The 55378-nt window shown below is 63.3% G+C and carries 55 protein-coding genes and 2 pseudogenes (1 of these 57 cut by a window edge); 40 read left to right on the forward strand and 17 right to left on the reverse strand.

What is annotated here, in order from left to right; all coding sequences use genetic code 11:
* From ACLEJP_RS02925 to ACLEJP_RS02950, 6 genes are all read left to right on the forward strand, one after another.
* On the forward strand, positions 1-2314 hold a 2314-nt coding region (locus ACLEJP_RS02925), incomplete at its 5' end, for an Ig-like domain-containing protein (RefSeq protein ID WP_440804443.1).
* Positions 2314-3585 carry a TolC family protein gene (locus tag ACLEJP_RS02930; protein ID WP_440804444.1) on the forward strand — a complete coding sequence of 424 codons (1272 nt, stop codon included), beginning with the start codon at positions 2314-2316 and terminating at the stop codon, positions 3583-3585. The genes ACLEJP_RS02925 and ACLEJP_RS02930, both read left to right, overlap by 1 nt.
* A complete protein-coding gene (locus tag ACLEJP_RS02935; protein ID WP_440804445.1) occupies positions 3575-5737 on the forward strand; it encodes a type I secretion system permease/ATPase in 2163 nt (720 codons plus the stop codon). Before ACLEJP_RS02930 ends, ACLEJP_RS02935 begins: the two co-directional genes overlap by 11 nt.
* On the forward strand, positions 5727-6914 hold the full coding sequence (locus ACLEJP_RS02940) for an HlyD family efflux transporter periplasmic adaptor subunit (protein WP_440804446.1): 1188 nt from the start codon (positions 5727-5729) through the stop codon (positions 6912-6914). Before ACLEJP_RS02935 ends, ACLEJP_RS02940 begins: the two co-directional genes overlap by 11 nt.
* Positions 6915-7008: 94 nt before the next feature.
* Positions 7009-7467, forward strand: coding sequence for an anti-virulence regulator CigR family protein (locus ACLEJP_RS02945; RefSeq protein WP_440804447.1), 459 nt, complete (start codon positions 7009-7011; stop codon positions 7465-7467).
* Positions 7468-7580: 113 nt separating this feature from the next.
* Positions 7581-7940, forward strand: coding sequence for a hypothetical protein (locus ACLEJP_RS02950; RefSeq protein ID WP_289135703.1), 360 nt, complete (start codon positions 7581-7583; stop codon positions 7938-7940).
* Between the two features lie 2 nt (positions 7941-7942).
* Here ACLEJP_RS02950 and osmE read toward each other — a convergent pair.
* Together osmE and ACLEJP_RS02960 are read right to left on the reverse strand one after the other, a co-directional pair.
* A pseudogene (gene osmE / locus ACLEJP_RS02955) lies at positions 7943-8299 on the reverse strand (osmotically-inducible lipoprotein OsmE).
* A 60-nt stretch (positions 8300-8359) separates the two neighbouring features.
* Positions 8360-8566 carry a hypothetical protein gene (locus ACLEJP_RS02960; protein ID WP_225777986.1) on the reverse strand — a complete coding sequence of 69 codons (207 nt, stop codon included), beginning with the start codon at positions 8564-8566 and terminating at the stop codon, positions 8360-8362.
* Positions 8567-8794: 228 nt separating this feature from the next.
* Here ACLEJP_RS02960 and ACLEJP_RS02965 point away from each other — a divergent pair, with 228 nt between their 5' ends.
* The 7 genes from ACLEJP_RS02965 (at position 8795) to ACLEJP_RS02995 (ending at position 15242) form a co-directional block, all read left to right on the forward strand.
* On the forward strand, positions 8795-9775 hold the full coding sequence (locus tag ACLEJP_RS02965; protein WP_440804449.1) for a quinone oxidoreductase family protein: 981 nt from the start codon (positions 8795-8797) through the stop codon (positions 9773-9775).
* Between the two features lie 13 nt (positions 9776-9788).
* Positions 9789-10637, forward strand: a complete 849-nt coding sequence (locus ACLEJP_RS02970; RefSeq protein ID WP_440804451.1) for a TauD/TfdA dioxygenase family protein — start codon at positions 9789-9791, stop codon at positions 10635-10637.
* A 54-nt stretch (positions 10638-10691) separates the two neighbouring features.
* Positions 10692-11744, forward strand: a complete 1053-nt coding sequence (locus ACLEJP_RS02975) for a 3-keto-5-aminohexanoate cleavage protein (protein WP_289135694.1) — start codon at positions 10692-10694, stop codon at positions 11742-11744.
* A 189-nt stretch (positions 11745-11933) separates the two neighbouring features.
* Positions 11934-13250, forward strand: coding sequence for an MFS transporter (locus ACLEJP_RS02980; protein ID WP_440804452.1), 1317 nt, complete (start codon positions 11934-11936; stop codon positions 13248-13250).
* A complete protein-coding gene (locus tag ACLEJP_RS02985; RefSeq protein ID WP_440804453.1) occupies positions 13247-13900 on the forward strand; it encodes a DsbA family protein in 654 nt (217 codons plus the stop codon). The genes ACLEJP_RS02980 and ACLEJP_RS02985 overlap by 4 nt, the downstream gene beginning before the upstream one ends.
* Positions 13897-14223 (forward strand): Rieske (2Fe-2S) protein, encoded by a 327-nt coding sequence (locus tag ACLEJP_RS02990; protein ID WP_440804455.1) that lies wholly within the window; start codon positions 13897-13899, stop codon positions 14221-14223. Before ACLEJP_RS02985 ends, ACLEJP_RS02990 begins: the two co-directional genes overlap by 4 nt.
* Positions 14220-15242 (forward strand): YeiH family protein, encoded by a 1023-nt coding sequence (locus tag ACLEJP_RS02995; RefSeq protein WP_440804456.1) that lies wholly within the window; start codon positions 14220-14222, stop codon positions 15240-15242. The genes ACLEJP_RS02990 and ACLEJP_RS02995 overlap by 4 nt, the downstream gene beginning before the upstream one ends.
* An 8-nt stretch (positions 15243-15250) precedes the next feature.
* On the opposite strand, the gene ACLEJP_RS03000 is transcribed toward ACLEJP_RS02995, so the two are convergent.
* On the reverse strand, positions 15251-16255 hold the full coding sequence (locus ACLEJP_RS03000) for an AraC family transcriptional regulator (protein WP_440804457.1): 1005 nt from the start codon (positions 16253-16255) through the stop codon (positions 15251-15253).
* Between the two features lie 194 nt (positions 16256-16449).
* Here ACLEJP_RS03000 and ACLEJP_RS03005 point away from each other — a divergent pair, with 194 nt between their 5' ends.
* The 8 genes from ACLEJP_RS03005 to ACLEJP_RS03040 all read left to right on the forward strand — a co-directional run bounded on the left by ACLEJP_RS03005 (position 16450) and on the right by ACLEJP_RS03040 (position 27986).
* The gene (locus ACLEJP_RS03005) at positions 16450-17028 is read left to right on the forward strand and encodes an RBBP9/YdeN family alpha/beta hydrolase (protein ID WP_440804459.1); all 579 of its coding nucleotides are present in this window, start codon (positions 16450-16452) and stop codon (positions 17026-17028) included.
* Positions 17029-17102: 74 nt separating this feature from the next.
* Positions 17103-19058, forward strand: coding sequence for a DUF1302 domain-containing protein (locus ACLEJP_RS03010; RefSeq protein WP_440804461.1), 1956 nt, complete (start codon positions 17103-17105; stop codon positions 19056-19058).
* A gap of 38 nt (positions 19059-19096) precedes the next feature.
* On the forward strand, positions 19097-20455 hold the full coding sequence (locus ACLEJP_RS03015) for a DUF1329 domain-containing protein (RefSeq protein WP_440804462.1): 1359 nt from the start codon (positions 19097-19099) through the stop codon (positions 20453-20455).
* 21 nt (positions 20456-20476) lie between these two features.
* On the forward strand, positions 20477-21472 hold the full coding sequence (locus ACLEJP_RS03020; protein WP_440804464.1) for a YCF48-related protein: 996 nt from the start codon (positions 20477-20479) through the stop codon (positions 21470-21472).
* A 15-nt stretch (positions 21473-21487) separates the two neighbouring features.
* On the forward strand, positions 21488-23953 hold the full coding sequence (locus ACLEJP_RS03025) for an efflux RND transporter permease subunit (RefSeq protein WP_440804465.1): 2466 nt from the start codon (positions 21488-21490) through the stop codon (positions 23951-23953).
* Positions 23946-25724, forward strand: coding sequence for an acyl-CoA dehydrogenase C-terminal domain-containing protein (locus tag ACLEJP_RS03030; protein WP_440804466.1), 1779 nt, complete (start codon positions 23946-23948; stop codon positions 25722-25724). The genes ACLEJP_RS03025 and ACLEJP_RS03030 overlap by 8 nt, the downstream gene beginning before the upstream one ends.
* Positions 25721-27406 carry a fatty acid--CoA ligase gene (locus ACLEJP_RS03035; protein ID WP_440804467.1) on the forward strand — a complete coding sequence of 562 codons (1686 nt, stop codon included), beginning with the start codon at positions 25721-25723 and terminating at the stop codon, positions 27404-27406. Before ACLEJP_RS03030 ends, ACLEJP_RS03035 begins: the two co-directional genes overlap by 4 nt.
* Positions 27407-27485: 79 nt before the next feature.
* Positions 27486-27986: a methylated-DNA--[protein]-cysteine S-methyltransferase gene (locus ACLEJP_RS03040; protein ID WP_440804468.1), complete on the forward strand. Its 501-nt coding sequence runs from the start codon at positions 27486-27488 to the stop codon at positions 27984-27986.
* 4 nt (positions 27987-27990) lie between these two features.
* On the opposite strand, the gene ACLEJP_RS03045 is transcribed toward ACLEJP_RS03040, so the two are convergent.
* The 3 genes from ACLEJP_RS03045 to ACLEJP_RS03055 form a co-directional block, all read right to left on the reverse strand.
* Positions 27991-28230, reverse strand: coding sequence for a hypothetical protein (locus tag ACLEJP_RS03045; RefSeq protein ID WP_440804469.1), 240 nt, complete (start codon positions 28228-28230; stop codon positions 27991-27993).
* A gap of 14 nt (positions 28231-28244) precedes the next feature.
* A complete protein-coding gene (locus ACLEJP_RS03050) occupies positions 28245-28973 on the reverse strand; it encodes a carbon-nitrogen hydrolase family protein (RefSeq protein ID WP_440804470.1) in 729 nt (242 codons plus the stop codon).
* A gap of 75 nt (positions 28974-29048) precedes the next feature.
* Positions 29049-29564: a DUF3016 domain-containing protein gene (locus ACLEJP_RS03055; protein ID WP_440804471.1), complete on the reverse strand. Its 516-nt coding sequence runs from the start codon at positions 29562-29564 to the stop codon at positions 29049-29051.
* A 75-nt stretch (positions 29565-29639) separates the two neighbouring features.
* Between ACLEJP_RS03055 and ACLEJP_RS03060 the strand changes: the two genes are divergently transcribed.
* The gene (locus ACLEJP_RS03060) at positions 29640-30365 is read left to right on the forward strand and encodes a metallophosphoesterase (RefSeq protein ID WP_440804472.1); all 726 of its coding nucleotides are present in this window, start codon (positions 29640-29642) and stop codon (positions 30363-30365) included.
* On the opposite strand, the gene ACLEJP_RS03065 is transcribed toward ACLEJP_RS03060, so the two are convergent.
* Positions 30313-30927 (reverse strand): LysE family translocator, encoded by a 615-nt coding sequence (locus tag ACLEJP_RS03065; RefSeq protein ID WP_440804473.1) that lies wholly within the window; start codon positions 30925-30927, stop codon positions 30313-30315. The two genes, ACLEJP_RS03060 and ACLEJP_RS03065, sit on opposite strands and share 53 nt — an antisense overlap.
* A gap of 106 nt (positions 30928-31033) precedes the next feature.
* Positions 31034-31843, reverse strand: coding sequence for an AraC family transcriptional regulator (locus tag ACLEJP_RS03070; RefSeq protein ID WP_440804474.1), 810 nt, complete (start codon positions 31841-31843; stop codon positions 31034-31036).
* Positions 31844-31971: 128 nt separating this feature from the next.
* Here ACLEJP_RS03070 and ACLEJP_RS03075 point away from each other — a divergent pair.
* A pseudogene (locus tag ACLEJP_RS03075) lies at positions 31972-32340 on the forward strand (LysE family translocator); the annotation flags it as partial.
* A 103-nt stretch (positions 32341-32443) separates the two neighbouring features.
* On the forward strand, positions 32444-33361 hold the full coding sequence (locus ACLEJP_RS03080) for a hypothetical protein (RefSeq protein WP_440804475.1): 918 nt from the start codon (positions 32444-32446) through the stop codon (positions 33359-33361).
* 168 nt (positions 33362-33529) lie between these two features.
* Here ACLEJP_RS03080 and ACLEJP_RS03085 read toward each other — a convergent pair whose 3' ends face one another.
* Positions 33530-34150, reverse strand: a complete 621-nt coding sequence (locus ACLEJP_RS03085) for a LysE family translocator (protein ID WP_440804476.1) — start codon at positions 34148-34150, stop codon at positions 33530-33532.
* A 166-nt stretch (positions 34151-34316) separates the two neighbouring features.
* Between ACLEJP_RS03085 and ACLEJP_RS03090 the strand changes: the two genes are divergently transcribed.
* Entirely contained in the window at positions 34317-35942 is a 1626-nt protein-coding gene (locus tag ACLEJP_RS03090) for a recombinase family protein (protein WP_440804477.1), read from the forward strand.
* 3 nt (positions 35943-35945) lie between these two features.
* Here ACLEJP_RS03090 and ACLEJP_RS03095 read toward each other — a convergent pair whose 3' ends face one another.
* From ACLEJP_RS03095 to ACLEJP_RS03130, 8 genes are all read right to left on the reverse strand, one after another.
* Positions 35946-36218 carry a hypothetical protein gene (locus ACLEJP_RS03095; RefSeq protein WP_440804478.1) on the reverse strand — a complete coding sequence of 91 codons (273 nt, stop codon included), beginning with the start codon at positions 36216-36218 and terminating at the stop codon, positions 35946-35948.
* Positions 36219-36567: 349 nt separating this feature from the next.
* The gene (locus ACLEJP_RS03100; RefSeq protein WP_440804479.1) at positions 36568-37089 is read right to left on the reverse strand and encodes a hypothetical protein; all 522 of its coding nucleotides are present in this window, start codon (positions 37087-37089) and stop codon (positions 36568-36570) included.
* Positions 37086-38957: a DNA cytosine methyltransferase gene (locus ACLEJP_RS03105; RefSeq protein ID WP_440804480.1), complete on the reverse strand. Its 1872-nt coding sequence runs from the start codon at positions 38955-38957 to the stop codon at positions 37086-37088. Before ACLEJP_RS03105 ends, ACLEJP_RS03100 begins: the two co-directional genes overlap by 4 nt.
* Positions 38954-39874, reverse strand: a complete 921-nt coding sequence (locus ACLEJP_RS03110; protein WP_440804481.1) for a hypothetical protein — start codon at positions 39872-39874, stop codon at positions 38954-38956. The genes ACLEJP_RS03105 and ACLEJP_RS03110 overlap by 4 nt, the downstream gene beginning before the upstream one ends.
* Positions 39875-39931: 57 nt before the next feature.
* On the reverse strand, positions 39932-40246 hold the full coding sequence (locus tag ACLEJP_RS03115; protein WP_108480057.1) for a pyocin activator PrtN family protein: 315 nt from the start codon (positions 40244-40246) through the stop codon (positions 39932-39934).
* A 158-nt stretch (positions 40247-40404) separates the two neighbouring features.
* Complete coding sequence (locus tag ACLEJP_RS03120) at positions 40405-40689, reverse strand: phage antirepressor KilAC domain-containing protein (RefSeq protein ID WP_108480055.1); 285 nt, start codon at positions 40687-40689, stop codon at positions 40405-40407.
* A gap of 9 nt (positions 40690-40698) precedes the next feature.
* Complete coding sequence (locus ACLEJP_RS03125) at positions 40699-41010, reverse strand: hypothetical protein (RefSeq protein ID WP_440804482.1); 312 nt, start codon at positions 41008-41010, stop codon at positions 40699-40701.
* A gap of 246 nt (positions 41011-41256) precedes the next feature.
* Positions 41257-41925, reverse strand: a complete 669-nt coding sequence (locus tag ACLEJP_RS03130; protein WP_440804483.1) for an XRE family transcriptional regulator — start codon at positions 41923-41925, stop codon at positions 41257-41259.
* A 102-nt stretch (positions 41926-42027) separates the two neighbouring features.
* Between ACLEJP_RS03130 and ACLEJP_RS03135 the strand changes: the two genes are divergently transcribed.
* From ACLEJP_RS03135 to ACLEJP_RS03205, 15 genes are all read left to right on the forward strand, one after another.
* A complete protein-coding gene (locus tag ACLEJP_RS03135) occupies positions 42028-42252 on the forward strand; it encodes a helix-turn-helix transcriptional regulator (protein ID WP_108480052.1) in 225 nt (74 codons plus the stop codon).
* 597 nt (positions 42253-42849) lie between these two features.
* Positions 42850-43368, forward strand: a complete 519-nt coding sequence (locus ACLEJP_RS03140) for a phage regulatory CII family protein (protein ID WP_440804484.1) — start codon at positions 42850-42852, stop codon at positions 43366-43368.
* Between the two features lie 200 nt (positions 43369-43568).
* On the forward strand, positions 43569-45785 hold the full coding sequence (locus tag ACLEJP_RS03145; RefSeq protein ID WP_440804707.1) for a VapE domain-containing protein: 2217 nt from the start codon (positions 43569-43571) through the stop codon (positions 45783-45785).
* Entirely contained in the window at positions 45782-46144 is a 363-nt protein-coding gene (locus tag ACLEJP_RS03150; protein WP_021782199.1) for a PA0613 family protein, read from the forward strand. Before ACLEJP_RS03145 ends, ACLEJP_RS03150 begins: the two co-directional genes overlap by 4 nt.
* A 509-nt stretch (positions 46145-46653) precedes the next feature.
* Complete coding sequence (locus ACLEJP_RS03155) at positions 46654-47001, forward strand: phage holin family protein (protein WP_021782200.1); 348 nt, start codon at positions 46654-46656, stop codon at positions 46999-47001.
* 165 nt (positions 47002-47166) lie between these two features.
* Positions 47167-47748 (forward strand): terminase small subunit, encoded by a 582-nt coding sequence (locus ACLEJP_RS03160; protein WP_440804485.1) that lies wholly within the window; start codon positions 47167-47169, stop codon positions 47746-47748.
* A gap of 4 nt (positions 47749-47752) precedes the next feature.
* A complete protein-coding gene (locus ACLEJP_RS03165) occupies positions 47753-49786 on the forward strand; it encodes a phage terminase large subunit family protein (RefSeq protein ID WP_440804486.1) in 2034 nt (677 codons plus the stop codon).
* A 1-nt stretch (position 49787) separates the two neighbouring features.
* Positions 49788-49994, forward strand: coding sequence for a phage head-tail joining protein (locus ACLEJP_RS03170; protein ID WP_021785548.1), 207 nt, complete (start codon positions 49788-49790; stop codon positions 49992-49994).
* A complete protein-coding gene (locus tag ACLEJP_RS03175) occupies positions 49991-51484 on the forward strand; it encodes a phage portal protein (protein ID WP_440804487.1) in 1494 nt (497 codons plus the stop codon). The genes ACLEJP_RS03170 and ACLEJP_RS03175 overlap by 4 nt, the downstream gene beginning before the upstream one ends.
* Entirely contained in the window at positions 51481-52638 is a 1158-nt protein-coding gene (locus tag ACLEJP_RS03180; protein WP_440804488.1) for a head maturation protease, ClpP-related, read from the forward strand. The genes ACLEJP_RS03175 and ACLEJP_RS03180 overlap by 4 nt, the downstream gene beginning before the upstream one ends.
* Before the next feature lie 2 nt (positions 52639-52640).
* Entirely contained in the window at positions 52641-52988 is a 348-nt protein-coding gene (locus ACLEJP_RS03185) for a head decoration protein (protein WP_019096806.1), read from the forward strand.
* 62 nt (positions 52989-53050) lie between these two features.
* Positions 53051-54046 carry a major capsid protein gene (locus ACLEJP_RS03190; protein WP_179028035.1) on the forward strand — a complete coding sequence of 332 codons (996 nt, stop codon included), beginning with the start codon at positions 53051-53053 and terminating at the stop codon, positions 54044-54046.
* Between the two features lie 2 nt (positions 54047-54048).
* A complete protein-coding gene (locus ACLEJP_RS03195) occupies positions 54049-54363 on the forward strand; it encodes a head-tail joining protein (protein WP_440804489.1) in 315 nt (104 codons plus the stop codon).
* A complete protein-coding gene (locus ACLEJP_RS03200; protein ID WP_440804490.1) occupies positions 54360-55022 on the forward strand; it encodes a hypothetical protein in 663 nt (220 codons plus the stop codon). The genes ACLEJP_RS03195 and ACLEJP_RS03200 overlap by 4 nt, the downstream gene beginning before the upstream one ends.
* A protein-coding gene (locus tag ACLEJP_RS03205) for a hypothetical protein (protein ID WP_440804491.1) crosses the window boundary here: on the forward strand, positions 55015-55378 show its 5' portion. Its footprint extends 167 nt past the window's final position; the window shows 364 of its 531 coding nt (coding positions 1-364); it begins with the start codon at positions 55015-55017; the stop codon falls past the right edge of the window. Before ACLEJP_RS03200 ends, ACLEJP_RS03205 begins: the two co-directional genes overlap by 8 nt.

Raw genomic sequence — 55378 nt, forward strand, 5'->3', positions numbered from 1 at the left:
GCTGACGCCTGGCACACCGCTGGCCAACGGCACGGTAGTCAATGCCGTAGCCCAGGATCCTGTTGGCAATACCAGCGGACCGACCAGCGTCACCGTAGATGCTATTGCCCCGGCTGCGCCGGTCATCAACCCGAGCAACGGCGCTGTAATCAGCGGGACCGCTGAAGCCGGAGCCAAGGTGATTCTCACCGACGGCGGCGGCAACCCGATTGGCGAGACCACCGCCGATGGCAGTGGCAACTGGTCGTTCACGCCCGGCACGCCACTGGCCAACGCTACGGTAGTCAATGCCGTGGCCCAGGACCCTGCCGGCAACAGCAGCGGGCCGGCCAGTGTCACCGTTGATGCTATCGCCCCGGCTGCGCCGGTCATCAACCCGAGCAACGGCGCCGTGATCAGCGGTACCGCTGAAGCCGGGGCCAAGGTGATCCTCACCGACGGTGGTGGCAACCCGGTCGGCGAAACGACCGCCGACGGCAGCGGCAACTGGTCGTTCACGCCTGGCACGCCGCTGGCCAACGGCACGGTAGTCAATGCCGTGGCCCAGGACCCCGCCGGTAATACCAGCGGCCCGGCCAGCACCACGGTCGACTCGGTGGCACCGTCGGCGCCGCTGCTGAGCATCAGTGTCGATGGTGCACTGCTGACCGGTACCGCCGAACCGAACAGCCAGGTACGCATCGTGATCGACGGCGACACCGCCAACCCGATCACGCTCAATGCCGACGGCAGTGGCAACTTCAGCTTGCCGTTCGCGCCACCGTTGATCGCCGGCGAGCTGATCGCGGTGGTCGCCGTGGATGCCGCTGGCAACCTCAGCGGCCCGGCGACGATCAACGCGCCGGATCTGGCGCCGCCGACCATCAGCCTGCCGGAGGCTGCCGATACCTGGCTCAACGCGGCCGAGATCAGCGACGGTATCCAGGTCGATGTAGCGATCCGCCCGACCATGCAGGCTGGCCAGGTGATCACCGTCGCGTTCGCCGGGCAGAACGGCTACGAAACGCAGGTTACCCATACGCTTACCGCCGGCGACATCCTGGCCGGCAGCATTAGCGTGACCCTGCTGCCTGGCGGTGGCATGGGGCCGTTCCCGGAAGGGGCATCGACCGTCACCGCCGATATCGATGGCGGAACCACGTCGACCCCGGTGCCGTTCACCGTCGACACCATTCCACCAGCGACTCCGGTGCTGTCGCTGGTGGGCAGCATCCTGACCATCTCCACCGACCCAGGTACCGAGCTGACAGTCCTCGTTGACGTTGGCGGGGTTACTGCCACTGCCACGCTGACCGCCGACAACAGCGGGCTGGCCTCGTTGAACCTGCTCACCGACCTGGATATCGACCTGACCCTGGACCAGTTGCTGAATGCCCAGGTGTCGGTGACCGGCCAGGACCCGGCCGGCAACCCGAGCAACGTGGCAACCCTCGGTATCGGCAGCAGCATCGAACAGCCAGTGACCGTTGGTAATTTTGGCGTCGACGTCAGCCTCAACCCGCTCACCCCGCGGTTCGGCTTCAGCGGCACTACCGAGCCGGACTCCAGCGTGGTGATCCGTGTCATCACGCCAGCGCTGAATGTCGAGCTGCTGCCGATCCAGGCGGACAGCGGCGGCAACTTCTCGCTGAACCTGCTGAGCCCGACTGTGCTGACCCAGTTGGGGCTGAACATCACCGATATCCTCAACCTCGGGTCGCAGATCTCGTTCAACGTCGTCGCCACCGACACCAACGGCAACGACAGCTCGGCCTACGGCATCACGCTGGCGCCCAACGGGCTGTCGCTCAACATCGGCCAGATCGACGTCAACGGTACCGCTGGGGACGATGTCATGTCCGGGGCCAATGGCAGTTCGGAACACATCAACGCAGGCGATGGCAGCGACCTGATCTTCAACGTAGGCAGCGGCGACCAGGTCGTGGCCGGTGACGGCAACGACGCCATCCAGATCACCGCGACCAACTTCACTGCCATTGATGGTGGCGCGGGCTTCGATACCCTGATCCTGGCCGATGGCATCGACCTCGACTACAACGCCGTAGGCGTCGGCACGCTCACCAACATCGAGCGCATCGATCTCGGCAGGGGCGATTCGGGAAGCGTACTGACCCTGACCGCGGCAGAGGTCGACGCCATCACCGACAGCAACAATGTCCTGCAGGTCACTGGGGAGAGCAACGACACCCTCAACGTGGTGGGGGCGGTGAATACCGGAACCACCCAGGAGGTCAACGGCATCACCTACGATGTCTACAGCTTTGGCAGCAGTACCCTGCTGATCGAGGACAATACGGTACAGGTCGTGGTCTGATGCCTGGGGTGTCTGTGCTCACGCGAAGGCACCGTGGCCAGGCAGCCCTGTGGCTCCTGTGCCTCGGCGTGCCGTTGTCTGCCCTGGCCATGCCGATTGACCAGGCGGTGAGGGCGGGGTTGGCGATTCACCCCGAGGTGCGTTCGGCAATGGCCGAAGCAGATCGTGCCGGCACCGAGGTGGAGATTGCCAAGGGCGGCTACTACCCCACCGTCGCGATGTCCGGAGGGCCGCAGGAGTTCGACGTCGGTGAGGTCGTCTATGACCTCACCGTATCGCAGATGCTGTATGACTGGGGACGGGTGACGAGCAAGGTCGACAGCGCCAGCGCAACCCAGCGCAAGTTGTCCGAGGCGGTGCTGGTGGCGCGCGATGATGCGGCGCTGGATATCGTTGAGACCTACCTCGACGTACTGGCCTCGGAGCGTCGGGTGGAGACGGTGCGCCAGCATATCCAGCGCCTTGACGGCATCCGCGAGATGACCCAGGCACGGGGCAGCGACGGTTACGCCGATCGCAGTGAACTGGACCGCGCCAACCTCGAACTGGCGCGTGCCCAGGAGCAGCTGTCGCTGGAGAAGGGCAACCTGCAGGACGCGCGCAACCAATACGCGATCCTGGTCGGCCAGGACCCTTCGGAACTGGTCGAGCCCGAGCCGATGTCGCTGCAACGCTACCTGGCCAGCAGCGATGTGGCGCGGGTGATCCGCGAGTCGCCATTGCAGCGCAAGGCGGTGGAGGACGCCAACGTTGCCGAGGCGCAAGTGCGCGAGGCCAAGGCCTCGTTGCTACCGCAATTGAACCTGGAGGCCTCCGCGTTGCGCCGCGAGATCGGCGGTCGCCCGGAAAGCGACTCGGTAATGTCGCTGCGCTTTCGCATGGACACCTTCCAGGGGCTGTCCAACTTCCGCCGGCCGACCGCCGCACAGCAGCGGCTGGAGTCGGCACGCTGGACCGCCGATGCGATGCAGCGCGACATCCGCCGGCAATTGCAGACGCTGTTCGACAACGGTGACACGCTGCGTTGGCGGGAACAATCGCTGAGCCAGCAGGTGACGGAAGCGGAACAGGTCGGCGAGTTGTACCGCGAGCAGTTCGAAGTCGGCCGGCGCGACGTGATCGACTTGCTCAACGTCCAGCGCGAGCGTTTCGAAGCCGAGCGGCAATTGATCAGCCTGCACATCGAGCGCAAGCGTATCGAGTACCGCGCAGCCGCCCAGGTCGGACTGCTGGGTGCACTACTGGAGAATCGGTTGAATCATGGAAGTTGAACAAGCTCCGGATAATGTCGTCACCCTGAACCAAGATGACCCGCTGCGCCAGGGCCTGCTGCTGCTGTGCCGGCAACTGGAGCGGCCACTGAGTGATGCCGAGCTGGTGGACGGCCTGGCCCTGGAGCATGGGCGTCTGCCACTGCGCCTGGTTGCCCGCGCGTTGCGCCGCGCCGACATCACGGCCCGGGTCGCCGAGCTGCCGTTGCGGCAGATGGATGCCTACCTGCTGCCGGCGCTGCTGTTGCTCGGCGATGGTCGCTGCCTGCTGCTGGTGGGTGTCGAAGGCGACCAGTACGAGGTGCTGGTGCCGCAGAGCGACGGCGGCCGTGAATGTGTGGCGCTGCCCGCGCTGGAGGCGCTTTATAGCGGCACGGCGGTGTTCGCCAAATGCCGCTACCGCTCGGACGGGCGCGTCGGCGACTACGCAAGCAGCCTGCCCGAGCATTGGTTCTTCGGGCCGCTCAAGCGGCTTTGGCGCTCCTATGCGGAAGTCACGTTAACGGCCCTGGTAGCCAATACCCTGGCCGTCGCCTCGGCGCTGTTCGCCATGCAGGTGTACGACCGCGTAGTGCCTAATGCGGCTTTCGATACCTTGTGGATACTCGCCAGCGGCGTAGCCTTGGCGATCGTCATCGACGGTGTACTGCGGATCCTTCGCGGGCACTTGCTGAACGTGCTCGGCAAGCGCCTCGACCTGCAGCTGTCGAGCCTGCTGTTCGCGCGCGTGCTGAGCACCCGGATCGCTGCCAAACCGGCGTCGCTGGGGGCGTTCAGCACTCAGGTACGGGAGTTCGAGTCGGTCCGCGAGTTCTTCACGTCGTCCAGTGCTGCACTGATCAGCGACTTGCCGTTCGTGGCGATCTTCCTGTTGCTCATCGCCGTGATCGGCGGCCATGTGGTGTGGGTGCCGCTGGTGGCTTGCGTGTTGATGGTCCTGCCCGGGCTGCTGACCCAACGCCTGCTGGGGCACCTGTCGCGGCAGAACCTGCGCGAAGGGGCAATGAAGAACAGTGTACTGCTCGAAGCCTTCGAGCACCTGGAGACAGTCAAGGCCACGCGTGCCGAAGGCCGCTGCCGGCAACAGTGGGAGACGCTTACCGGGGAGCTGGCGGGTAACGCGATGAAGACCCACGTCCTGGCCTCGACGCTCAGCTACTCGGCGAGCATCGTCCAGCAACTGTGCTATGTCGGGGTGGTCGTGTTCGGCGTGTACCGGATCGCCGACGGGGCGATGACCGTCGGTGCCCTGGTGGCCTGTTCGATCCTGGCTTCGCGGGCCATCGCACCGCTGTCCCAGGCTGCCGCCATCCTTGGCCGCTGGCAGCACACCAAGGTGGCGCTGGAGGGCCTCGATCAACTCATGTCGGCGGAGCAGGAGCGTCCCGCCGGCAAGCGTTTCGTGCACCGCGAGCGGCTGTACGGTCATTACCGTCTGGAGGCGCTGCGCCTGGCCCATGGCGACGGCCCACCCGTGGTCGATGTACAGGCGTTGAACATCCAGGCCGGCGAGCGAGTGGCACTGCTAGGCGGTAACGGCGCCGGCAAGTCGACCCTGCTGCGGCTGCTCAGCGGCTTGCTCGATGCGCAATCCGGCCGCTTGCTGCTGGACGACATCGCCCTCAGTCAGCTCGACCCGGCCGACCGCCAGCGTGGCATCGGCTACTTGCCGCAGGACGTGGCGCTGTTCCACGGTAGCCTGCGCGAGAACCTCAACCTGGCGAACGCCGCACTGGGCGACGACGAGTTGCTTGGAGCCCTCGATGGCGTGGGGCTGGGCACTTTCGTACGTAGCCACCCGCTGGGCCTGGACATGCCGATCCAGGGCAACGCCAGCCTGTCCGGCGGCCAGCGCCAGGCGGTGGGGCTGGCGCGGGTGCTGCTGCAGGACCCGCCGATCCTGCTGCTCGACGAGCCGACCGCCGCCTTCGACCAGAACAGCGAAAAGCGGGTAATCGACTATCTGCAGAACTGGTTGGGCCGGCGGACGCTGATCCTCACCACCCACAAGAAGAGCGTGCTGGCGCTGGTCGACCGCGCCGTGGTACTGCGCAACGGCCAGGTGATCATGGACGGCCCGCTGAGCCAGGTGGTGCAGGGTAACCAGGTGCAGGCGCCGCAAGTTGCCGAAGGAGCTGGCCATGGCAGTTGAAAAGCGCGCCGCAAAGCTGCGCGAGCAATTGGCCGATCCTCTGCTGGCGACGACTCACCCGGTCTACCGCCCGCTGCTCTACACCCTGCTCGGCAGCGTCGTGCTGTTCGTCGCCTGGGCCTTCTGGGCGGAGCTCGACGAAGTGACCCGCGGTGACGGGCGGGTGGTGCCGTTCAGTCGCATCCAGAAAATCCAGAGCCTGGAAGGGGGGATTCTCGATCGCCTGCTGGTGCAGGAAGGCGACCTGGTGGAGGTCGGCCAGCCATTGCTGCGCCTCGACGAGACGCGCTTTCTTACCAACTTCCAGGAATCGGCGAACCAGGCCAGCGTACTGCGCGCGGCCATCGCCCGGCTGGATGCCGAGGTACTGGGCAAGGCCGCCATCGAGTTCCCGCCGGACGTCGATCCGCACGGGCCGCTTGCACGCTCCGAGCGTGAGCTGTTCAAGTCGCGGCGGGACAAGCTGGTCGAAGGCAGCCAGGCGATCCAGAGGCAGATCAGCCTGGCGCAAAGCCAGCTCGACCTGGTCCGCCCCCTGGTCGCCAGGCGCGCCGTCAGCCAGATGGAGGCGCTGCGGTTGAGCCAGGATATCGCTACCCTCAATGGCAAGCTGAGCGAACTGAAGAGCAGCTATTTCCAGGATGCCTACACCGAGCGCTCACAGCGCAAGGCCGACCTCAGTGCCCTGGAACCGATCGTCCAGCAGCGCCAGGACCAGCTGCGCCGTACCGGGATCGTTTCGCCAGTGCGTGGGCGGGTCAACACCATACTGATCAACACCCGCGGCGGGGTGATCCAGCCCGGCGAGGCAATCATGGAAGTGATCCCGGTGGAGGACCGCCTGCTGGTAGAGGCGAAGATCAAGCCGCGCGACGTGGCATTCCTGGTGCCGGGCATGCCGGCGAAGGTGAAGATCACTGCCTACGACTTCAGCATCTATGGCGACCTCAAGGGCACCCTGGAGCAGATCAGCGCCGACACCATCGAGGAAGACACGCCGCACGGCAAGGAGTCGTATTACCAGGTTCTGATCCGTACGGACGGTAGTCAGCTCAAGCGCGGCGAGGAGGTGCTGCCCATCATTCCCGGCATGGTGGCAGAGGTGGATATCCTCAGCGGCAAGCGCAGCGTACTCAACTACCTGTTGCGCCCGCTGATCAAGGCCCGTCTGTACTGAGCGCGGCAGCACAGCGAGGCGTCCGCGGCCATTCACCCTGGCTCGGGTATTGATCTACAGTTCAGGGACGACTTTTTCGCGTAAGGAAACAGATATGGTGAAGGGTCGATGGTCGCTGGTGGCTGTGGTTACCTCGATCGCCTTGGCTGTGGGGCCATCGCTTTCCCTGGCCGACCCGAATAACGGTAAAGGGCAGGGGCATGGCAAGAACCCGCACAGCCAGGGGCAGCACGGCCAAGGCCAGGGGCACGCGGGTGGTAGTGGTGGTGGCGGCCATGGCAATCCTTCGGTTGACCGTGGTTACGTGCTCGATGTCCTCGCCGGGCACCGCAGCTACTGGAGTGCAGGGCCGGCTCTGCCGCCGGGTATCCAGAAGAACCTGGCCCGGGGCAAACCGCTGCCGCCGGGTATCGCCAAGAAGCTCGATGGTCGGCTGCTGGGGCAGCTGCCTCATTACGACGGCTATGAGTGGATGCAGGCGGGTGTGGACCTGATCCTGGTGGCAGTCGCCACAGGGATCATCTACGAAGTGCTGAACGGCGCGCTTGATTGAACCGGGCAAACCGCTCCTGCACGTGCAATCACGGCCAGGGGTAGCGGTTGCTGCCCGCCGGGAACCGCTTCTCTACTTTGGTTGGTTGGTATCGGCTTGCGCCCCCCGTTAGAATGCCGCGTATTCCTCACAGGCAATTGCAAATGGCTACCTTTCGTATCTTTCTCGCCGCTGTGCTGGGGGCCAGCCTCGCTGGCTGCGCCAGTCCCGGTAAACCGACTGCCAGCAAACTGACCGACAAATCGCCCCAGCAGTATGCCGCCTGCGTACTGCCCAAGTGGCAAGCGCTGGCGCCACAGGCCACGCAGAAATCCATCGCTCACGGCTACCGGCTGACGGCACCCAGCGCGGTGGCGTCCGACGATGTGCTCGACGTGGTCGATTATCGCCAGGGCAGCCGCGCGACCTTCTACAAGGGCAGCTTCCTGTCAGGCGACAAGTTGCGCCAGGCCGCGAAAGAATGCCTCGAATGAGTTCAGTAGCCCGAGCCGCTTGAGCCGCCCATGCTGGGTAGGCGGGCCTTGCGTTGGGCGTTGCTCCACTCGGCGCAGGTCATGAACGCGGTGTGGTCCACCTAGCCGCTGCCATCGAAGCTGACGCTGTAGGGCTGGCGGTTGCCGGCCTGGCTGAGCAGGTAGTCGAAACACGTGCCAGGTACCGCCGTGCGCTCGGTCTCGGCATCAGGTTTGCCGCCGATCTGTACGACCTGGTCTTTGCTCATGCCGTTGTCGACTTTCGCCACCAGTGGCTGGTCGCGGTACTGCGCCGAGTTCGAGGCGCATGCAGAAAGCGCTGTCAGCGCCAGGATCATGACCGGAAAGGGTTTGCTCATGGCAGTGCTCCGCTGGAAAGCCACCGGATCGAGGCAGTCGCCTGCGCCGGATGGCGGCGATCACCCTACATCAAAGCGCTTGTTCATCTGCTCGCAGTGCAACTGCGCATCCGTCCTGCTTGGATAACTGGGCTTGAGCCGTTCCTTGGCCTGGTTGTCGTAGATGTCGAAGCCCCCGCAAACGGTAGCGGCGTAATAGCGGCCACCCAGGTGGAACGACTCCTTTTCGATCGGTACAGCCGGAACGATAACGAATCTTGGTTGCATGTTTCGTGCCTCCCCAGGCAGACACCTAAGTATTAGTCTGGCCATGGGCAACCATCAAGGTGACTCATGAATAAAACAGCAAGGCGCGAAGCGCAGCGCGGCAGCCGCGCTGTCATGAAATGAAAACCCGCTGTCGTCCGATGCGAAGCACCCCGCACGCCAAGGGCATACAGTCCAATCACCCAGAACTGACGCCTGGCGTCCAGATCGATGATTGGAGAGACAAGCATGTCCAAAGTCGTACGTTTCCATCAGACCGGTGGCCCCGAGGTGTTGCGCTACGAGGACGCCGAGGTCGGCGAACCCGGCCCGGGGCAGGTGCGCTTGCGCCAGGTGGCGGTTGGCCTGAACTACGCCGACACCTATTTCCGCAACGGCACCTATCCGATCCCGCTGCCCAACGGCATCGGCGTGGAAGCTGCCGGCGTGGTAGAGGCCCTGGGCCAGGGCGTGACCGAGGTGGCGGTCGGTGACCGGGTCACCTACACCGGCTTTCTCAATACCCTGGGCGCCTATTGCACCGAACGCCTGATTCCGGCTGCCGCATTGATCAAGCTGCCGGACACCATCGCCTTCGAAACGGCCGCGGCCATGACCATGCGTGGGCTGACCAGCGCCTACCTGCTGCGGCGGCTGCATGACTTCAAGCCTGGTGACAGCCTGCTGTTGCATGCTGCCGCGGGCGGCGTCGGCCTGATCGTCGCGCAGTGGGCGCGGTTGCTCGGGCTGCACGTGATCGGCACCGTGTCCAGCGAGGCCAAGGCCGAAGTGGCCCGCGCGCATGGTTGCAGCCATGTCATCAACTACAGCGTCGAGGACGTGGCCACGCGCGTGCGTGAGCTGACCGACGGGGCAGGGGTCAACGTGGTGTTCGACAGCGTGGGCAAGAGCACCTTCATGGGCTCGCTCGATTCACTCAAGCGCCGTGGCCTGATGGTCTGCGTCGGCACCGCCTCGGGCACGATCCCGCCGTTCGACCCGCAGCTGCTTGCGGTCAAGGGGTCGCTGCAACTCACGCGCCCGGCATTGGCCGACTTCATCGCCGACCCGGCGGAAAAGGCCGACCTGGCCGGCGAACTGTTCGACCACGTCAGCAGCGGACGCATCCGTATCGAAATCAACCAGCACTACGCGTTGCAGGACGCTGTCCAGGCCCACCGTGACCTGGAAGCGCGCAAGACTACCGGCTCGTCGATCTTCGTTATCTGAAGAGGGCAACAACATGCACATCGAACAACTGACCTGCGCGATCGGTGCCGAGGTAGGCGGGGTCAACCTGGCCGACGCGATTCACGACGACGACCTGTTTGCCGAGCTGCGTGCGCAGTTGCTCCGCCACCGTGTGCTGTTCCTGCGCGACCAGCACTTCAGCCGCGCCGAACACGTCGCCTTTGCCCGCCGCTTCGGCGACCTGGAAGACCACCCGGTGGCCGGCAGCGACCCGGAGCATCCGGGCCTGGTGCAGATCTACAAGCGCCCGGACCAGCCCAACGACCGTTATGAAAACGCCTGGCATACCGACGCCACCTGGCGCGAAGCACCGCCCATGGGCTGCGTGCTGCGCTGCATCGAATGCCCGCCGGTGGGCGGTGACACGATGTGGGCGAACATGGTACTGGCGTATGAAAACCTGCCGAACGATGTGAAGGCCAGGATCGAAGGCCTGCGCGCCCGTCATAGCATCGAGGCCAGCTTTGGTGCCGCCATGCCGCTGGAAAAGCGCCTGGCGCTGAAGGCGCAGTTCCCTGATGCCGAACACCCGGTGGTGCGCACGCACCCGGAAACGGGCGAACAGGTGCTGTTCGTCAATGCCTTCACCACCCATTTCAGCAATTACCACACCCCGCAGCGGGTGCGCTTCGGCCAGGACGCCAACCCCGGCGCTGGCGAGCTGCTGCGCTACCTGATCAGCCAGGCCTACCTGCCCGAGTACCAGGTGCGCTGGCGCTGGAAGCCCAACAGCGTGGCGATCTGGGACAACCGCAGCACCCAGCACTACGCCGTCATGGACTACCCGCCGTGCCATCGCAGGATGGAGCGCGCCGGGATCAAGGGCAGCCCGACGTTCTAGGCCGGCCGCCACGGTCGGCGGCAACCGCACAATAACAATAGCGAGGACTACAGCATGCAATTCTTCGACGATTCGTTGCACCCGGAAAACATGGAAAAGGTGGTGATCACCGTGGCGCCCTATGGCCCGGAGTGGATGCCCGAAGACTTCCCGGAAGATATCCCGCTGACCATGGACGAGCAGGTGCAGAAGGCCGTCGACTGCTACGAAGCAGGCGCCACCGTGTTGCACCTGCACGTGCGTGAACTGGACGGCAAAGGCTCCAAGCGCCTGTCCAAGTTCAACGAGCTGATTGCCGGGGTGCGCGAAGCGGTGCCGGACATGATCATCCAGGTGGGCGGGTCGATCTCTTTCGCCCCGGAAAGCGAGGGTGAGGCGGCCAAGTGGCTGTCGGACGACACCCGGCACATGCTCGCCGAGCTGACGCCCCGCCCCGACCAGGTGACCGTGGCCATCAACACCACGCAGATGAACATCATGGAGCTGCTGTACCCGGAATACCTGCAAGGCACCTCGCTGGCCAGCCCGGCGATCCATGCCGCCTACAGCGAGATGACCGTGCCGGCCGGCCCGGCCTGGGTGCGCGAACACCTGCGCCGCCTGCAGGCCAGCAACATCCAGCCGCATTTCCAGCTGACCGGCATGCATGCCCTGGAAACACTCGAGCGCATCGTCCGCCGCGGTGACTACATGGGCCCGCTGAACCTGACCTGGATCGGCATTGGTGGCGGCTTCGACGGCCCCAATCCGTTCAACTTCTTCAACTTCATCCACCGTGCGCCGGACGGTTGCACCCTGACCGCCGAGTCGCTGCTGAAGAACGTGCTGCCGTTCAACACCATGGCCCTGGCCATGGGCCTGCACCCGCGCTGTGGCAACGAAGACACCATCATCGACCAGCAGGGCAAGCGCTTCACCTCGGTGCAGCAGATCCAGCAGACCGTGCGCGTGGCCCATGAGCTCGGCCGGGAGATTGCCACGGGCAAGGAAGCCCGCGCCATCTACCGCATCGGCCAGCAGTACGACAGCATCGAGCAGACCCTCAAGGCCAACGGCATGGCGCCGAATCGCCAGCCGGGGGTGAAGGGCGTGCCGCAGCGCGGCTGATGCAGGTACGGCAGGGCCTGGCCTCTTCGCGGGCCTGCCCGCTGCCACAGGTGCGGCACTGGCCCAAAGGTCGCCGCTGTCCCTGTGGGAATGGGCGAGCCCGCGAAGAGGCCCGCAAAAGCAACCTGAATGTTGGCTGTAACCCATAACAACAAGAACAACCTCACGCCCCACACCCAAGGAGGCAACATGGCCACCTACCTCGCCAGTGCCGAAAATCCTGGCACCGACACTGCCCACAGCGTCCCCCGGCGCTATGCCTGGGTGGTCTTCGCCCTGACCTTCGGCCTGTTGATTTCCGACTACATGTCGCGCCAGGTGCTCAATGCGGTATTCCCGCTGCTCAAGGGCGAATGGGCGCTGAGCGACAGCCAGCTCGGCCTGCTCAGTGGCATCGTCGCGCTGATGGTCGGCCTGCTGACCTTCCCGCTGTCGCTGCTGGCCGACCGCTTTGGCCGGGTACGCAGCCTGGTGCTGATGGCAGCGCTGTGGAGCCTGACCACCCTCGGCTGCGGCCTGGCACAGAGCTACCCGCAAATGTTCATCGCCCGTTTTCTGGTCGGGGTGGGCGAGGCCGCCTATGGCAGCGTCGGCATCGCCGTGGTGGTCGCCGTGTTCCCCCGGGACATGCGCGCGACCCTGGCCGGCGCGTTCATGGCCGGCGGCATGTTCGGCTCGGTACTGGGCATGGCCCTGGGCGGTGTGCTGGCCCAGCACCTGGGTTGGCGCTGGGCATTCGCCGGTATGGCGTTGTTCGGCCTGGTGCTGGCAGCGCTGTACCCGCTGATCGTGAAGGAAGCGCGCATTGCGCCCAGCTGCGCGCAGCCAGCGCTGGACAAGGCCAGCCGACCATTGCGCAGCTTGTACAACAGTCGTTCGGTGATCGCCGCCTATGTCGGCAGCGGCCTGCAGCTGTTTGTCGGCGGCACTGTGATCGTGTGGATGCCCAGCTACCTGAACCGCTATTACGCCATGGGCACCGATCGCGCCGGGGCAGTTGCCGCTGTCATCGTGCTGTGCAGCGGCATCGGCATGATCCTCTGCGCAATGCTCTGCGACCGCTTCGGGCGGCAGCGCCCCGATCGCAAGATCAGCCTGGCCATCGGCTATTGCCTGGGCAGTTGCACGCTGCTTTCGCTTGCGTTTGCGCTACCCGCCGGCACCGCGCAACTGGTGCTGATCGGCCTGGGCATGATGATTGCCGCCGGCACCAACGGCCCGTCCAGCGCCATGGTCGCCAACCTCACCCACGCCGCGGTGCACGGCACCGCGTTCGCCACCCTGACCCTGGCCAACAACCTGCTGGGCCTGGCCACCGGGCCGTTGATCACCGGGCGCGTTTCCGACCTGATCGGCTTGCAGGCCGCCTTCCAGCTGGTGCCGCTGATGAGCATCGGTGCAGCGCTGGTGTTTTTCCTTGCCAAACGGCATTACCAACCTGACATGGAGCGTCTGCATACGCCGGCCAGCATTGCTGTCGGCGCACCCCGGGAGTCGAAACCGTGAAACAGCTATTGTCGGTCGAGGTGCTCTTCGATTTTGTCTGCCCCTGGTGCCTGATCGGCCAGCGGCACCTGCAGGCGGCCCTGTTGCTGTTGCGTCGCGAACGGCCGCAGGTGCAAGTGCAGCTGCAATGGCGAGGGGTGCAGTTGTTACCTGGCTTGCCGGCCAGCGGCCTGCCGTTCCACAGCTTCTACCTGCAGCGCCTGGGCAGCGAGGAGGCAGTGCGCGAGCGCCAGGCGCAGGTGCGTGCCGCCGCCTGTGTGGTCGGCGAGGACATCGATTTCTCGCGGATCCGCCGCATGCCCAACACCGGCAACGCCCACCGTCTGCTGCAACGGGCTGCCGGGCTGCTCGAAGCAGCGCAGCTGGAAGCCTTGCTGGCGCAGCTGTTCATTGCCTATTTCCACCAGGGGCGCGACCTGGGGGACAGCCGTGTCCTGCTCGACATCGCCCAGCGCTGCGGGCTGGACGCCGTGCAGGTGGCCGACTGCCTGCGTGACGATGGCAGCCCGTTCCTCGATGGTGCAGGGCGCGCCGGCAGCGCCGTGCCGCGTTACCGCTTCAACCAGGGGCCGCTGATTGCTGGCGCGCAGCCTGCCGAGGTGCTGTTCGCCGCCATGCGCGAAGCGCTGAGGGAGGTTGCAGGGGCATGAGCCGGCGAATTGCATTGGCACCTGGGCAGCTTCCGCCGCGTAACGGTCGGGTGCTGCTGGCCTGCGAAGGGCGCAGCGTGGCGTTGTTCAACGTTGCCGACACGCTCTATGCCATTGACGACAGCTGCCCGCACCAGGGCGCGTCGTTGTGCGGCGGGCGGCTTGAAGGCCGCGTCATCCAGTGTTGCGCGCATGGCCTGCGGTTTGACCTGGCCAGCGGCTACCTGGTCAATTCCAAGACCTTGAAGGTTGCCAGCTACCCGGTCGAGCAGCGGGGCAGGCAGGTCTACATCGTGATCGACAGTGAGGAAGCGGGGCAATGAACACACGGGTACTGAGCGCTACCCATCAGCGTATCCGCAGCCTTGCCCCGGGCGTGGTGGTCAGCCTGATCGTCGGCGCGGCCGCCAGTTTCCTCAGTGAGCATTACGCGGCGCCGGTCATGCTGTTTGCCCTGCTGCTGGGAATGGCGCTGAACGTTCTCGCGGTTGACGGCCCCTGCAAGGCCGGTATCGAGTTCACCGCTCGCACGGTACTGCGTCTGGGGGTGGCGCTGCTTGGCATGCGTATCACCCTGGAGCAGATCGCCAGCCTGGGCTGGAAGCCCGTGGCCCTGGTCGTGACGCTGGTGGTGGTGACGATCCTGGTCTCGGTGGTGGTGGCCAAGGCGCTGGGGTTCTCACGGCTGTTCGGCATGCTCACCGGCGGTGCCACGGCCATTTGCGGTGCCTCGGCGGCGCTGGCGCTGGCCGCCGCCTTGCCTCAGCACCCGCGCAAGGAGCACGCAACCTTGTTCACCGTGATCGGTGTGTCGGCGCTGTCGACCCTGGCGATGATCCTCTACCCGATGATCGCCCAGTGGCTGCATCTGTCGCCAGCGCAGGCTGGGGTCTTCCTCGGGGCAACCATCCACGACGTGGCGCAGGTGGTGGGGGCGGGCTACAGCCTGTCCACCGAGAGCGGTGACATTGCCACCGTGGTCAAGCTGATGCGCGTGGCGATGCTGTTGCCGGTCATTGTCTGCGCGGCCATGGTCACCCACCGCCAGGGCCTGGAAGCCGGCGGGCAACGGCCGCCCTTGCTGCCCTGGTTCGCACTCGGCTTCCTGCTTCTGGCCTGCGTCAACAGCACAGGGTGGGTACCGGCGCCGGTGCAGGTCGGCATCAATGAGCTGTCGCGCGGCTGCCTGGTGGTGGCGATCAGTGCCCTGGGCATGAAGACCCAGCTCAAGGCGCTGGCCTCGGTCGGCCTCAAGCCGATTGCACTGATGGTCGGGGAGAGCGTGTTTCTGGTGCTGCTGGTGCTGACGCTGATGCACTGGGGCCTGCAAGCTTCCGCCTGACGCCGTGCCTACAATTGATCGTGTCGGGCCCGCCAGCTGGCCGGCGGCATGCCGAACTGGGCGATGAACCAGCGGGTGAATGAGCTGGGCATGGAATAGCCGAGCATGTCGGCAATGCGCCCCAGCGAATAACCAGGGTTTTCCAGGTAGCGCATCACCAGGTCGCGGCGCACGCTGTTGATCAGGTCCTTGAAGGTCAGGCCGTTTTCCTCGAGACGCCGCTGCAGGGTACGCACGTTCATGCCCTGCGTCTGGGCCACCTGCTCGATCGTCGCGCGGCCCATGGGCAGCAGCAGGTAGATGGTCTTGCGCAGCTCCAGCTCCAGCGACGGGGTGCCGCCGGCCGGCAGGCTGTCCAGGTAACGCTGTGCCAGGCGGGCCATGGCTTCGTTGGCCTGGGGGCTGGCGCTGTCGAGGTCGGCGGCGGGGCAGACAATGCCGTTGAATTCACTGCCGAACACCAGCGTGCAACCGAAAATACGCCGGTGAGTTGCCAGGTCGGCCGGGGCCGCGTGGGTGAAATTGGCGCTGATCGGGTGCCAATGGGCACCCAGCAGGGCCGCACACAGGCGCATCATCACGCCGATGGCCAGTTCGGTGGCCTGGCGGCTGCAGGGTGCGCGCTCGTTGATCACTTCTTCCCGAATGACCACTGTCTTGCCGGCTTCCTCGATATGAATGGCCAGGGCGTCATTGAGCAGGTGTCGGTATTGCACGATCACCTGCAGGGCATCGCGCAGGGTGCGCTGGTGGCTGAGCAGCAGGCTGATTTCGCCGAAATCCGACAGTTGCCGCAATTCGGCCATGCGCAGGCCGAAGCTTTCGCAGTGGCTGGCACTGGCCGAGGCTTCCAGCAAGGCGATGACGCTGGCAACCGGGATCCGCCGGTTGGGGTCATCAAGCAACGCGGCACTGAGGCCGACCTGCGCCAGTAACGCATGCGGGTTCAGGCCCAGGTGGCGGGACACTTCGAGGTAGTTGGTCAAACTGGCGGCACGGACGAGGGCAGGCATTCTTGTTGTTTTCCATGTTGGGTATGCCGACATGCGTTCTGTGTCTTATAGCCTGCGTGTCATGAATTGAAAAGCAAAGCCCCGCCAAGCCCGTTGTCATCAAATGAAAAGCCTCTGACGCGCAATGTGAAGCACCCCGGGGGCCCGCTGTTTACTGTGAACCTCAAGAGCTGCATGCCGATACGAGGTTCAACGTGGAAAAACTGCAAACCACTGCCACCGTGTTGATTGTTCCTGGCCTGCGCGAGCATGTCGCCGGGCACTGGCAGACCCTGCTCGCCAACCGCCTGGCCAAGGTTCGCAGCGTACCGCCGCTGCAGGTTGACCGGCTGAGCTGCACGGCCCGGGTCGAGGCGATCCAGCGTGAACTGGAACAGATCGAGGGTGAGGTGCTGTTGGTGGCGCACAGCGCCGGGGTATTGATGGTCGCCCACTGGGCCGCGCGCTATCAGCGGGCAGTCAAAGGGGCGCTGCTGGCAGCGCCACCGGACCTCGGCGCCCCCTGGCCGGCGCACTACCCAAGCCCGGCCAGCCTGGTCGAGCACGGCTGGGCGCCTGTGCCGGACGCACCGCTGCCATTCCCGAGCATCGTCGCTGCCAGCAGCAACGACCACCTGGCCAGCTACGCCGCGGCTGGCGACCTGGCCCGCCGCTGGGGCAGCGAACTGCTCAGCCTGGGTGCCGTTGGCCACCTCAACCCGGCTTCCGGCTTTGGTCACTGGCCACTGGCCGAAGCCCTGGTCCGCCGTCTGGATAACCCGAACCTGCAATAGCGCATGGACGCCCCAGCCACGCCCGCAAAAGACGGGCTGCGTAAAAAACAATAACAATACGTGGAGCCATCGTAATGCCAGAACACCGCATTCACCGTGCTGTGAATCCACAGCGCTGCCTGCTCGCCTGCGCCATCAGTCTGCTCTCGCTGCCTGCCGCCCAGGCGTTCGAAGTCGACACCGGCAACGAAAACTGGGCCGTGCGTTTCGACAACACCGTCAAGTACAACTATGGCGTGCGCACCGAAAGCGCCGACCGGCGCCTGCTGGGCACGCCCAACAGCAACGACGGTGACTACAACTTCCGCAAGGCCGGCACCAACATCACCAACCGCGTCGACTTGTTGACCGAGCTGGACGTGGTCTACCAAGGCAATACCGGTTTCCGGGTCAGCACTGCCAGCTGGTATGACAAGGCCTACGACAACGCCGGGTCGAACAGCAACCCGTTCGTCAACGGCAACGGTGGCCAGTCCGGTATCAACCCCAGCCTCAATGGGTTGCCCGGTACCGGCGTGCCGCTGGGCAGCCCGCACCTGAGCAATTACGCCCAGCGTTACTACAGCGGCCCGTCCGGTGAAGTGCTGGATGCCTTCGTATTCTTCAGCCGTGAAGTCGGCGAGGCTTCTCAGGTCAGCGCCAAGCTCGGCCAGCACAACCTGTTCTGGGGGGAAACCCTGCTCAACCCGGTGCACTCGCTGAGCTACGGCCAGTCCGGCCTGGACCTGGCCAAGCTGGCCGCCTCGCCGGGCACCGAGGCCAAGGAACTGTTCGTGCCGCGCAACCAGCTGTCGACCGCGTTCCTGGTCAACCCCGAACTGACGCTGGGTGCCCAGTACTTCTTCGACTGGGACGCCGCCCGCCTGCCCGAGGCCGGCACTTATTACGGCGGCTCGGACGTGGTCGGCGAAGGCGCGCAGAGCTTCCTGCTCGGCCACACCGGCACCCCGGGGCTGATCCCGGTGCGTGGCGCGCTGACCAGCATCCGCCGTGGCCATGACCTGAAGCCTGGCAAGAGCGGCGACTGGGGCATCATGGCCAAGTGGTCGCCCGAGTGGCTGGGCGGCACCCTCGGTTTCTACTACCGCAAGACTTCCGAGATCCTCCCGCAGGCCTGGCTCGATGCACGCGGCATGACCGTCGCCAACGGCCCGTTCGGCAACCCGCCGGGCAGCCGCCAGGGCGCGGTCGGCAACCTGTACAACTCGCTGCAAGGCACCACTTACCAGTTCGCCTATTCCGACGATATCGACATCTACGGCCTGAGCCTGTCCAAGGATGTCGGCGGTATCAGTGTCGGCAGCGACCTGAACATCCGCCACCACATGCCACTGGCGAGCATCCCGGCAATCGTCAGCGCCCCCGGCCAGGCTGGCCTGGGCGGCGGCTTTGGCCTGCTGCCGGCACGCCTGCCCAGCAGTGGCGTGATCTACGACGTACCCAAGGATGGCGACAGCCTGAGCGCCACCGGCGACACCTTGCACTGGACCCTGAACGGCCTGATGACCCTTGGCGACACGCCGCTGTTCGACTCGGCAACCCTGCTTGGCGAGCTGTTCTACAGCAACCTGCTCAAGCTCGATAGCCACAACGCGGCGTTGTACAAGGGCAAGAGCAGCTACCGCGGCATCGACAAGGCCACCCGCGACAACTGGGGCATCGCGGTCAACTTCACCCCCACCTGGTACCAGGTGCTGCCGGGCATGGACCTGAGCATGCCGCTATCGGTCAACGTCGGCCTCGACGGCGTGTCGCCGGTGCAGGGTGGTGGTGCCGAGAACACTGGCAACTACGCGGTGGGCGTGAGCGCCGCGATCTACAACCAGTACTTCGTCGACCTCAAGTACGTCGACAGCTTCGGTGAGACCAAAGCCTGCAAGGATGGCCAGACCGATGGCAGCACCCCCAACGCCCTGGATGGCGAACAGGATTACACCTGCTACGGCGGCGGCTACGCCTCCTTCTCCGGTAGCGGGGCCACCACCGAGGACCGTGGCGCCCTGTATCTCACTGTCAAGACGACCTTCTGAGTCCTCTTTCCCAGAGCCTGCACAGGAAGAAAACCATCATGAATTTCGTACGTACCCTGCTGGCCTCGTGCCTGTCCCTGGCCGCGCTGAACGCTGCCCAGGCCGCTGTTTCCAATGACCAGGCCGCGCGCCTGGGCACCAGCCTGACCGCCATTGGCGCGGAGAAGGGCGGCAATGCCGATGGCTCCATCCCGGCCTACCAGGGCGGCCTGCTGACGCCACCGGCGGGTTACCAGAACGGTGCCAGCATGCGTCCTGACCCGTTCGCCAGCGACAAGCCAGTGCTGGTCATCGATGGCAAGAACGCCGAGCAATACAAAGACCAGTTGACCGCCACCACCCTCGAGCTGCTCAAGCGCTACCCCAGCTACCGTGTCGATGTCTACCCGACCCACCGCAGCGTGGCGCTGCCCCAGGCGGTTCTCGACAACACCCGCAAGAACGCCACCGGCGCCAACAGCAAGGAGGGTGGCACGGCAGTGGACAACGTGCTGCCGGGCATCCCGTTCCCGATTCCGCAGAACGGTGCCGAGGCCATGTGGAACTTCCTGCTGCGCTACCAGGGCGTGAGCATGACCGCCAAGTACGACTCGTGGAACGTCGATGCAGCCGGCAAGCCCTCGCTCTCGACCACCGGCCAGGCCAATATCAGCTACCCGATCTACGAGGACATGGCCAGGCCGATCGGCGCCAAGGACACCTATTACCAGATGAAGCTGGTGTACACCGGGCCCGCCCGCCGCGCCGGCGAAGCGATGATGCTGCGCGATGCGGCCAACCCGCTGGTGCAGCCGCGCAGTGCCTGGCAGTACCTGCCTGGCCAGCGCCGGGTCAAGCTGGCGCCGAACCTGGCCTATGACACGCCCAACCCGGGCACCTCGGGCTCGGGGACCTACGATGATGTGTTCGTCTTCAACGGTGCGCTGGACCGCTACGACTGGACCCTGGTCGGCAAGCAGGAAATGTACGTGCCGTACAACACCTACCAGCTGACCTACAACACCGACGTCAAGCAGGTGATCACGCCCAACCACCTGGCGCCGCAGTTCGTGCGTTGGGAGAAGCACCGGGTATGGGTGGTGGAAGGCAAGCTCAAGGACGGCGCGCGCCACATCTACCATAAACGCCGCTTCTACCTTGACGAAGACAGCTGGATCGCCCTGGCTTCGGACCAGTACGACGCCCGTGGCCAGCTGTATCGCGGCTCGTTCGCCTTCCTCACCCAGAGCTACGACAAACAGACCCCGGACGCCACGCCGTTCATGATCTACGACCTGATCGGCGGCACCTACAACCTCAACGGCGTGGTCGGTGCCTACGGCGGCATCCGCTACATCGAGCCACTGTCGAAAACCCAGTGGTCACCCGAGTCGCTGGCCGGCAACGGCATTCGCTGAACCTACCGAGCAGAGGTGGCAATGTCTGTCTTCAAACGATGCAGCGTGGTGCTGCTGGCCCTGGCCACGCTGCAAGGCGCAGTGCAGGCGGCGCCCTTCACCGACGTGCTGGACCTGCCTGCGATGCCCACTGCGCTGGCGGCCAGCAGCGCCTTGCGCGATGTCGCCCTGGCCGGGCAACGCCTGGTGGCGGTGGGCCCGCGTGGGCACATCGTGTACTCCGACGACCACGGCGCGCACTGGCAGCAAGCCCAGGTGCCGGTCAGTGCCGACCTGAACGCCGTGAGCTTCGCCGGCGCCGAACTGGGCTGGGCGGTCGGCCATGACGGTGTGGTGCTGCACAGCCGCGATGGTGGTGTGCACTGGCACAAGCAACTGGATGGTCGGCTGCTGGCCGAACGGCTGCCGGGTACGAGCAGCGACAACACCTTGCTCGATGTGTGGTTCAGCGATGCGCGCAACGGCTACGCGGTGGGCCTGTTCAACCTGTTGTTGCACACCACGGATGGCGGCGAGCACTGGCAACCCTGGCTCGACCACAGCGACAACCCGCAAGGCCTGCACCTGACCAGCCTGGCTGCCATCGGTGAAGCGCTGTACATCACCGGCGAGCAGGGCCTGCTGCTCAAGCGCGATGGCGAGCGCTTCATCCGTGTCGCAACACCTTATGCCGGCACGTTGTTTGGCGCGGTGGGCAAGCCCGGCTTGCTGCTGGTGTACGGCCTGCGTGGGCACGTCTACCGCAGCACTGACGGCGGCCAGCAATGGCAGCCGGTACGCACCGGTATCAATACCAGCTTCAGCGCTGCCGGGGTCGACCGTGACGGGACGCTGTGGCTGGCCAGCCAGGCTGGCGACCTGCTGTTCAGCCGGAATGATGGCGCCAGTTTCAGCCCCGTGGCGCAAAGCGCCCGGGGCCCGGTGACCGCGCTCGCTACCGACACCGGCAACGGCCTGGTGCTGGTGGGTGAGCGGGGCGTGCGCAACCAGGCCGGTAACCCCACGCCGTACCCATAACAAGAGAAGACCCCGATGGCCGCTACTCGCCAAGACACCCTTCCGGTAATCCGCAACCTCGACGATTTCGACGCGTGCTCGGGCAACGGCCTGGAGCGCCTGGTGTTCAACCACCGCCTGCCGTTCGTGCTGGGCATGCTGCTGGCCACCCTGGTGCTCGGCTACATGGCGCTGACCCGTCTCGAGCTGCGCCCCAGCTTTGACAAGATGCTGCCGCAGAGCCACCCCTACATCCACAACTACCTGGAAAATCGCTCGTCGCTGCGTGGCCTGGGCAACGCCGTGCGGGTGGTCGTGGAGAACACCCAGGGCGACATCTTCGACCCTGGCTACCTGCAGACCCTGCGGCACATCAACGACGAGCTGTTCCTCAGCCAGGGTGTGGACCGGGCCTGGATGAAGTCGCTGTGGAGCCCGGCGGTGCGCTGGACCGAAGTGACCGAGGAGGGTTTCCAGGGCGGCCCGGTGATGCCCGACAGCTACCAGGGCGCGCCAGGCGATATCGAGCAACTGCGGCAGAACATCGAGCGCGCCAACATCGTCGGCAGCCTGGTGGCGCGTGATTTCAAGTCGAGCATGCTGATCGTGCCGTTGCTCGACCAGGACTCGGCCACGGGCAAAGGCCTCGACTACCACGCCTTCTCGGAAAAGCTCGAACAGTTGCGCAGCCAGTACCAGGCCAGCGGCCAGTACCGTATCCATGTGATCGGCTTCGCCAAGCTGGTGGGCGACCTGATCGACGGCCTGGTCCAGGTGATGGCGTTCTTCGCCCTGGCGGTACTGACCAGCCTGGTGATCATCTACGCCTATACCCGCTGCGTGCGCAGTACGCTGTTGGTGGTGCTGTGTTCGCTGACCGCGGTGGTGTGGCAGCTGGGCATCGTTGCCTGGCTGGGCTATGCCATCGACCCGTATTCGATCCTGGTGCCGTTCCTGATCTTCGCCATCGGCGTGTCGCACGCCGCGCAGAAGATGAACGGCATTCTCCAGGACATTGGCCGTGGCACCCACCGCCAGGTGGCTGCGCGTTATACCTTCCGCCGCCTGTTCGTTGCCGGGGTCACTGCGTTGCTGGCCGATGCGGTGGGCTTTGCCGTGTTGATGCTGATCGATATCCCGGTGATCCAGGACCTGGCCATCACCGCCAGCATTGGTGTGGCGGTGTTGATCTTCACCTCGTTGCTGTTGATGCCGGTGGCGCTGTCGTATGTCGGGGTCGGCCGCAAGGCTGCCGAGCGAGCGCTGGCTATCGACGCCCGTGCCGCGCGACATCGAGGCTTCGGCCGGCTTTGGGACCTGCTCGATCGCCTCACCGAACGCAAATGGGCCAGCGCCGCATTGCTGGCAGCGCTGGCGTTGGGAGCGCTCGGCATCTGGGGCAGCCAGCAGCTGAAGATCGGTGACCTGGACAGCGGCGCACCCGAGCTGCGCGCGGATTCGCGCTACAACCGCGACAACGCCTACATCACCCAGCATTACGCGCTGTCCAGCGACACCTTCGCGGTGATGGTCAAGACCGCCCCGGAAGGCTGCCTGCAATACCAGACGCTGATTCTGGCTGACCGTCTGGCCTGGGCGCTGCAGCAATTGCCGGAGGTGCAGACTACCGTGTCGCTGGCCAACGCCGTGCGCCAGATCACCGCCGGTACCTACGAAGGCAACCCGCGCCTGAACAGCCTGCAGCGCAACCAGGACGTGCTCAACTACGCTGCCCAGCAGGCCTCGGTCAACGCCCCGGAGCTGTTCAACAACGACTGCTCGCTGATGCCGGTCATCGCCTACCTCAAGGACCACCGCGCCGACACCCTGGCCCAGCTGGCTGCCGTGGCCGAGCGCTTTGCCCAGGCCAACAGCAGCGCCGAACAACAGTTTCTGCTGGCCGCCGGCAGTGCCGGAATCGAAGCCGCCACCAATGCCGTGGTGCGCGAAGCCAACCACCGCATGCTGTGGCTGGTGTACCTGGCGGTCACGCTGTTCTGCCTGTTCACCTTCCGCAGCTGGCGCGCCACGCTGGTGGCGATCCTGCCGCTGATGCTCACCTCGGTGCTGTGCGAGGCGCTGATGGTGGCCATGGGCATTGGCGTCAAGGTCGCCACCTTGCCGGTGATCGCCCTGGGCGTGGGCATTGGCGTGGACTACGCGCTGTACCTGCTCAGCGTGCAGCTGCATTACCAGCGCGCCGGGCTGAGCCTGGCCCAGGCCTACCAGAAAGCCGCGGCCTTCACTGGCCGGGTGGTGGGGCTGGTCGGCATCACCCTGGCGGCCGGGGTGGTCGGCTGGGCCTGGTCGCCGATCAAGTTCCAGGCCGACATGGGCCTGCTGCTGACCTTCATGTTCCTGTGGAACATGCTCGGCGCGCTGGTGCTGATCCCTGCGCTATCGCATTTCCTCCTGCGTGACCAGGCCGCTTCGGCGCCTGCCGAGGCCCAGGCCACGCCGCTTCCGCAAACCCAAGCCACCGAGTGCTCGCCTCATGTCTGATTACCTTCCACCACTGCGCGACATGGATTTTCTGTTCAACGAAGTGTTCGACATCCCGGCCTGGTGGGCGCTGACCCCCGCCCTGGCCGAGCAGGTCGATGGCGACACTGCCCGGGCCGTGCTCGAACAGGCCGGCCGGCTGATTGCCGAGGTGGTGGCGCCGCTCAACCGCAGGGGGGACGAGCAAGGCTGCCGCTGGGACGCCGGGCAGGTACATACCCCTGACGGTTTCGCCGATGCCTACCGGGCATTCGCCGCCGATGGCTGGGTGGGCGTTGCCGGTGCCCCGGAATATGGCGGCATGGGCATGCCGAAAGTGATCGGCGCACAGCTCGAAGAAATGCTCAATGCCGCCAACCTGTCGTTCGGCCTGTACCCGATGCTTACCGCCGGAGCCTGCCTGGCGCTGCTCAACCATGCCAGCGAACCGTTGAAGGCGCTGTACCTGCCGCCCATGTACCAAGGGCGCTGGACGGGTTCGATGTGCCTTACCGAGCCGCATGCCGGTACCGACCTGGGGCTGATCCGCACCCGTGCCGAGCCAAGCGCCGATGGCCGCTACTGCATAACCGGGACCAAGATCTTCATCACCGGCGGTGAGCAGGACCTGACCGAGAACATCATCCACCTGGTGCTGGCGCGGTTGCCGGGTGCGCCCGCCGGGCCGAAGGGCATCTCGCTGTTCCTGGTACCCAAGGTACTGGTTGACGCCAACGGTGCGCTGGGCGAGGCCAATGCGGTGAGTTGCGGTTCGATCGAGCACAAGATGGGCATCAAGGCCTCGGCCACCTGTGTGATGAACTTCGACGATGCCATCGGCTACCTGGTCGGCGAGCCGAACAAGGGCCTCAATGCCATGTTCACCATGATGAACTACGAGCGTCTGGGCGTGGGTATCCAGGGGCTGGCCCTCGGCGAACGCTCCTACCAGGGCGCCATTGCCTACGCCCGTGACCGCTTGCAGGGCCGTGCGCCGAACGGCGCCGCAGCGCCGGCGCAAAGTGCCGATCCGATCGTCGTCCACCCGGACGTACGGCGCATGCTGCTGACCATGAAAGCGTTGAACGAAGGCGGGCGGGCGTTTTCCACGTATGTGGCGCTGCAACTGGACCTGGCCAAGTACAGCGAAGACGCCGCCGCGCGCGCCCGTGCCGAGGCCAGGGTGGCATTGCTCACACCGCTGGCCAAGGCGTTCCTCACCGACATGGGGCTGGAGACCACCGTGCACGGCCAGCAGGTGCTCGGCGGCCATGGTTACATCCGTGAATGGGGCCAGGAGCAGTTGATCCGCGACTGCCGCATCACCCAGATCTACGAAGGCACCAACGGCATCCAGGCCCTCGACCTGGTGGGGCGCAAGCTGCTGGCCGATGGTGGCCAGGCCTATCGCAGTGTGTCCGCCGAAATCGGCGCGTTCGCCGCGGCGCTGCCCGCAGCCTGTGCTGAGTTCAGCGCACCGCTGCTGGCGGCCGTGCGCAATCTCGACGAGCTGACCGCCTGGTTGCTCGACCGCGCCCAGGGCAACCCGCGCGAACTGGGTGCGGCGGCGGTGGAGTACCTGCACGTGTTTGGCTACACCTTCTATGCCTACCTGTGGGCACGCATGGCCGTGGTATGCCAGGGCCACCCGGCGCCCGAGCCGTTCCACCAGGGCAAGCTGGGCACCGCGCGGTTCTACTTTGCACGCCTGCTGCCGCGCATCCATTCGCTGAGCGCCAGTGTCAGGGCCGGCAGCGACAGCCTGTACCTGCTCGAGGCCGGCCAGCTATGAACAAGGCTACCAGCGTCCCCACCCGTATCATGCCGGCGGCCGAGCAGGCCTATGCCTACCCGCTGCTGATCAAGCGCCTGCTGTTGTCGGGCGTGCGCTACCAGCCCAACCAGGAGATCGTCTACGCCGACAGGCTGCGCTACAGCTACACCACGTTGCTCGAACGTATCCAGCGCCTGGCCAATGTGTTGACCGCTGCCGGGGTGAGGCCTGGCGACACCGTGGCCTTGCTCGACTGGGACAGCCACCGTGCGCTGGAGTGTTTCTTCGCCGTACCGATGCTGGGTGCGGTGCTGCATACGGTGAACGTGCGGCTGTCTGCCGAGCAGGTGCGCTACACCATGAACCATGCTGAAGACCGCCTGGTACTGGTGCATGACGACTTCCTGCCATTGATGGCGCAGTTACGCGATCACCTGCCGACGGTCGAGGGCTTCATCCGCCTCAGCGACGCTGACCCCGAACCGCAGGGCGTACCGCTGCTGGGCGAGTACGAAGGGTTGTTGGCGGCTGCCGAGCCGCAGTTCGAGTTCGCCGACTTCGACGAGCACTCGCTGGCCACGCTGTTCTACACCAGCGGCACCACCGGCAACCCCAAGGGTGTGTATTTCAGCCATCGGCAACTGGTGCTGCATACCCTGGTCGAGCAGGGCACCCTGGCGGCTTGTGGCGAAGCGCCGCTGCTGCGCACGTGCGACGTGTACATGCCCATTACCCCGATGTTCCACGTGCATGCCTGGGGCATACCCTATGTCGCCACGGCGCTGGGCATCAAGCAGGTCTACCCCGGGCGTTACGAGCCCAACCGACTGGTGCGTCTGTTCCGCGAGGAAGGCGTGACCTTTTCCCACTGCGTGCCCACGGTGCTGCAGATGATGCTGGACTGCGACGAAGGGCGGCGCGTCGACCTGGCGGGCTGGAAGATGCTGCTGGGGGGCAGTGCCCTGACCATGGGCCTGGCGCAGCGCGCCAGCGAGCGCGGCATCAGCGTGCATTGTGGCTACGGCATGTCGGAAAGCTGCCCGCTGCTCAGCATCACCCACCTCAGTGCCGAGCAGTTGGCATTGCCCATGGCCGAGCAACTGTCGCTGCGTATCGATGCCGGCGTGCCGATTGCCCTGGTGGACCTGCGCATCGTCGACAGCGAGGGCAGGGCGGTGCCGCATGACGGCGAAAGCCTGGGTGAAATCGTGGTACGCGCGCCATGGCTGAGCCAAGGCTACCTGCACGAACCGGAGCAGGGTGCAGCCTTGTGGCTGGGCGGCTGGATGCACACCGGAGACCTGGCCTGCATCGATGCGGCGGGGGTGGTACGTATTCGTGACCGGATCAAGGACGTGATCAAGACCGGCGGCGAGTGGGTCAGCTCGGTAGCCCTGGAGAGCCTGATCAGCCAGCACCCGTCCGTGGCGTCGGTAGCGGTGGTCGGCATCCCGGACCCGCACTGGGGAGAGCAACCGCTGGCGCTGGTGGTCTGCTGTGACGGCATGCACTTCGACCAGGCCACACTGGCCGGCTACCTGCAGCCGTTTGTCGATCGCGGGCAGTTGAACAAGTGGGCGATACCGCGGCAGGTACGCTGTGTAGGGGAAATCCCCAAGACCAGCGTGGGCAAGCCCGACAAGAAGCGCATTCGCCAGACGCTGGATACCGTGACGGCACAGGCCCGGCCGATGGCGTGATTGCGCGGGCAAGAAAGCGGATGCAGGCAAGGCTGTGGATGCGTACAGTGGGCGCAACGCAATCTCGCAGGAGCCCGCCATGTCCAGCGCATTCACTTTCATGCAGTCGCCCGTCGGCACCTTGACCCTGGTGGCCCGTGGCGAGTGCCTGGCCGCCGTATTGTGGGAAACGGAACGGGAAAACCGCGTGCGCCTCGGTGCTCTGCACCGCGACGACGAGCGCCCGGTGCTGCTGGAAACTGCCCGCCAGCTCGGCGAGTATTTCGCCGGCAAGCGCCAGCGTTTCGAGCTGGCGCTGGATTTTGCCGGCACCGCGTTCCAGCGCCAGGTCTGGGCCGCGCTGCTGGCGATACCGTTTGGCGAAACCCGCAGCTACAGCGACATCGCCCGGCATATCGGCAACCCTGCCGCAGTGCGCGCGGTAGGGGCTGCCAATGGCCGCAACCCGATCTCGATCATCGCCCCGTGCCACCGCGTGATCGGTGCTTCGGGCAGCCTGACCGGCTTCGCCGGCGGCCTCGCGGCCAAGCAGTACCTGTTGGCGCTGGAGGGCCGGCAAAGCCTGGCGCTGGACTTCTAGCCGGTTAGAACCAGCTGGCGACCAGGCAGGCCAGCACGGCCAGTATCGAGCCGGCCAGCAGGGTGTACTGCCGCCGGGCTCGGCGTGCGTATGGCCTGATCCTGCGCAGGTACTCGCCGGGTGCCGGCGCATCAGGGCGGTGGCGCAAGCCCTCGGCGACATCGGCCAGTTGGCCCTGGATGAGCAGACCGGTCAGGTAGTAGGTGCAGGCATAGCTCAGCACCGCCAGAATCAGATAGATCATGCCGGGAGCAGTTCTTACAGGGGCACAGCGATAGCTGCCGCGCTACGGGTGTCGAGCACGATCATGCCTTCGCTGTGATCATCCAGTCTGGCCAGCAAGCGCCCCCGGCTGTCCCAGGCCGCCGAGCCGCCGGCACCGATGAAGGTGTCGGCCGGCCCCACGCAGTTGGCCAGCAACACCGGCATGCCCAGCTCGCGGGCGACCTCGGCGTAATGCGCATGGCCTTCGTCGATGCCCTTTGCGGTTTTTGCCACGCTGACCAGGTACAGGTCGGCACCCTGCTCGCGCGCTGCCACCGCGTGTGCCATGAACATCGATTCATAGCAGATCGCCGGTGCCACGCGGTGTCCGCCCAGTTGCAGCTGCAATGCCTGGTCGCCCGGCGTGAAGTACGGCAGCTCGTCATCATGCAGGCGCCGTTTGGCATAGGCCTGGCGCGGCGCACCGGGGCTGAAGATCGGCATGCCGATGCGAATGCCGTCGGGGGTCGGCAGCGGCAGGCCCACCGCAGCGGTGATGCCCAGCCGGTCGCAGGCTGCCTGCAGCGGGTCCAGCCGCGCGGCGCTGACGGGCAGGGCCGCCTGGCGGGCGAGGGTGGGCTCATAACCGGTCAGCGACAGTTCCGGGAACACCACCAGTTCGGCACCGAGGGCCGCGGCCTGCTCGATGCAGGCCAGGTGGCGCTCGAGGTTGGCTTGCACATCACCCTTGATAGACCTTGCTTGCACGGCGCACAGTTTCATGGAAACCCATCCCTGGTACAGGTTGAAGCGCCGAGCATACTCCCAGTACCAACGCCTGTTCCAGTGAAGGGATTTTCAGGACGACGGACGCGCGGCGAAACGCTGGCGGAACCAGTCGTCAAGCATGGCCTTCTCGGCATACAGGCGGTCGTGGCTGCCAGTGACCCGGCCTGGGCGGCTGAGGTACATCTTGTCGCTGACCCGCTCCCGGGCCTGTTGGTCGGGTTTGCCCGCTTGGCTGAGGGTGTAGCTGAGGTCGATGGTTGGCCAGGTGATATCGCGCATGAAGCGCACATCGTAAGCCTGGCCGTGCCAGGGCTCGAAGCGCCCGGCAAGGTCGATATCGCGGATGTCGATGGCCAGCCGCTGGCCCGGTTGCAGGTAGCGCTGGCCCAGCTTCTGCAAGTACTGGGTCAGGCTTGTCATTACATAGGCATCGGCGCCTCGTTCGTAACCGTGGCTGTCGAGGCTGGCATCGCGGAACTGTTCCGGGTGGTCGAAGCGCACTTCGACCTGCGCGGCAGGGGCGGCGTGTGCCATGCTGTGGAGTGACAGGGCCATGAGCACGGCACACCTGAGGACGGTATGCATGATGCACCTCCGGAGTGGCGCGGGTGTGCCTCCATTTTACTCCCGGCAAGGCGGCACCAGCAGAGGAAAATTGCCATGAAACGGTTTCGGCGGGTAGCCGCCAACACGCGGGGACGGGACCTGGCGGTGGGGGATATCCACGGCCACTTCCAGCGCCTGCAGGCGTGCCTGGAGGCGGTGGGGTTCGACCCAGCGGTGGACCGCCTGTTCAGCGTCGGTGACCTGGTCGACCGCGGGCCGCACAGTGAAGCTGCGCTGGAATGGCTGGCACAGCCCTGGCTGCATGCCGTGCAGGGTAACCACGAAGCGCTGGCGATCACCCGCCTGCGCGGCGGGCGGCTTGACCTGGACATGTATCGTGCGGCCGGTGGCGGCTGGTTCCTCGACCTGCCGCCGGGCGAGCAGCTGCGGTTTGTCGAACGCTTCGAGCAACTGCCCATTGCCCTCGAGGTGGAGACCGCCGGCGGCCTGGTTGGCCTGCTGCATGCCGACAGTCCGTTTGCCGACTGGGCGGTGCTGCGTACCTGGCTGGAGCTGGATGACGACCCCGAGGTGCTGGAAGTGTGCCAGTGGTCGCGGCGGCGCCTGAAGGAAGGCGATACCCGGCCGGTGACAGGCCTGCGGGCCTTGCTGGTCGGCCACACGCCGGTGCTGCAGGCCAAGCAGCTGGGTAACGTCTGGCACCTGGATACCGGCGGCTGGGCCAGCGGCCATTTCAGCCTCATGGACCTGGCCACGTTGCAACTGCTCAGCGCTGCGCCAGGTGCAGCAACAGCGCCAGGGCCAACACCACCAGCATGACCCCCGAGGCTCGTTCCAGCCACGGCAGGATGCGAGCGAAACGCCGCAGCACCACAGGGTTGCCGATGGCCACGGCGACCAGCAGGTCCCATAGCAGCACGATGCTGAACATCCACAGGGCGCAGGCCGTCTTCCAGCCGACGCCGGTGCTGCCGACCATGCTGGCCAGGCTGGCATAGAACAGCGCATTCTTCGGGTTGAGAATGCCCGACAGGAAGCCCATGCCCAGGCTCCGCCACCAGCCTGCCACGGCCTGGCTGGCCGCGACGCTGCCCAGGCCTGAGCGCCCGGCGTGGCGCAGGAACAGCACGCCGATGTACAACAGGTAACCGGCACCGGCCAGTTGCAGGGTAATGAACAGTGGGCTGCCTTCCTGTAGCACCGACAGGCCAGTGAAGGCCATGGCGATGAAGGCGCCATTGGCCAGGGCGATACCCAGGCAGGCGCCGCTGGCGACCCGCCAGCCGCTGCTGATGGAGGTGCGTGCGACCAGGAAGAAGTCCGGCCCGGGGGAGAGCAGGGCGAGAAAATGGGCGACGGCGATGATCAGGAACTGCTGCATGGCGGTGTGACTGCTGTGGCGGAAAAGCCAGACTCTGCCCTTCAGCGCCCACCGCGTATTGAACAATATTGCACAGCCCGCCGGCCTACACCGCCCATGCGCGCCTTCAGCCCCCTCGGTATTGCCCGGGTGTCACGCCCACATAGGCCTTGAACACCCGCTGGAAATGGCTCTGGTCGGCAAAGCCCAGCCGGTAGGCCACTTCTGCCAGCGCCTGCCCTTCACCCAGCAGCTGGCGGCCACGGTTGACCCGCGCATTTAGCAGGTAGGCATGCGGGGTAAACCCGGTGGCCGCACGAAAGGCGCGGATCAACGCGTAGCGCCCGAACCCCGACTCGCGGGCCAGGGCATCAAGGCTCAACTGCGCGGGGTCGAGGCCCTCGATGCGCGCAAGCAGCCCACTCAAGGCGCTCGCCCCCAGAGCGGGCGCCGGAGCCAGCGGTGGATACGCGGCAACATCCAGGTCACCCAGGAAGGCAATCAGCGCGGCGTCCTTCTCTGCACTGCTGGCGCTGGAAAACAGCAACCCGTTCAGCTGGCAAAACTGCCGATACACCGCCGGGTCCCGGCAGATACGTGCCGGTTCACCGGGGCAGGCGCCACCCAGCGCCGACTCCAGGCGCAATGCTGCCAGCCAGTCGCCAGCCACATGCAGCATCTGGTAGCTCCAGGCCTGCCCGGGTTCGGGGTTGCAGGCATGCACGCGCTGGGCCGGGACCATGACCAGCGTGCCGGGCGTCAGGCGTTCCTCGCCGTTGCCGGTGCCAGTAAAATGGCTGACCCCCGCATCCACCGCACCGATGGAAAACGTCGGGTGGCTGTGGGCCTTGTAGCAGGCCCGGCTATGGCAGGCGCGGCGGCTTTCGACATGCGGCAGGGCCGGGTCGCGCCACAACGCGGCATGGGTTCGCGGCATCATGGAGTCCTCGGTAGGGCCTGCAGCTTATCAGGCGCTGCGCACCCATACAGTTTTTTCCACCGGCTGTAACTTGACCACCAGGCCCGCAGGCGCCGGAATAGTGACTGATTGCAAGAGGACAAATCATGGATCTTTCGAGCCTGCTGCTTTTCATCCCGGCCTGCTTTGCCTTGAACATGGCCCCGGGGCCGAACAACCTGCTGTCGTTGCACAACGCCAGCCGCTATGGCCTGCGCACGGCATGCGTGGCCGGTGGCGGGCGCATTGTCGCCTTCAGCGGCATGATCGCCCTGGCTGCGATGGGCCTGGCGGTGGTGCTGCATACCAGCGAATACCTGTTCCTGGCGATCAAGGTGGTGGGCGCGGCGTACTTGTTCTACATCGCCTGGCAATTATGGCGGGCACCGGTGGGCGAGGCCGTGGTGGCAAGCGACCACCCGCGCGGCACCTGGCGCCTGGCACGTCAGGAATTCTGGGTGGCCGCCGGCAAGCCTAACGATTGTTAATATAAATTGGTAGGCGTTTGTCCTTGCTGGGCTTCAATCTGCGGTAGAGTTGCGCTATCGTTTCGCCACCAATCACAGAAGCCCCATCGTTATGTCAAAGAGTAAGTTCGGTTTTTTAACTGGAATAGTAGTGCCGGTTTTATTGTTTTTGATAACGCCTTATTGGGGGGCAATATTTACAGAAAACAAAGCGTTGACATATGAGGTTCTTGAAAAGAAAAAGCTGTCAGAGTTGGGGGCTGATGAGTCCGTAGGTTCAAGACTGAAAATGGTATTCAACGGTCGAGATGTGAAGCTAGGGACCTATGTAGTTATCGCAATCGAAAACGCCGGGAAGGCTCCAGTCCGGGCGGAAGATTTCTATTCTGATATAGTGATAAAGATTGAAGGTGGCGAGATTATAAGCGCGCAGCTGATTGAAACTCAGCCGGAAAATATCCCGCTCCAGATGCTTCAGCAAAAATCAAGTGTATCTATAAAGCCGATGTTGCTAAATCCTGGGGATAGGTTTTTGCTAAAAATGTTTAGCGATAGCGACCTAAAAATAGTTGGGGTTCAGTCTAGGATCTTAGGTGTTTCCGCTATTGAACGGGTTCAAAGCCCAGAGTCTTCCGGCCTTGTCGTAAAAAGCCTTAAGCCCCTCGATGGTGGGGGCGTATTGGAAAAGAAGGTACAGTCATTAAATATCCTGTTCGTGCTTTTTTTAAGCGTTGTGCTGCTGACGGGGACGTTCTTAAATTATATTGTTTACTTGCGAGTTGTAGGCTGGCCAAGATATCTGTTTTTGATCTTGTCAGTGTCGATGTATGCTTCGGCTCTTTATATAACGAATTTATCAACAGAATACATGCTTGCTGTTCTGGGCTGGGGTAGGCTTGTAACCATGGGGTTGCATATGGCTGAAATTTTAATTGTGGGTGGATTGTTTGCGCTAGGACGCAGGAGCCTAATTCAGTCCATACCCAGACCTAATAAGGATATTTCTACACGGACGTATAGGGTAGGTTAGCGGGCCATTGTGCCAGCGCCTTCCACGCTGGCCTCTCTATCATGGGCTTTGTCTTTCGAGCAATAGTAATGGTGCACTTGGCAGCAGCATAGTGCTAATCCCGTTGAACGAACGTTAGAATTTGGTCCGTTCAGCCAGTGCCGAGTGTCAACCCGGCTAAAGCTCTGGTCAGGTGCGGCGTGCAGTCAGCAGAAGCGTGGCGGCGCCTGAGAGCAGAACAGCGCAGATCCGGTTGAACAGCCGCTTACCCTTAGGCTGATTGAACCAGCGACGGAGATGCAGTCCGATCAGTGCATAACCAGCAAGAGCAATTACCTCCAGCAGAAGGAACAACGCGCCTAGTATTGTAAATTGGGACGCGACATTCTGATTTGGATCTATGAATTGTGGCAGGAAAGCAGTAAATATTAAAATCGCTTTCGGATTTCCGGCTGCAATTAAAAACTCTTGCTTGATAAGTTCAATTTGGTTCTTTGGATCTGTTGCTTTTTTTTCTTCTTCAGGAGTGCTTGCTGTCCACAGTTTGAATGCGATGAATAGCAAGTACGCTCCGCCTAGAATTTTTATTGCATGAAAGACTAGGGCCGAGGTTTCGAGTATGGCTGCAAGGCCTACTGCTGAAAGTGCGATCATTGCGGCAAATGCAATTAGTCGGCCGACACCAGCAAAGCAGGATGCTGCGAAGCCATAACGTGTGGCATTGCTGATAGAAAGCAAATTGTTTGGGCCGGGTGCCATGTTGAGGGCGAAACAAGCCGGTATAAACAGCAGGAGTGTCGAGGTGTTCATCAGTTCGTCTTCATCATCCCATGACCGATTCCCCATCATTCCTCAAGGCGATTGGGGTTTCAAGGCAGTAGGTAAAATCGGCGGATGCTAGAATGGGTAGCGGTGAGACTGCCATCCGATTGCTGATATATACTATGAGCTTGTCATAGCGTTTGCCGGGGTGAAAATGTCAGCATCAGTCGGGATGGTTTACAGCTATCTGCGCTTCTCAGATCCGCGTCAGGCCGCTGGCCATAGCGCTGACAGGCAGGCGCAATATGCAAAATCCTGGGCTGCGGAGCGTGGGCTTTCCCTAGACGACTCCCTCTCTCTACGTGATGAAGGTCTTTCAGCCTTTCATCAGCGGCACGTTAAGCAAGGGGCTTTGGGGGTTTTTCTTCGGGCTGTGGATGATGGCCGGATTCCTGCCGGGTCGGTGCTGGTTGTTGAAGGTCTGGATCGTCTGAGCAGAGCCGAACCCATCCAGGCGCAAGCCCAGCTGGCTCAGATCATCAATGCCGGAATCACGGTTGTGACGGCAAGTGATGGTCGTGAGTACAACCGGGAAAAGCTCAAAGAGCAGCCAATGGATCTGGTCTACAGCCTCCTGGTAATGATTCGTGCGCATGAAGAAAGCGACACCAAAAGCAAGCGGGTCAAGGCATCAATTAAGCGTCAGTGCGAAGGCTGGGTTAACGGAACATACCGAGGTCTGATACGCAACGGCGCTGATCCTCGTTGGTTGCGTCTTGTTGATGGCCAATGGCAGCTTATACCCGAACGGGTGCAACTGGTGCAGTTTGCACTCGATAAGTACCTGGAGGGATATGGTGCTGATCGGACATATAGTTTGATGCAGGCGAGTGGTCTTGATACGTCTCTTGTTGGAAGCTCGGCCCAGCAGATCTACCGTTTAATAAAGTTGGTAAGCCTCAAAGGTGCAAAACAGATATCTGTTGATGGCAGCGAGTATCTTCTTGAGGGGTATTACCCGCGCTTAATCAGTGATCAACAGTTTGATGAGTTGCAGTTGCTGCGGGGAAACCGAAGCCGAAGGCGTGGTAAAGGTGCTATCCCTGGAGTGGTGACCGGAATTGGAATTACCTACTGCGGGTACTGTGGTACCTCGATAACGGCACAGAATGTGATGCATAAGGTGCGATTAGATGGAACGTTGTCGGACGGCCATAGACGTATCATGTGCGCATCCTACATGGACAAAGGAGGATGTACCGTTGGGGGGAGTTGCAGTGTTGCGCCAGTGGAGCGCGCCGTCATGTCATTTTGCTCGGATCAGATGAATCTGGTCCGTCTGCAGGAGCCAGCAGGGCCTCGAGGCGATCTTCATCTGAGCCTGACCGAGTCGCGGTTAAAGATCGCGGATCTCGAGCAGCAGCTCTCTCGGATCACAGAAGCATTGGCATTGGGTGAGGGTGATGGTGTCCTTCCCATCACATTCTTGAGAAAAGCCCGTGATCTGGAAGAGCAGCTCGATGCTGCACGGACAGAAGAGCGCCGTGTTGAACGAGAACTCGCCGGAGTGACTGCGAGGCAGAAACCTGCCGATGCGAAACTATGGGCGGACCTTGCTTTAGGTGTGGATGCCCAGGAGGTTGAGCCTCGAAACAAGGTGCGCCAGCTCATGCTCGATACATTTGAGCGGATCGTCATTTACATGCGCGGGGTTGTGCCACAGGGGCGGAGCGCGAAGTACATCGACGTACTTCTGATCTCAAGGGCGGGGCAGCGGCGTTGGTTGCGGGTAGAGAGAAAGACGGGTGGTTGGGCGGCCGCTGTCGACCGCCCGTTGTAGCGGTTAGGCAGATTTCTTGCTGTCCAGGTGGTGACCTGGTGGGCTGGTGTGTACCACCAGGTGCCCTTGTCCCTCCCAGAAGTTTTCTTGCACTTCTACGCATACCCGCCAGGCAGCCCAGGCAACATCTTCACCGGCAGCAAGGATGTTGCCTTGGTGATCGATGATCGCCATGCGAGCTTCTGCGCCTGATTCGGTGTGTGCTGTAAACCCAGTGCTGACTGTCGCAGAGAGCTTTGCTCCCGGCAGTACTGGGTTTGGTATTGCGATCTTCATTCAATCTCTCCAGGAGGGCTCAAGCCCGTCTACCCAGTGCTCGTTTCGCGGCCACGTTGTCCATGTAGGCTGCTCACTTTTGGTTCTCACGCTGTTGGCGGATCCGGCTGCAGTTGGTGTGTCGACGGGTCGACCGGCCTTTGCCGCAGATATCGCAGATGGCGGGCAGGTCGAGGCTGTGGGACGCCATTGGTGGCCGAATTCGCTCAGCCATGGCGTGCCTCACCTGGTTGAGGGGGGAGGATGCGATCCAGTTCGTCCGCTACATCCTGCATACCAACTGGGGCTGCGGCATGAAGGGCCTGTACCAGTACATCTTGTGGGGCAAGCGCCATCCGTTTGAGGTCCTTCATTCCACCACCTCCATGGCATCAGAGTGGTAGAAATGCTGGATCTTTCCGGTTGTCATATTGGTGCCGTACAGCTTGCCCGGGCTACTGTGACCGGAGCCGTAGCCAGTTACCGTAAAGGTAATGGAGCTGTCTCCGGTTCCAACCCGTACTTTGGTGCCTTTAGGGTATGTGCGCTTCACTGCCTCTGAATATCGCCGGTTGGCAAAGTCCGCAGCCTTCCGGGCGTCATTTGCCTCGGTCATGTCGATGGCCAGTTCTGCCAGATCCGGGGTGTCGACCAGGATGGCCGATTCGACTAGTTGTTCACCGTTGTGGATCGCGTCCAGCTTAGACTGGTACAGACCGCCTCGACCGCACCAGATGGTCATCGGAGTTAGGCGATGGGCGGCCAGCTCCGACATTTGTCGGAATACTTCTTCGGCGATGAGCTCGGTGCTCATGTCGTGAAGCCCTCGAACAGCGGAAAGCACGTGCTCCAGCGAGGCCTCGGTGAGGATGATGTGTTGAATGCGGCTCATGCTGCTTGCCTCGCTGGCTGGTCGTCGTGCTGGATGCAGTACTTCCACGGATTGTTGGCCCTGGCTAGGGCTGCCATTGGCGGTGGGCTTACGCTGTTGCCGCACATATGCACCTGCTCGGTTTTGGTAAATGGCTTGCCGTCTGCACCCTTGTCGATCTTGTAGCTGGCTGGGAAGCCCTGGGCGCGGTACAGCTCATGAGGCTGGAGCATGCGCAGGCAGATGTCGACGATCACATACGGGGTGCCCTTCACGAAAACAGTGACGAGGCCCAGGCGGTCCTTGGTGGTGACTGTCGGTGCTGGCGCGTCTGGTGCGCTGATGTTCTCAGTGCCGTAGTAGCTGATCAGGAATGCCGCGACGCGCAGGGCGCCTTCCTCATGCTCTGGCGACAGCTTGTACTCAACCAGGGCGTGATGCTCGGCGCCTGCGGTCATGGTTGGTACTAGCTCGTCCACGGCGCGACCGACGCAGTTGCGGCGCAGCGTGGCCAGGCTGGCCGTTACCAGGCGCTGCTGGCTGCCGGTGTTGGTGACCGTGCTCATGGGGTTATCGATGCTGCGGGCTGCCGTAGTGTTGAATCCGCCGTTGGCCTGCTCAACGAAGGCAGTGCAGACACCTATGGCGTGGGCGGCGCCAGCTGGCCTCTTGTAGTTTCCGCCGCTGGTGATGGTCGGCACCGGCTCGGTGATGGCTGAGCCTTCGCTGTTGAAGCGGAACTTGACCAGGTGTGCCGATGCCAGCGCGTGTTTGATTCCGCCGGCGACGACAGTACCCAGTGGTTGATCCAAGCCTGGAACTCGTGGCTGCTGACCGTCACGTTCGCCGTATCCGGTCTGCACCAAGGTCGGGCTGGCCATAGCAAATGATCCGCCTCGGGGCCAGGAGGTAACGGTGCGGAGCGGCTCAGCTGCCGACTGTGCCAGCTCTCCTGACCAGTTTGCGATCGGCACGATGAAGGGCTGCGGGTTGTCCAGCACGAACTTCTTCATGCCCTTGGCTACCCGGCGCAGCGTGGCGGGTGCGAGCGCTTTCTTGCGGCCGAAGATGCTCTTGCTCGGCACGCTCCAGTCGATGCAGTCAGCGGCTGTGCGCCATTTCTGCTGGCCCTTGCCGGGATGCTTTGCGTGGGTCGGCTCTGGCCACACGATAGGCTGGCCGTCGCAGCGGGCGATCATGAACAGGCGTTCTCGGCTGGTTGGCGCTCCGAAGTCGCAGGCCTTGATGATGCGCCATTCCACCTGGTAGCCCATGCCTTCGAGCAGCTGAACGAACCGGCGCCAGGTGATGCCGCGTCGTTTCGGATCGGGCACTAGGAACTGCTGCTGAACCGGCACTCGCTCCCCTGGCGCCGCCACGGTACCGTCCAGCTTCATCACCCGGTCGGTGGACTTGTCGCGTTTGGCGATCAGTGGCCCCCACTGCAGGATCTGCTTCACATTCTCCAGGCTGATCACTCGGGGCTTTTTCATGCCTGCCCATTTCAGTCCGATCCACGACAGGTTGCGGATCTCGCGCTTCCGAGGTTGCCCACCTGCAGCCTGGCTGTGATGCGTGCAGTCGGGGCTCATGTGGAACCAGCCCACGGGGCGACCTTGGCACTCTTCGTCGGGGTCGCCCTCGAAGACGTCGGTCTGGAAGTGGCGCGCATGCGGATGATTGGCCGTATGCATGTTGATGGCCGCTGCGCTGTGGTTCTTGGCCACGTCGACCTTCCGGCCCAAGCCCATTTCCAGCCCGGTACCAGCGCCGCCTCCGCCGCAAAAGAAATCAACCACAAGTTCGTCGTCCTGTGGGTCCAGCGCCAAGCCAAACTGAGTCTTGAAGTCCTGTGGATTGGGCAGCTTTGCTGCGCAAAGGGATGTCATGCTGCATCCTCCGCCTGGGTGACGCTGCGAGGCGTGCTGCGCAATTGGGCATGGACGCGCTTGGCGATCGCCTGAAGGCCAGCAGCTTGCTCGGCGGCCTGGTTTGCAACCTGAGACTTCAGCGCCTTCATGGTCTGTTCTGCCAGGCGCAGCGTTTTGGCGGCCTCCATCAGCAAGTCGTATTCGGCGCGGCTCGATGGCATGTTGATGTAGGGCGCAATGGCTCCCTCCAGCGCCGTGATCTCGCGCTTCAGGGCGGCTACTGTGTGGTGGTGCTTGCGCTGCTCCGCCTCGCGGTCGATCAGCGATTCGTCCAGGCGGGCACGGACGACCTGCCATGACTCGTCGGTTCGGCTCAGGAACCCGGCTTGCTGCAGGGCGGTTTCAATCGCCTGCGCCATCTGCTCCGAGCTGGCGTAGGTTCCGGCCTGTTCGGCAAATGTCGCATCCATGGCAGCGACGATGCAGCTCGCGGCGGAAGGGTGCGTATACCCCTTGGCAGGCTGCGCGTGCGGGCGATTTTTAGCGATTAGCGTTGCATCAACTGGCGCTGCCTCGCGCAGCTTGTGGTGGGGTATCAGCGCTTCGGCGGGGCTGCTCAGAGGGGGAATAATGCCTGCTGCTTCGCAGCAGAGACTCTTTGTTTTCTGCGCGTCGATGCTGGAAACCTCGCGGAGCGAAGCGGGAATAGCATCGCGGATCGCCTGCGCCACATCGTGCCCGCTTCCCTCCGATGCCGAGATCTGCAGCGATACCGAAGTGGGGCGGCTATGTCCTGCGCACGGCGGCGAATCGAAAAGCAAGCCGGTTGGGTGGCGGGCGCGACCTGCTTTTTTGCCCAAGAAATAGGCGTAGGCAAACAGTCCGATGATGAAGGCACAGATGACGAAGAGGGCGACGACCTGTTGGGTGGTCATGGGTCTTACTCCTTGTGGTGTGCGGGCCGGTGGTGGCGGCCCTTGCTGGTGTTGGTACTACTTGTCTTGCTCGGTAGGGCGGGACTGCTTTTCGTCCGCTAGGTAGGCCCTGCTGTCGATCAGGGCGGCAACATGGCGGATATGGGCGAACTTCAAGGCCTTCTGGCTGTTGTCCAGCGTGGTGACGGGCAAGCAGATCCGGCCGACCTTCAGTTGCTCGGCAAAGGTGTCTTCGTTGAGATTGCGGAAGTACTGCACGCGCACTTTGTCGAGTGGAATGAGCACGTCGCCAAAGGTGCGGTAAAGCAGCTCTACTGTCGTTGCATCAGGTGCGTGCGGCAGGCGCAGCGCTAGTTGGTCTGCATTGCTCATCAGGCTTCGGGCTCTCCCTGAGCTTGTGGCGTGACGGGTGGTTCCAGGTGATTTCGCAGTGTTTGCGTACCAGGCTCTGCCAGGCTTTGGGGACCTGCAGGAGTGCTGCGTTGCGCTCCGCGCGGGTCCTGAGCTGGAGAATCTCGGCCGCGTACTGCCTAGGCTGCATGACGCTTGTCTTCCGGTGGTGTCGGTAGCTGCAGCTGCAGGCGCTCTGCGAGCCAAGGGATCCCGGCCTGCTTTACGCGGGTCGACATGCTGTACTGCATGCCTGAAGTCGGGTGAAACCACTGTCCCTCCTTGGTCCGCAGATACTCGCGGTCCCGGGTGGGATAGCGAGGCAGGTTGCGCTCGGTCAGCAGCTCGTTCTCGCGCATCAAGCAGATCAGTTCGTTGCGGCTGATCCCGAACAGCTTGGCGGTTTGAGCCAGGTTGCGTTCCATGGTCTCCTCCTACGCCGCGTCAGCCAGCAATTGATCGGTCGAAGACATGGCGGCGGTATCAATCTGGCCATTGGCGATCGCCTCGAGGTGGACTGCGATCTTTCTCGCACTGGAGAGGCTGTTCGCTGGCAGCGTCAGAGTGTTCACCGTCGAGCCCAGGCGGATCACCACATCGAGCTGGTCGAGATAGACCTCGGTCTGCAGCGTGGCCTTGGCGCAGGCACCGTTCGCCTCGTCGCGGAGGATGTGGGTGAATTGCCCGGAGAGGTTGGTCTGCGCCTTGAGGCAGGCGAAAGCGTTGTGGCTCAGTGCGTAGCTCATGCTGCATGCCCCCCATCGTCTGGGGTCACTGGGCGGGTAGCGGGTGCTGTCGCGGGGCGCTTTGTGGCGGCAAATTCGCAGCCGTGTTGCCGGGCTAGGCGGCGGATTTTGAAAATCAGATCAGTAGATGCAGCGGCCGGATGGACGTGCAGTGATGCAGTGGTGTGCATGGAGTTGCCTCACTCTGTGGTGGAAGAGTGAGGCAAATATCACGTATCGTGCTGCTTGGTGTCAACACGTACCGTTTTATTTTTTGTGAGCGTGCATGAAGCGTGATGATTTCAGGATGCCGCCGACCAAGTGGATGTGCTCAATCTCGTGTTGGGCGATGTGGATAGGAGCATGTTCTGCATTGACGCTATCGAAGCGATACATGCCATCCCGAATGTAGATGAACTCTTTGATCATGGTTCTGCCGGTGACCGTCCTCACCATGACTTCATCCCCACTGTGGTAGCTCTTGCTCGGTTCCACGAGGACGTATTCTCCATTCTTTATTCGGGGGTGCATGCTGTCACCCTTCACCTTGAGGCCATAGGCTTCGGGGTCATCGCTATGGATGTTCAGGTAACCGTCACCGTGCCCAGGCGGGAAATCCAAGGCTTCAAAAAATCCATCTAATCCAAGCTGTGCGTAGCCTACTACCGGCACGGCTCCCTCCATGGCCCGACTTACAAAAGATCCGTTGCTGTGAATTGGGGCCTCGGCGCGATCGGCATCGCCCAGGAGATCCCCGAGCGTAACGCCCAGTGCGACCGCCATCCTCTCGATGTCTGCCAGGTTGGGTTCCCGGATCCCCCGCTCGTAATTGCCGATGCGGGATTGAGATTCCCATCCGCAGGCAATGGCGAGAGCTTGTTGGCTAAGGCCCTTGGCCTTCCGATACTGCTTGATGCGCTGAGGTAGTGTGTTCATGTGTGGTTTTTAACACGGAGTGAAATGTTTTTTTTGCACTTTCCGTGTTGCAAACAAAACGATACGTGTTATCTTCGTTTGCGAGTCAACCGGAGTCTTTGTATGAATCATATTGCTGAATTGAGGAAGGGCGCAGGAATCAAGCAACGGGACCTGTTTACTCGGTTGGGATGGACCCAAGCCCGATTGAGTAATTACGAGTCTGGTCATCGGACGCCTGGCTTGAGCGAGTGTCGAGCTATTACCACGGCTCTCAATGAGCTGGGTGCAAAGTGTGCGCTGGATGATGTTTTCCCGCCTGAGCAGGACCAGCCACGAGCGGCTTAGGCCGCACAGGAAGAAAGAAGGCGACCCAAAGGTCGCCCTGTTTCCCCCGGCAGTACCACCACAGTGCCACCGGGCCGCGATCGAATTCATTGAGCACACCACGTACCAATGACCTTGAGCGCGGGGCCCAGGCACGAATGCCTGGGTGCCGCCTTCTCCACCACAGATTGGGCGGCTGGGGGACGGTCCATTGGACCGGCCTGGTAGTGACTCTCTCAAGCCACGCGGCGAGTGTAACACCACCGCTTGTCGCGGGCACTGGCAGCCTCCACGGCGTAATGCCACGTGCCAAAGCGGAGGCGAGAGATCGCCTCCATCGCTCGGCAGTAGCACCACATGCTGCCGGGATGCGTGATAGGTCGGCGGGCACAGCGCCTAGGTCCGCTTGCCTTGAACGCACCGCCCAGACACGGAGCCTGGGTACCGCCTCTTTCACCACAGGAGGCAGCTGTTTTGCCTGGGGCCGTCGATGGAACGACGTCCCGGCAGGAGGCCGTGTCAGCCCTTTGCTGCCCGGTTACTTACTCTCTCAACGCTATGCGGCGCACGTATCACCACTGCACGCCGCTGGCACTGGCTACCGACAAGGACAATGCCATGAGCCGAACCGCAATGAGCTGCCTCGAGCGCGCCAAGCGCGAAGTGCTGCCGCTCGAACTTGCGCTGTACCATGCTGTACGTGACTACCCAGGCGGCGCTGCCGCCATTGCAGCCACCACTGGCCGCAATGCCACCACTCTCCAACATAAACTGTCTCCCACCCATCCCACCCATATTGTCAACGTCCAAGAGTTCGGCGAAATCCTCGAACTGACCAAGGATCCACGGATCCTCGACTCAGTTCATGCATTGGTCGGCGACACCATCTGGCAAGAGCTCTCGGGCGCCTACAGCCATGACGTTCCGGAAACCCTGGCCATGGGACTGGCGGACTTCTTCCGCCAGGTTGCCAACCTGTCGGAAACCTGGGCGCGCAGCATCGGCGACGGCAAGGTCGACGATCAGGAACTCGCAGAGATCCAGCAGCAAGTATTTCGGGGTATCCAGGGGTTGCTCGGCATGTATCGCCGTGCCGAATACGTCAACCAGACCACTCGGGGGATACGTCGTGGCTGATATCGCGGATCTGGCAAATGACGTTGTTCAGCAGCGTCTGGAGGAGGCGCTGGCCGCTCGGGCTGGAGCGCCTGTACGCGAATCTCGTGTGGACTGCATCGACTGTGACGACCCGATCCCGGAGACGCGCAGGGTCGCGGCCCGAGGTTGTGTGCGTTGTGGGGGCTGTCAAACCCTCCATGAAGGCCGGAGGGCGCGGTATGCTCGATAAGGTTCTCGACCAGCTGCACGACTACGGCCTGCAGCCTGACCAGCCCTTGACATTCGGCAAATTGACCCGCTGCCGCACGAAAGATGACAAGGGCAAGGAAAAGAACGGCTGGTATGTCCTGCATGAGCACCTGGCGGATAAGGGTCAAACCCTGATTTTTGGCAGCTTCGGTGACTGGCGTCTCGGTGAAACACAGAAGGTGAAAACCGACGGTCGTGGCCTGACCCCGGAAGAGCGTGAGGTGATGCGTGCCCGGCAAGCTGATGCCAAGCGCCGGGCCGCGGAGGTCGCCGCCAACGCGGCGCGTCGTGCGGCCAAGCGTGCGGCCGCATTGTTCAAACGTATGCCCGAAAAGGGGCGCAGCGCCTACCTTGATCGCAAGCAGGTGGTCGGATTTGGCGTTCGGTATGCGCCGAAGTCGGGCGCGGTCCTCGTCCCGATGCAGAACGCCCAGGACGCCATTGTCGGCCTGCAGGTGATTTACCCGGAGCCCCAGGCGGATACGGGGCGCGATAAGTCTTACTGGCCGCATGGAATGGCGAAGGAAGGTGCGTTCCATATGATTGGCGGCCACCCCGAACCCGGCGAGCCGGTGCTGGTGTGTGAAGGCTACGCCACCGGCGCTAGCCTGCACATGGCGACTTCCCAGGCGGTGGCCATCGCCTTCGATGCGGGCAACCTGATGTCGGTTGCCAAGCACATGCGCGAACGTTTCCCTGGCCGCTCCATCATCATCTGCCGCGATGACGACTGGAAAACCAAGCGACCCACAGGCGAGCCCTGGAATCCCGGTGAGGAAAAGGCCAACAACGCAGCGGTGGTGGTCGGTGGCCAGGTGGTCGGCCCGATCTTCTCGGTCGAGCGCGAGGTCAAGTGGACCGATTTCAATGACCTGCACTGTGCCGAAGGCCTCGAGGCAGTTCGTCGGCAGGTCACGGCGGTGATCAAGCCCCCCGCTACGGGTGGCTGGAAAGACATGCTGGCCAGGACCGAAAGCGGCGCGCTCATTGCCCACATGCAGAACGTCGAGCTGATCCTGGCCAACGATGAACGGTGGAGCGGTGTCATCGGCTATAACGCTTTCAGCTCGAAGATCATGCGCCTACGTGCGGCGCCTTATGGCGGTGTGCCGGGGGAGTGGAGCGACATCGACGACATGCGCGTTATGAAGTGGTTGGCCCAACAGGGACTGCGCGTCAAGGCCTCGCATGTGGTCGAAGCGGTCAGCGTTGTGGCGCACGACAATGCCTTCCATCCAGTGTGTTCCTACTTGGCCAAGCTCGAATGGGATCGTGTGCCGCGCCTCGAGCGCTGGCTGCACGAGATCTTCGGCGTCCCTCGGAACGAGTACAGCGCCAAGGTCGGGAAGCGCTGGATGATCTCGGCGGTGGCCCGAGTGATGAAGCCCGGCTGCAAGGCGGATGCGGTGATGATCCTCGAGGGGGCGCAGGGCGCGGGTAAGTCCACGGCGCTGGGTATTCTCGGTGGCGAATGGTTCATGGACACGCCGTTCACCTTGGGCGACAAGGACGCGTTCCAGGCGATCCGGGGCAAGTGGATCGTCGAGCTGGGCGAACTGGACAGCTTCAACAAGGCTGAGAGCACCAAGGCCAAGCAGTTCTTCTCGGCCTCCATCGACACCTACCGCGAAAGCTATGGGCGAAGAACGAGCGATGTGCCACGCCAGTGTGTTTTCGCGGGCACCACCAACCAAGATGAATACCTCAAGGACGCCACCGGTAACCGGCGTTATTGGCCGGTCGCCTGCGTCAAGGTCGACCTGGAGGCGTTGCGCCGGGTCCGTGACCAGCTGTGGGCCGAGGCCATGTTCTGCTACCAGGCCGGTGACATCTGGTGGGTCACCCGCGAAGAGGAAGAACTGTTCACTACCGAGCAGGAAGAGCGCTTCGTGGTGGATGAATGGGAAGGACCGATCCTCAAATGGCTGGAGGAATCGCAGGCCGGGGAGACAGTCACCGGGAGCGAGGTGTTGGGTCAGGCGCTCAACCTGGATCCCGGCCATTGGGGCAAGCCCGAGCAGATGCGTGTGGGGTCGATCATGCACCGCCTGGGTTGGCGCCGTCGACGGCTCGCCGCGCTTCCGAAGAGTGGCAAGCGGCCCTGGGCGTACCAGAAGCCCGAGGGCTGGGGCCGCACCAGCGCCCTTGAGCAACAACCGCCAGCGCCGAAGGAGGACTGCTTTTGATCAAGCATATCGATGAGATGCTGAAGCTGTGGGCGCAAGAGCTCCATGCACCTGAGCCCTGTCATTCGGCAGGCGGTGTTGGTAGCATGCTCGGCCTGTTGATTGAGTGTAAGGGTGATCTTGTCCGTGGTACCCGAGGCAGCAAGGTGCTGCTGGACGAGTCTGCGGACATCGAGATCATCGTGAACAAGCATCTGGCACCGGAGCTCTACCTGGTGGTCTATGAGCATTACTGCAACGCCGACAGTGAGCTGTACCAGAAGTACCGCCACTGTGGGTGTAGCCGGGACACGTACTACAAGCGCTTGCATGAGGCGCACGTCTGCATCGCAGGCATGCTCATGGGGCGAGCTGCATGATCCGCCTCGCATGGTCCCACCGTCCATCCACTGGACTACCACGTTTTTTGCAGGTGATCCACGCTCAAGCCCGCGCTATTCGCGGGCTGTCCCACCGTCCCACCGCTCACACGAAGGCGCGCACATAGGGCGCATGCAGCGCGTACGCGCGCATTGCGCGCAGCGTGCTTTTAATCTCTCTCTTTACACGGGAAAGGGTTAAAACAGTTAGACAGTGGGACAGCCCTTGATTTTCAAGGGCTCAACAGGTCCCACCATTACCGCCCCCTTTGGGACCTATGGGGCAGCGCCTAAGTGAAGCTAAGCCGGGGTGGTGTATTTCCCCGACATTTTCCAGACATTCCCTAGGCGTTTACCCCTTATTGCCGGGTGGCATTAAAACTTGCTTGCTGCCACCGGAATCGACCTGTAAAAAGTACCCATCTTCGAGACGTGCGGGCGCGCAAAGCAGCCCGCCACACACAGCAAACCCGGCCACCGCGCCGGGTTTTTTGCATTTGGGGAACGGGATGACGAACGAACAACAAGCGCTTGCCGAGATGCCGGTCTGGCTCGTGATCACTCTCGCCCTGGTCGGCGGGGTATCTGGCGAGATGTGGCGAGCGGACAAGGCGGGTGTCCGTGGCTGGGCACTGGTTCGGCGTATCGCCTTGCGTTCCGGAGCCTGTGTGGTCTGCGGGATGGCAACGATCATGTTGCTGTACTCCGCCGGCGCATCGATCTGGGCTTCGGCTGCATTCGGTTGCCTGACTGCGATGGCCGGCGCCGATGTCGCTATCGGCCTGTACGAGCGCTGGGCCGCCAAGCGCCTTGGCGTGTGCGAGATGCCGCCGCGCAGTGGCGAGCCAGGTCAGTGAGCAGGCCAGGCCGAAACCCTGGCAGGGGCAGGGGACCCTGGCGACTTGGCCGGGGTACGGGACGGGAAACCCGCGGCTCTTCGTTAGCGGGAGGTTCACCAGCTTAGTGAACTGCGGTGAACTGGTTAACCCCTTGAATTCATTGGGTGAACTGGACTTTTGAACATGATCTACCTGACCAAATCGGAGTTCGCCGCCCGACGCGGGTGGTCGAAATCCTACGTTTCCAAACTGGCCAGCCAGGACCGCTTGGTACTCGCGGACGACGGCAAGGTCGATGTTGTGGCTACTGAGGCGCTACTGGCCGAGTCAGCCGATCCCAGCAAGGCAGCGGTCGCGGCCCGGCATGAAGAAAACCGGGTGGAGCGGGATGTGCGCAGCCACCTGCAACCAGGCGGCGACACACCTGCAGTGCAGCCACTGGTCCAGCAGCCAGGCAAGGGCCTGGACTTTCAGAAGGCAAGGGCGCATCGCGAGTTCTACCTTGCCCAGCTTGCCGAGGCGGAGTTCAACAAAGTTCAGGGAAACCTGGTCGAGCGCAAGGCGGTGGAAGACGCCGCCTTCGCAGCTGGCCGTACGCTCCGAGACCTGATGTTCGGTCTTGCTCCCCAGCTCGCTGCCGAGCTGGCGGGTATGAGCGACTCCTGGGAAATCGAAAAACGCCTGACGGGCGCCTTCCGCCAAGTCTTCGAAGACGCGGCCAGGATGAACGGCGCCGATCTCAACCAAGCCATGACACAGAGCTGACCCTATGCCCCCCGGATACGCGGACGGTGCGAAGGTGTACCGCGAAGCGTATGGCCGGGGGCTGACGCCCGACCCTGAATTGTGGGTTGACGAATGGGCTGACGAGTACATGCGGATCCCGCGTGATACTGGTGCAGCCGAACCCGGCAAATACCGCACAGCACGGACGCCGTATGCCCGTGAACCCATGCGCTGCCTCTCGCCAGCGCACCCCTGCAAGCGCGTCATTACGATGGTCGCCTCGCAGCTGATGAAAACGCAGATCGCCCTGAACTGGATTGGGGCGCTGATCCACATGGCTCCGTCGAACATCCTGACGTTGCTGCCCAGCCTGGCCCTGGCCAAGCGGGTGTCGGCCCGGATCGGTAAGACGATTGCCGCAACGCCTGAATTGAAGGCGCGTGTGGCGGCTTCACGATCGCGCGATGCCCGCAACACCATGGATACCAAAGAGTTCGAGGGCGGCACGCTGTACGCGACCACCGCTGGCTCTGCCTCCAACCTGGCCGAGCTTGCTGCCCGATACATCTACGGCGATGAGATTGACCGCTGGGACGTGGACGTCGATGAAGAGGGTGACCCTGTCGATCTTGCCGAGACGCGGGGCAGTACCTTTGGACGCAATGCCAAGTTTTACTTCTCCAGCTCGCCGACCATCAAGGGAGCCTCACGCATTGCCGATCTGTTCGAAACCAGCGACCAGCGTTACTACTACGTGCCCTGTCCAACCTGCGGCCACATGCAGGTGCTGGAGTGGGAGCGTCTGCTGTACTCCGCTGATTTCCAGACCGTCCACTACAAGTGCTCCTCACCCGATTGCGATGTACTGATCGAAGAGCACCACAAGGGCGAGATGCTTGCCCAAGGGGAATGGCGCTCGCACGCTCAGGGCGATGGCGAAACTGTGGGTTTCCACCTCAACGCGCTGTACGCCCCGCTTGGTTGGACCTCATGGGCTGACCTGGCCAAGCAATTCGAGAAGGCCAAGCGCGCCCAAGACCGGGGCGACCTTGAGCCCATGCAGGTGTTCTACAACACCCGTTTGGCGAAGGTATGGGACAGCGCGGTCGAGCAGACCAAGGCCGAAGTCCTGCAGGCCCGAGCGTTGCAGGAGAACTATGTGCTCGGCACCGTGACCGTTGGCGTGCTGGTACTGACCTGTTCCGTCGACGTGCAGGCCAACCGTCTGGAGGTGATGATCATTGGCTGGGGCGCTGGGATGGAGCGCTGGATCGTTGACTTCAAAGTCATCCCGGGTGATCCCGCAGATCAGCGTACCTGGGAGCTTCTGGATGACCTGTTGAAAGTGCGATACCGCCATCCTTGCGGTGTCGCCCTGGGCATCCTGGCTACGGGCATCGACTCCGGCGGTCATCACACCCATGAGGTGTATCAGTTCTGCCGCGTGCGCCGTTGGCGCAACGTCTTTGCGTTGAAAGGCGCAAGTAAGCCTGGGCGCCCTGTCATCGCGCAGCGACCCTCCCTGGTGGATGTCACTTGGCGAGGGCAGACCGAGCGCAACGGCGCCGAGTTGTGGATGGTCGGTACCGACACGGCCAAGGACTGGATCTACAACCGTTACAGCTTCGAGTCGGGGCCTGGATCTGTGCACTTCGCCAAGGACCTGCCGGACGAGTTCTTCCAGCAGTGCGTGGCCGAACGCAAGATCGCCCGCTACGTGAAAGGGTACAAGCGAATCGAATGGGTCAAGGGCAAGGCCGACCGCAACGAAGCGCTGGACCTTCAGGTGTACAACCTGGCCATGGCGTACTACCTCGGCCTGCATCGTTACGGCGAGCAGGACTGGGAGAAGCTGCGCCAAGCCTTGGCCCAGGCGAACCTGTTCGAGGAGCCGGCACCTGCGAAACCGCCCGCTATTGAGCAGGAAGACGACGATGCAGATGCCGAAGTCGAGTCGCAATCACCGGCTCAGCCACCAGCCCGGCCCGCTTCTACGGCCATACGAACGCCGCCTCGCCCGGCACCTCAACCAATGCAACGCCGCAGCTCGAGCAGCGGCTATCTGAAGAGACGCTGACATGGCATACACCCAGGCACACCTCGCGGCTGTTGAAGGTGCGATTGCCCGTGGCGAACGCATCGTTCGCTACAGCGACCGCACCGTCGAGTATCGGACGGTGGACGAACTGATCAAGGCCCGCGATCTGATCCGCACCGAGCTGGCCCAGGCAGCTGGCCGACGGTCTCGCGTGGTGCGGCTTTACCACGGAGGAAAGGGCTTGTGAGCGGCCGCTATATCTCCACGCGCTCTGGCCTGCTGGTACCGGAGCGCATCAAGGCCAGCTACGAGGGCGCCGCCGAAGGGCGGCGTTCCTCTAACTGGGATGCCCCTGATACGGGGCCAAACAGCCTCATCATGCCCGCCCTGCGCAACCTGCGTTCGCGCTCGCGGGCTGCGGTGCGCAACGACCCATATGCGGGCAACATCATCGACAAACGGGTCAGCAACCTGATCGGTACCGGCATAACGCCTCAACCGCGCTTGCTCGACAAGGCGCTGCGCAAGGCCATGCAGGTGCTGTGGGAGGATTGGGTGGACGAATCGGATGCGGACGAGCGTACCGACTTCTACGGTCAGCAGGCGCTGGTAGCACGCACGGTCGAGCAATCAGGTGAGTGTTTCGTCCGCTTGCGGCCACGCCGGCTGGAGGATGGACTGGCGGTCCCGCTGCAGGTGCAGTGCCTTGCACCTGAATTCGTCCCGCACGACAAGTTCGAAGTGACGCGGTCCGGCAACGTCATCCGCGCCGGGATCGAGTTCAACAGCATTGGACGACGCGTTGCTTACTGGTGCTACCGCAATCACCCAAGCGACAAGGCCTCGCTCAATGCCGGCTACAACCCTCTGGTGCGCGTACCGGCCGAGCAGATGTTGCACATCTTCGAGCCCTTGGAACCAGGCCAGTTACGTGGTGTGCCTCGGCTCGCGCCGATCCTGAAACGTCTGCGCAGCCTGGACAACTACGACGACGCGGTGCTGTTTCGCCAGGAAGTGGCCAACCTGTTCGCGGGCTTCGTTCGCAAGCCCGCGCCGGAAGGGCCGGGGCATCCGCCGATGGACATGCTCACGGGCGCACCGGTTGTCCACGACCGAGATGCATTCACGCCGATGGTGGCATTGGAGCCCGGCACTATGCAGGAGCTCGGGCCGGGGGAGCAGGTGGAGTTCTCCGACCCGCCCGATGGCGGCAACAACTACCCCGACTTCATGCGGCAGCAGCTGATGGCTGCAGCCGCCGGCGCAGGTCTGCCTTACGAGCTGATGACCGGTGACATGCGCGATGTGAACGACCGAGCGATTCGCGTGGTGCTCACTGAATTTCGCCGTCGGCTGGAGCAGTTGCAGTTCCAGGTGTACGTCCACCAGTTGTGTCGCCCTGTGCGAGCCGCATGGATGGACATGGCGGTACTGGCCGGGGCGTTGGTACTGGAAGACTACGTCCTGCGGCGGCGTGAGTACTTGCGTACGCGGTGGGTGCCACAGGGCTGGGCCTACATCCATCCCGTTCAAGACGTTCAGTCGCGGATGCTCGAGGTGGGGGCGGGTTTCGCCTCGCGCACGGAGATGTGCCTTCGCTCTGGTACGGACGCGGAAGTCGTGGACGAAGAGAACGCCGCAGATATCGCCCGGGCCAAGGAGCTGGGCCTCAACTACAGCAGCTTGTCGGCCATCAAGGATGAGCCGGATGAGCCCGACGAGAAGGGGAAAACATGAAACCGTTGATGCCGTTCCGCATCTTCAACAAGGCCAAGTCCATGCCGCAAGTCGAGGACGGGCACTGGTACAAGATCGCTGCAGCCGCCGAGGGCGAGGCCGGGGCCAAGGTCATCGAAGTCTATGTCTACGGCGAGATTGGCGCCTGGGGCATCACCGCGAACCAATTCATTCAGGATCTCAAGGCGGTGGACGATGGCGTTTCGGAAGTGGTGGTGGCCTTCAATACCAACGGGGGCGATCTGTTCGAAGGTCTCGCGATTCACAATGCACTGAGCCGGCTGGGTGAGCGGTGCACCGGCCGGGTCGATGCTTTGGCGGCCAGTGCTGGCAGCGTGGCGGTATGTGGTGCCCACCGCGTGGTGATGGCATCGAATGCCATGCTGATGATCCACAACCCCTACACCTGGGTAGGCGGCGATGCCGAGGACCTTCGGCGCGTGGCGGATGTTCTCGATCAGGCGCTCGAGGCCATGATCGCTGCTTACAAGGCCAAGGCGCCGAATGTCGATGACGCTGAACTGCGGCGTCTGGTCGATGCGGAAACCTGGCTCACTGCACAAGAGGCCGTGGACCTGGGCTTGGCCGACGAGATCGGCAACGGCATCAAGGTCCAGGCTTGCTTGGGGCAGGGGGCCACTCTGGCGCGGTACCGAAATACCCCGCAGGCGTTGTTGGATCAGCTCCAAGCCAGCCAGGCCGAGCCAGAAACCCCGAGCGAGCCCGCTCCGGTCGATGAGCCCTCAGCTCCCAGCACGGCTAACTCGACGGCTCTGGCATTGATGATCACCCAGGCTTGTGCGAAAGCGGGCATCAGCAACCTGGTCGAACCGCTGATCGCATCGACCAAGCTGGCCGACGAAGCCACGGTCCAGGCAGCGTTGACTCGTGCCAAAGCCGTGCGAGACCTCTGCGTAGCGGCGCGCTTGCCCGAGATGGCGGTCGAATATGTCGGCGCTGGCCTGGACGCGACCGTGGTTCGGGCGCGGCTGTTCGACAAGCTGGTCGGCTCGGGCAAGGGCTTCGAGATCGACAACACCCTTCCGCCGGCTGCCGATGAGCCTGAGACAGTCCAGGCGAAGCTTCCAAACCCCAGCAACATTTGGTCTGCGCGACGGCAGGCCGCTCAACAACGCACCGGCAAAGGAGCCTAAGCATGAGCAAAACCTATGTGGAACCGGTGCATGCCGGTGAATTCCTGCTGTCCGAGGGCGCAGGAAAGATCTCCCGCGAAGTCATCGAGCTGGCCCCTGGTGCTGCCTTGGTCGCCGGCCAACTTCTCGGTCAGCTCACGGCCTCCGGCCAATTTGCTCCATACAATCCCGAGGCTGCAGACGGCAGCGAGACGGCCAAGTGCATCTTGTTTGCGTCCGTTGGTGAATCCGACGTAGCCCGGCGCGGACGCGCGGTAGTACGCCTGGCCGAGGTGAGCGAGGGGCTGCTGACTGGCCTCGACCTCGATGCGGAGAAAGCCCTGGCGGCGCAATTCATCATCGTTCGCTGATAGCGAGCCAACCCTTTTACAGCCCCGCCTAGTGCGGGGTTTTGCATTTCTGGAGGGCCTTCATGGCTGACATCGATATTTTTGAAGACAACGCTTTCTCGGTTCCCGCGCTCACTGCGGCGATCAACGAGCAGCCATTCGTGCCAGGGCGCCTGGCTGAACTGGGGCTGTTCGAGGAAGAAGGCGTGACCACGGTGACCGTCCAGGTCGAGAAGGACGGCGACACTCTGGCCTTGGTGCCAGCGGGCGAACGGGGTACTTCCGGGCTGGTGGTCAACGGTAGCAAGCGGATCCTGCTGCCATTCAACACCGTTCACCTGCCCGAGCGCTTCGCCATCAAGGCGGACGAAATCCAGGGCATCCGCGCTTTCGGTGAGCAAACTGAGCTGCAGGCAGTCCAGGACGTGGTCAACAAGCGTCTGGCGAAGGCTCGGCGGCAACTGGATGCCACGCATGAATTTCACCGCATGGGCGCGCTCAACGGCCACGTGCTGGATGCGGACGGCAAGACAGTGTTGCTCAATATCTATGCCCGCTTCGATCTTGATCCCATCGAGATCCCGATGGAGCTGACCAACCCGGACACCAATGTCCGGGTGAAATGTGTGGATGCGCTGGATGCCCAGGAGGAAGCCTTGGGCGCCGCTACCACCAGTGGTGCTCGGGCCTTCTGCGGTAAGAACTTCTGGCGAGCGCTGATCGGGCACAAGAGCGTCGCGAAAACCTACGAGGGCACTCAGTACGCTGCAGCGTTGCGGGCTGACGGTCGCGAAACTTTCGAGTTCGGCGGCATCACCTGGGAGCGCTACCGTGGCAAGGTCGGCGGCATCGCCTTTGTCGCGGACGACGAAGCGCGTCTGGTTCCAGAAGGTGTGCCCGGCCTGTGCATCACTCGCTTCGCGCCGGCTGACTACATGGACACGGTCAACACCGAGGGCTTGCCGTACTACAGCCAGTTGGAAATGATGCCGTTCAAGAAGGGTGTGGCCGGGGAGGCCCAGTCCAACCCGCTGCACCTGGTGACCCGTCCTCGCGCCATTCTCCGCTTGAAGCTCTGACCATGGCTTTCCGGGACCTGATAACCAACGTCGACGCCACGGTGTTCGAGATCCTGGGCGATACGGTGCTGATCGAGGGGCGTGAGGTGCTGGGGATGTTCTCGGCCCCTTGGCTGCAGCCCAAGGTAGGCCAGATAAGGACCGCGTTGCGTGAGCCCCATCTGGTCATCCGCGTCCAGGACAACATCGGCATCGAAGTGAAGCACAAGGTCTTCTTCGGCGTGCCCCAGGAAGATGGCGGCGGCAATTACCTCATCACTAGCATCGAGCCGGGTGGCGACGGCCTGGTGACGCTCATCCTGAGGAAGTCGTTATGAGTGTGGGCAGCTACCACAAGCAGTCGGCCAGCAGCGGGTTGATCTCGTTGCGGGCCGACCCGCAGGACGTGAAGGGCTTCAAGGACTTCGCGAAGCTGGTACCCAAGGCGGTGGCGTCGGCTCAGCGAAGGGCGGTGAACAAGGTGCTTCGCTGGCTACGCACGCATATCGCTCGCGATGTGGGCCGGCAGGAGCGGATCGCCATCGCTGCGGTGAGGCAGCGCCTCAAGGCCTTCCCAGTGTCCAGCAATGGTCAGGGGCGGCTGTGGTTTGGCATCAACCCCATCGAAGCCAGCCGAGCAGGCCGGCCCCGGCAGTCCCGCTCGGGCGTGTCGGTTGCTGGTCGCCGATACCAGGGCGCTTTCTTCAAGCGGGTTTATGGCGGCAACCCGGATATCTGGATCCGCACGGCCAGCAAGCACTTCGATGCGAAGGACTACCCGGACAGTGAGGTTTCAGGTCGGGGAGGGCGCCGGACGGGTTGGGTTGCCGAGAACGACAGTCGCTTCCCCTTGGCCAAGGCCAAGATCTCGCTGGAGGAAGTCCGGCCGCATTTTGAGGGCTGGACCAATCGAGCGCATGAACGGCTGCTGGTGGTGATGGAGCAGGAGCTGAACTTCGAGCTGCAGAAATACCTACGGAGGACAGGCAATGGATGACGGGCCGATTCCCCTCGGTGCGGTGTACACCGCTATCGAGGAACACATCAAGGAAGCGATCCCCGGCCTGGCCTATGTCGGGACCATGCCGGAGGGGATCCAAGTGGTGACCCCGCCAGCGGTGGTACTTGAGCTGGTTGGGTTTGGGGACGCCGACAAGGATCCTGGCACGGGCGAGGTCGCAGTCGAGGCTCGTTTCGAGGCGCGGGTTATCGTCGGGCAGGAGGAACCCAACTGCTTGCACGTCGCAGCATTCGTTGCAGCGCAGTTGGCGGTGCTATTGCGCATGCAGTCCTGGGGCCTTCTGGTTGAGTTCGCGGAGTTCGTGCGGGCAGAGCGCGATTGGAGCCGTCCTG

The organism is Pseudomonas sp. SMV7, assembly GCF_052041995.1.
Taxonomy (GTDB): domain Bacteria; phylum Pseudomonadota; class Gammaproteobacteria; order Pseudomonadales; family Pseudomonadaceae; genus Aquipseudomonas.

Coding starts and splice junctions, on each gene's coding strand:
- ACLEJP_RS03015 (WP_440804462.1), top strand. CDS start 19,097: ATGAATTTCGTACGTACCCTGCTGGCCTCGTGCCTGTCCCTGGCCGCG.
- ACLEJP_RS03105 (WP_440804480.1), bottom strand. CDS start 38,957: ATGACATCCCTTTGCGCAGCAAAGCTGCCCAATCCACAGGACTTCAAG.
- ACLEJP_RS03190 (WP_179028035.1), top strand. CDS start 53,051: ATGGCTGACATCGATATTTTTGAAGACAACGCTTTCTCGGTTCCCGCG.
- ACLEJP_RS03000 (WP_440804457.1), bottom strand. CDS start 16,255: ATGCCTGCCCTCGTCCGTGCCGCCAGTTTGACCAACTACCTCGAAGTG.
- ACLEJP_RS03080 (WP_440804475.1), top strand. CDS start 32,444: ATGTCAAAGAGTAAGTTCGGTTTTTTAACTGGAATAGTAGTGCCGGTT.
- ACLEJP_RS02965 (WP_440804449.1), top strand. CDS start 8,795: ATGTCCAAAGTCGTACGTTTCCATCAGACCGGTGGCCCCGAGGTGTTG.
- ACLEJP_RS02950 (WP_289135703.1), top strand. CDS start 7,581: ATGCCGCGTATTCCTCACAGGCAATTGCAAATGGCTACCTTTCGTATC.
- ACLEJP_RS02990 (WP_440804455.1), top strand. CDS start 13,897: ATGAGCCGGCGAATTGCATTGGCACCTGGGCAGCTTCCGCCGCGTAAC.
- ACLEJP_RS03165 (WP_440804486.1), top strand. CDS start 47,753: ATGCCCCCCGGATACGCGGACGGTGCGAAGGTGTACCGCGAAGCGTAT.
- ACLEJP_RS03100 (WP_440804479.1), bottom strand. CDS start 37,089: ATGAGCCGCATTCAACACATCATCCTCACCGAGGCCTCGCTGGAGCAC.
- ACLEJP_RS03120 (WP_108480055.1), bottom strand. CDS start 40,689: ATGGAACGCAACCTGGCTCAAACCGCCAAGCTGTTCGGGATCAGCCGC.
- ACLEJP_RS03050 (WP_440804470.1), bottom strand. CDS start 28,973: ATGAAACTGTGCGCCGTGCAAGCAAGGTCTATCAAGGGTGATGTGCAA.
- ACLEJP_RS03195 (WP_440804489.1), top strand. CDS start 54,049: ATGGCTTTCCGGGACCTGATAACCAACGTCGACGCCACGGTGTTCGAG.
- ACLEJP_RS02980 (WP_440804452.1), top strand. CDS start 11,934: ATGGCCACCTACCTCGCCAGTGCCGAAAATCCTGGCACCGACACTGCC.
- ACLEJP_RS03055 (WP_440804471.1), bottom strand. CDS start 29,564: ATGCATACCGTCCTCAGGTGTGCCGTGCTCATGGCCCTGTCACTCCAC.
- ACLEJP_RS03135 (WP_108480052.1), top strand. CDS start 42,028: ATGAATCATATTGCTGAATTGAGGAAGGGCGCAGGAATCAAGCAACGG.
- ACLEJP_RS02975 (WP_289135694.1), top strand. CDS start 10,692: ATGCAATTCTTCGACGATTCGTTGCACCCGGAAAACATGGAAAAGGTG.
- ACLEJP_RS03145 (WP_440804707.1), top strand. CDS start 43,569: ATGCTCGATAAGGTTCTCGACCAGCTGCACGACTACGGCCTGCAGCCT.
- ACLEJP_RS03125 (WP_440804482.1), bottom strand. CDS start 41,010: ATGAGCTACGCACTGAGCCACAACGCTTTCGCCTGCCTCAAGGCGCAG.
- ACLEJP_RS03180 (WP_440804488.1), top strand. CDS start 51,481: ATGAAACCGTTGATGCCGTTCCGCATCTTCAACAAGGCCAAGTCCATG.
- ACLEJP_RS03170 (WP_021785548.1), top strand. CDS start 49,788: ATGGCATACACCCAGGCACACCTCGCGGCTGTTGAAGGTGCGATTGCC.
- ACLEJP_RS03095 (WP_440804478.1), bottom strand. CDS start 36,218: ATGAAGATCGCAATACCAAACCCAGTACTGCCGGGAGCAAAGCTCTCT.
- ACLEJP_RS03060 (WP_440804472.1), top strand. CDS start 29,640: ATGAAACGGTTTCGGCGGGTAGCCGCCAACACGCGGGGACGGGACCTG.
- ACLEJP_RS03160 (WP_440804485.1), top strand. CDS start 47,167: ATGATCTACCTGACCAAATCGGAGTTCGCCGCCCGACGCGGGTGGTCG.
- ACLEJP_RS03070 (WP_440804474.1), bottom strand. CDS start 31,843: ATGCCGCGAACCCATGCCGCGTTGTGGCGCGACCCGGCCCTGCCGCAT.
- ACLEJP_RS03090 (WP_440804477.1), top strand. CDS start 34,317: ATGTCAGCATCAGTCGGGATGGTTTACAGCTATCTGCGCTTCTCAGAT.
- ACLEJP_RS02935 (WP_440804445.1), top strand. CDS start 3,575: ATGGAAGTTGAACAAGCTCCGGATAATGTCGTCACCCTGAACCAAGAT.
- ACLEJP_RS03140 (WP_440804484.1), top strand. CDS start 42,850: ATGAGCCGAACCGCAATGAGCTGCCTCGAGCGCGCCAAGCGCGAAGTG.
- ACLEJP_RS03065 (WP_440804473.1), bottom strand. CDS start 30,927: ATGCAGCAGTTCCTGATCATCGCCGTCGCCCATTTTCTCGCCCTGCTC.
- ACLEJP_RS03040 (WP_440804468.1), top strand. CDS start 27,486: ATGTCCAGCGCATTCACTTTCATGCAGTCGCCCGTCGGCACCTTGACC.
- ACLEJP_RS03030 (WP_440804466.1), top strand. CDS start 23,946: ATGTCTGATTACCTTCCACCACTGCGCGACATGGATTTTCTGTTCAAC.
- ACLEJP_RS03110 (WP_440804481.1), bottom strand. CDS start 39,874: ATGACCACCCAACAGGTCGTCGCCCTCTTCGTCATCTGTGCCTTCATC.
- ACLEJP_RS02970 (WP_440804451.1), top strand. CDS start 9,789: ATGCACATCGAACAACTGACCTGCGCGATCGGTGCCGAGGTAGGCGGG.
- ACLEJP_RS03155 (WP_021782200.1), top strand. CDS start 46,654: ATGACGAACGAACAACAAGCGCTTGCCGAGATGCCGGTCTGGCTCGTG.
- ACLEJP_RS03085 (WP_440804476.1), bottom strand. CDS start 34,150: ATGAACACCTCGACACTCCTGCTGTTTATACCGGCTTGTTTCGCCCTC.
- ACLEJP_RS03130 (WP_440804483.1), bottom strand. CDS start 41,925: ATGAACACACTACCTCAGCGCATCAAGCAGTATCGGAAGGCCAAGGGC.
- ACLEJP_RS03025 (WP_440804465.1), top strand. CDS start 21,488: ATGGCCGCTACTCGCCAAGACACCCTTCCGGTAATCCGCAACCTCGAC.
- ACLEJP_RS03045 (WP_440804469.1), bottom strand. CDS start 28,230: ATGATCTATCTGATTCTGGCGGTGCTGAGCTATGCCTGCACCTACTAC.
- ACLEJP_RS02930 (WP_440804444.1), top strand. CDS start 2,314: ATGCCTGGGGTGTCTGTGCTCACGCGAAGGCACCGTGGCCAGGCAGCC.
- ACLEJP_RS03035 (WP_440804467.1), top strand. CDS start 25,721: ATGAACAAGGCTACCAGCGTCCCCACCCGTATCATGCCGGCGGCCGAG.
- ACLEJP_RS03020 (WP_440804464.1), top strand. CDS start 20,477: ATGTCTGTCTTCAAACGATGCAGCGTGGTGCTGCTGGCCCTGGCCACG.
- ACLEJP_RS03010 (WP_440804461.1), top strand. CDS start 17,103: ATGCCAGAACACCGCATTCACCGTGCTGTGAATCCACAGCGCTGCCTG.
- ACLEJP_RS03115 (WP_108480057.1), bottom strand. CDS start 40,246: ATGAGCAATGCAGACCAACTAGCGCTGCGCCTGCCGCACGCACCTGAT.
- ACLEJP_RS02945 (WP_440804447.1), top strand. CDS start 7,009: ATGGTGAAGGGTCGATGGTCGCTGGTGGCTGTGGTTACCTCGATCGCC.
- ACLEJP_RS03200 (WP_440804490.1), top strand. CDS start 54,360: ATGAGTGTGGGCAGCTACCACAAGCAGTCGGCCAGCAGCGGGTTGATC.
- ACLEJP_RS02995 (WP_440804456.1), top strand. CDS start 14,220: ATGAACACACGGGTACTGAGCGCTACCCATCAGCGTATCCGCAGCCTT.
- ACLEJP_RS02940 (WP_440804446.1), top strand. CDS start 5,727: ATGGCAGTTGAAAAGCGCGCCGCAAAGCTGCGCGAGCAATTGGCCGAT.
- ACLEJP_RS02960 (WP_225777986.1), bottom strand. CDS start 8,566: ATGCAACCAAGATTCGTTATCGTTCCGGCTGTACCGATCGAAAAGGAG.
- ACLEJP_RS03185 (WP_019096806.1), top strand. CDS start 52,641: ATGAGCAAAACCTATGTGGAACCGGTGCATGCCGGTGAATTCCTGCTG.